Origin of the sequence: Paenibacillus enshidis, assembly GCF_042136365.1 — a bacterium.
Classification (GTDB): domain Bacteria; phylum Bacillota; class Bacilli; order Paenibacillales; family Paenibacillaceae; genus Paenibacillus; species Paenibacillus enshidis.
The window spans coordinates 461,374-519,044 of sequence record NZ_JBHHMI010000001.1; the positions used below are offsets into that span (position 1 = coordinate 461,374).

The window sequence follows — 57,671 nt, forward strand, 5'->3', positions numbered from 1 at the left end:
TTACGTAATGGAAATTATGTTAACTCAATGGGGGCATGAAAATTATGACACCGCAAATTCATCCGGCAACGGATATTGGTCTGGTGAGTCTGAAAATTAAAAATTTGGAGCGATCCATTACGTTTTATACTGAGGTTATCGGTCTCAAAGTGCTGAAGCAGGAGGGAAGACAGGCCGAGATGACGGCCGACGGGGTCAAACCGCTGCTGATTCTCCGGGAAATCGAAGATGCGCTTGTGCTGCCGGAGCGTTCCGGAGCTGGCTTGTACCATTTTGCTATCCTCGTCCCTGATCGTGCATCGCTCGGTCTGGCCGTCCGCAACCTGATCCGCCACAACGTGCCGGTAGGGCAGGGGGACCATATTGTCAGCGAAGCTCTGTACCTGAGCGATCCGGATAATAACGGAATAGAAATCTATGCTGACCGGCCCCGTGAAACCTGGAAGCGTGACAGCAGAGGGCATTATGTGATGGGCACCGATCCCGTGGATGTAGAGGGGCTGCTGGCGGCCTCCGAGCATTTGCAGTGGACAGGTCTGCCTGCGGGCACGGTTATTGGGCACGTTCATTTTCACGTATCGGATTTGAAAGATGCAGAGCAATTTTACGTCAACTTGTTGGGTTTCGATATTACAGCCTTCTACGGCTCCATGGCTTTGTTCATCTCGGCTGGCGGCTATCACCATCATATCGGATTGAATACATGGGCAGGGGTGGGCGTACCGCCAGTGCCGGAAAATGCTGCAGGAATAGACTATTTTACACTGCGGTTGCCGGATCAAAAGGAGCTGGATGCCGTCGTCTCCCGTTTGACCGAAAGCGGTTATTCCCTTACAGCACATGATGGTGCCCTGCTTGTCAAAGATCCGTTTAATATCGGGATCAAGCTGGAAATTACATCTAACGTATAAATCCATTTACACGAAAAAAAGTATCCCTCAACCGGATTAACCGGATCGAAAGGATACTTTTTTGCTGGAACTGCTAGAACATGCTCCAGTCCAGCTCCCGCGACAGCGTCTCCAGCAGATGCACGCCTGTCGTGCTGTTGCCCATCCGGTTCAGAGCAGGTCCCACAACGCCGATGCCGTAACGTCCGGGAACCATTGTCAATATGCCGCCCGACACGCCGCTTTTGGCAGGCAGCCCCACCTGAATGGCAAAATGGCCTGACGCATCGTACATTCCGCAGGTGGTCATGAACGTCTTGGCGATCTGAACGTAGCGGCGCGGGATCAGCTGCTCATTCCGGATCGGATCGTAACCGTTATAGGCGAGAATCAGGCCCATGCGGGCAAGATCGGCACAGGTGGCGTTGACCGCGCAATGGCGGAAGTACACCTCCAGCACATCCTCGACTTTGCCTCTTAAAATCCCTTTTTCCATCAGAAAATAAGCGAGCGAGCGGTTCAGGTGACCTGTTGCCGATTCCGATTCGTATACGTCCTGGTCGAAGTCCATCCGGTCATTATGAGCGAGCAATCTGAAAAATTGCAAAATCCGCGCATATCTTTCCTCAATGCTGTTGCCTGCAATCAGGGAAGAAACGGCGATGGCCCCTGCGTTGATGAACGGGTTAAACGGAATGCCGGGCTCCACCAGCTCCAGCTTCAGCATGGAGTTAAAGCGGTCTCCTGTTGGTTCCATGCCGACTTTGGAGAACACGAGGCGCTCACCGTTATCCATCAAGGCCAGGATGAGGGTGAATACCTTGGAAATGCTCTGCAGCGTAAAAATACAGCCACAGTCACCGGAAGTGATGGTATTTCCTCTGCCATCCATAATCGTAATTCCAAGCGCCTCCTTCGGCGCCTTGGACAGCTCGGGAATATAAGCGGCGACCTGGCCGTGAACATGCTGTTTGCGGCTTTCCTCCACCCATTGTGGCAGCCTGGTTTGAAGTTGCTCCCATTCGTAGCTGTACATGATGTCCTCCTGTCCTGCTCTAAGTCTTCTATTTATCCTGCTCTGCCTGTATCTTCATTATGATTGTAATGTCCATGACTCCATTGCAACAAGCTTGAAACGAGTTACATGGACAGGGTTTCTTTTAAGCTGGCCGGTTCTGTCTTTTCCACAATGATGTGGTTTGCCTGAAAAGAAGCCGCAAACCGTGTTAATCCGCTGCGCAATGCTTCAACCAGCTCGTCCGTGATCTGAATATGCTCATCCAATTGCAAAAGAGGAACAGTTAATAGGCCGGTTTTGCGGTCAAGACGAGGGTCCATTCTGCCGATCAGCTCATCCCCATACAGAATCGGCATCGCGTAGTAGCCATAGCGCCGTTTTACGGCCGGGGTGTAGATTTCCCATCTATAATGGAAGTTGAACAGGTCAGCCAGGCGTTCCCTGCGCCATAACAGGTTGTCCAGGGGCGGCAAAAAAATCACCGGAGAGCCTTGGTTCGCGTCGGCAGCAGCCTGTTCGGTAAACTCCTGCAGCACTTCCACGTCGGAGGCTGGCAGGTAATACGGTCTTGCTACGCTCTCAATCTCAAGGGCCACAAGCTGTCCGGATTGAAGTCGGGATTCGATCCAGCTTTTTCGCTCAGATGCGGTGGATTTAACCCAGCCCAGGCGCGGGTCTTGCGCATCGAACACTCGGTAGGCCTGGATGTACTTATCCAGCAGTTCGCTGCGGATAGCCGCCGGGTCCGATGAGGCAGCCTTCTGCAGCAGCTCATCAGGAACGGTCGTACCTGTCAATGCAAAAAAACGTTCCGTACCTTTTCGCCCGACGACACGTACAATGCCTGCATCCACAAGCAAGGTCAGGGCATGGGACGTATCCTTGGTTTTCGGAATGTTGTTCGGATTTTCCCAATACCCCGTCACCTTGGCTGCGGATTGAAAAGCACGGGAGGGCAGGGGCCCCTCAGCCTGCAGACGGGTAAGCACGGCTTGTACGACCGGTTCCATTTCCGTCAATCTGTCTTGAACCGCTTTACGCTTTCGTTCACGGACAGGCTCATAAAGGGGATAATCCTCCATCGGCATTACACAGGCCGCGTTAGACACATACTCGAATACCTTATGCTCCGCCAGCAGCTCTTCGAGCATTTCCGGCCGATACCCCGGAAGACGGGCCGCCAATACGAGGTGCTGATTGGGGGCTACGGCAGATACCGGGTCCAATTGTACGGCTGCCAGGGAACGAACCATGTCCAGGACGGTTTGTGAGGAAGGGCCTTCCGGAACGGGCAAAGAGGAAGGAAGCGGCAGCAGATGATGAGTATGAAGAAGATACCTGCGTAAAGCTTTGCGGTCTGTTCGTATGGATGGCATGAATCAGCAGTCTCCTTTTAACGAAATCCATAATTTACAAACCAGTATACTGCCTGGAAGCGAGGAATGAAAACAAAAAAGAGGATTTCATTGCATTTATGATTAATTATATTAACTATTTATGCCAAATATTCAAAAGCACTGCGAAAGCAGTAAATTACCATTGTTTCCTGAACCTTTATGTATTTGCAGAAATCCATGGTTGACTAGATTGTTACCCGCTGTTAATATGATGACACATTAATCACATGAAAAATATCGGAATTCAGGTTCGACCGGACAAACCGGAGACACTGGAAGAGAAGGGCCATACTGTGCTCGCTTTTCCCGTGTCTCTTTTTTTGTTTATACATTCAAAGGGAGAGGGATGAGACAGAATGATTAGCAAAAAAGCGGACCGGACAGCCGGAGCTTTAGCGGTATTGATCGGTGCAGCAGCCCTGGCAGAAGCGGTAAAGCTGTTTCAATACAAAGCAGGGCTGTGGATTGGGGATCACGTATTTCCTTTTTTGCTTGGAGCCGGGCTTGTTCTGTCCGGTATTGCGTTAACGGTGAAAGGCAGTGCTGCACAGGCAATAGTTAAGCCGTTTCCCGCAGGGAGAACGGCTGTTATGCTGTCGGCTGTGACTGCCTTGCTGTTCGCGTACCTTTTTCTGATGACATGGATCGGCTATACGGCTGCAACGCTGGTATGCTCACTGCTGCTGTTTCGCTGGATCGGAGCCATGCGCTGGTGGCGGGCTGTACTGTCGGCTGTTCTTCTGACCAGTGTGCTGTACTTTATCTTTATTACCTGGCTCATGACACCTTTGCCTGTCGGCAGATGGGTGGAGGTGTGGTTATGATTGAGTCCGGTGCAGCACTGCTTTATGGATTTGTGGACGCGCTGACGCCCATGAATCTGCTCATGGCAGCCATTGGTGCGCTGATCGGGACGTTTGTGGGCGTATTGCCGGGGCTGGGCCCCACCTCCGCCATAGCAATTCTGCTGCCGCTCACCGCAGTGCTTGAGCCTGCCCAGGCGATCATCATGCTTGCCGGTATTTATTATGGCGCAATGTATGGAGGTTCAACGACGGCGATACTGTTGAACATTCCCGGTGAAGCATCATCTGTGCCGACCTGTCTTGACGGTTATCCGCTGGCAGTTCAGGGCAGAGGCGGACCCGCGCTTGGCATTGCAGCCATCGCTTCCTTTATTGCGGGAATGATCGGCGTGTTCGGACTCGTTTTCTTTGCACCGGTTCTGGCAGAGCAGGCCATTAAGCTCGGACCACCGGAGTTGTTCAGCGTCATGCTGCTGGCGCTGGCGGTGACATCCGGCTTGACGGGCGGTTCATTGCTGAAATCGCTCATTATGGGTTTGTTCGGTTTTCTCCTCTCGATGGTTGGCCTGGGCAGCTCAACCGGCATGTTTCGCTTCACCTTCGGATTCAACAGTCTGTCCGGCGGCTTCGAGATGATCAGTATCATTATAGGGCTGTTTGCGATCACAGAGGTGTTACGAAGCATGGAGGAAAAGAAAACAGCCGTCTCCTCCGACCGGATCGGCAGTGTCTATCCTTCACGCAGCGATCTGCGCCAGAGCTCGGGAGCGATTGCAGCAGGCAGCGTGATCGGCTTTGTCCTGGGCCTGCTGCCAGGCATATCGGCGGCCATCACTTCGTTTCTATCTTATGATGTGGTGAAGCGGTTTTCGAAGAGACGCCATCTGTTTGGGCGCGGGGCGATTGAAGGGGTGGCGGCGCCGGAGGCGGCCAACAATGCGACCAGCTCTGCCGGTTTTATTCCGCTTTTTGCGCTAGGCATTCCTTCATCCCCGCCACTTGCCGTACTCCTGGCCGGATTAATGATCTACGGAGTGGCTCCTGGCCCGCTCCTGTTTGAGCAAAAAGGCGGATTCATCTGGACCGTCATCGCCAGCATGGTGATCGGCAATATCGTGCTGCTGCTTCTTAATCTTCCGCTGGTGGGGCTGTGGGCACGGTTGACGCGAATTCCTTTTGGCATCATGGCTCCCATTATTCTGATGCTCAGCATCATCGGAGCGTACACGGTGCGTAATAGCCTTTTTGACGTCGGAGTTGCCGTTGTGTTTGGGGTGCTCGGTTACTTTATGCACAAGTTTGACTGGCCGGTAATGCCGCTCATTCTGTGTTTTATTCTGGGGCCGCTGATGGAACAGTCGTTCACACAGGCATTATCCATGTCCGGCGGCAGCTTTTCCATTTTCGTGACCCGTCCGCTTGCGCTTACCTTCCTTATAACAGCGGCTATCCTGTTCTTTGCCTCTATCTGGCTGGCAGGACGGACGAGAAGGAGAGTACAGGAAGAAGCGGCGGAAGCGCTGGATTTTTGAAATATCGGTTGTCAACGATGAGATTAACTTGTAAGGGAGAACAGAAATGATGAAGAAAATAACATCAGTGACGAAAAAAATCGGCTTATTGTTAACAGGCTTGGCAGCAGCATCGCTGCTGCTAGCGGGCTGTGGAGCAGGACAGCAGACGGAGCGCAGCGCAGAAGGCGCGCAAAGCGCGGAAGGCAGTTCAGGTGGTTATCCGCAAAGAGCGATTGAGTATGTCGTTCCTTACGCGGCAGGCGGGGGCGTGGATCTGGTGGCGAGAGCGGTGGCGGAAAAGCTGAGCGAGAAATGGGGACAGCCGGTTAATGTAGTCAACAAGCCGGGAGGCGGAGGTGCGACGGGAGCGCAATATGCGCTGAAGCAAGCACAGCCGGACGGTTATACAGTGATGGCCAATGTGGTTTCACTTGGCTCCATGATGACGGCCGGGTATACGAACCCGCCTGTCAAGGCGGAGGATCAGATTTTTGTATCCCGGATCGTGCAGGATGTTCCGGCATTTACAGTGAAGAGTGATGCACAGTGGCAGAGTTTCGAGGAATTTTCCGAGTGGGTGAAGGCCAATCCGGAGAATCTGACCTGGACGACCTCCGGCGTCGCGGGTTTCTCCTCCTTTGCTGTTGCGGAGTGGCTGAATGAAATCGGTGTGGATATCTCCAAAACCCGCATGATCGTTACCAAAGGGACGGCAGAGTCGATTCCGCTCGTAGCAGGAGGCAATGCGGTGCTGGCCGTGCATCCGGTAAGCGAAGTGTCCGCCATGGCCGAGGCCGGAAAGCTGAAAATACTCGCTGTTTCGGGTGAAGAAAGAAGCCCCTATTTCCCGGATGTGCCAACAGCCAGAGAACAAGGGATTGAAAATCTGTCTGCGTTCTGGTGGACTGGTGTAAGTATGGCAAAAGGGACGCCGGATGAGGTCGTGCAAAAGTGGGACGAAGCGCTTGCCGAGCTGGCTGAGGACCCCGATTTTACCGCGAAGCTGGAGACTTTGAAGCTGCAGCCCTCTTATTTAAATCAGCAGCAATATCAGCAATTTTTGCAGAAAGAAACGGATTATTACACCGAGCTGGCTTCCAAGCTGGGGCTGCGGAAATAGGGGGCAAGTATGAAGATCGTCATTGTGGAGCATATAACGGACTCAGGTTTGCGTATCCTGCAGGACAGCGGGCATGAAGTGCAGTATGATCCGGAACTCTGGGCCGACCGCGAGCGGCTGGAAGAAGCTGCAGCCTCGGCGCAAGCTTTAATCGTGCGCAATCAGGCGCGGGTGGATGCTTCCCTGTTGGCCGAGATGGAGAAAAGGACTGTCATCGGCAGACTGGGGGTGGGACTGGACAATATTGACTTGGACGAGGCAAAACGGCGGGGAATTGCAGTCATCCGTGCGAAGAATGCCAATGCGTCATCTGTAGCTGAATATGTGCTGGCCGCCATCTTTACGTTCACGCGCCCGCTGCTGGCAGCATCAGACGATGTAAAAGCAGGAAACTGGGATCGCAAGCGCTTTGGTGGTCATGAGGTCGCAGGCAAAACACTGGGTCTCATCGGAGTTGGCGAGATCGGTCACCGCACGGCAGTGCGGGCCAAGGCACTCGGCATGAAGGTCGTGGGCAGCGATCCGCAATTGTCAGCGTATGACTTTGCAGCTGCCGAATCCGGCATCCGTCTGGCTGCTATGGAGGAAGTGTTGCAAAACTCCGATTTTATAAGCCTCCATGTCCCGCTTCTGCCGGAAACGAAAGGGCTTATCCATCAAGCGGCGATCGAGCAGATGCAGCCGCACGCGGTTTTAATCAATACGTCACGGGGTGGTGTCGTTGATGAACAGGCGCTGTATGAAGCGCTACTGCACAAGAGGATTGCAGGGGCCATGCTTGATGTATTGTCAGCAGAGCCTCCGGACCCCAATCATCCGCTGCTGTCTCTGAAAAACTGTATAATTACGCCGCATGTAGCCGGGCTGACAGAGGAAGCGAACCATCGTACTTCTACGCTTGTTGCTTCTGAATTACTGAAAGAACTGCAAGGCGTTCGCTCCTTGTGCAGGGTTGTTTGACAAACAGATCATTATCAAATGTGGCAAGATCCAATTCCATTTTCTCTTTCGTTTATCCACCCAAAGAGTGCTCCAACAAACCAAGCTTGAAAGTACTCTAATATAGTTAAGGTGTGAAAAAGATAACAAAGCAGCAACAGGAGGCTTTGCAGATCGAGGGCAAAGCCCAAGCGAAGGCGCGGGAGGGGAACGAAGTTCCCTCCGTTATACGCTTGTGGATACCAGTTGGACCTCCCGGTTGTACACCGTAGCCGGTGTGTGATTTTGCAGGGACTGGTGAGGCAGTTCATAGTTATAAAACGCTCAATCATAATGTTGTCCGTGGCCCGGCCTTTTCCGTAGACTGACCTCAGAAATTGAAACAGCGACAGCCAAGGACGAGAAAATAAAGTCCTAGACTGTCGCTGTTTCATTGAACTAACGTTTCCCTTTAGTTCAGCATATAGATTGAAACTCATCCTTCAGTATGGAGTACATTTTTAAATCCTGATGTCTCCCTTTTATGAGGAGCCCTTTTCTAATAATTCCTTCAAATGACATTTCCGCCTTTTCCATAACTCGTGCAGAACCGATATTTTCTAAATAGCATTTTGCTTGAATACGAACCAAGTCCATATTGGTAAAACCGAACTTAATAACTTTTCTTGCGGCTTCTGTTGCGATACCCTTTCCCCAATAATCCGGTGATAAGGCATATCCCATTTCGGCAATTTTATGCTGTCTATCCCATGTAGCGAACTCTATTGTACCAATCAACCTGCTATTTTCTTTATATTCAATCCCCCAATGAACCAAGCTCTTATTATTCCACTGGATAAGTACTCGCTCAATCGCTTCTTTTGTTTCTGTGATTGTTTTGTGAGGATTCCAGGAAGCGTACTTCGGTACTTCCTCATTAGAACAGTAATAATACATATCCTCTGCATCTTCTAATGTTATCTTTCTTAGTTTAAGTCGATTGGTCTCTAAGACTGGTAGCGCATTGAACACATCTTCCATATGAACACCCACTCTTGTTTGGTATACATTCGTTATAAGGGGATTGGCCTAGTCCTACTAAGATAATATTCAAATTAATTCCAGATCGTCCAGAAAACTCTTTTTATACAAGATCAAACGATCTTGTTTATCGATGTCAATTTTCACGTTGTCACGGGGGTTGATATTAAACTTCTCACGAAGCTCTTTGGGGATCGTTATTTGTCCGCGTTCATTTACTTGAACATCGAACATTCTAATTCATCCTTTCGTCATTTCAGTATTCTGATTTCATGTTTTCATCATACTGCTTTTGGACTTTCTCCGCATTAAGGATATAAAAATATTTTTAGTGATTATACCGCTAAAATACAATGTGCTGTGATCTGATGATGTATGATGCAGAGGGACCCGGTTTCCGGAGATTATATCTGCAACACATAGGAGGAGAACTATGGGCATTGTTTTGGAAAATCTATATTATGGAAACCTCAGACCTAACGAATGCTTACGCCCTGCAAATTCTGAATATCTCAATCTTAACCGAAAGATTTCATCGTTAATGGATGCCTATCACAAGAAGCTTTCGCGGGAAGAGTTCGATGACTTGGAGAATTTAATCGATTTGTTAGGGCAATCGACATCCATGTCTTCTGCTGCCGCGTATACTGAAGGCTTTCGGCTAGGGGCCATGATGATGATTGACGTGTTCGGGGGAAACGGATTTAAAAGGGGCGAGCAGTGAGTGAATTTTACATTGAAAAGGAAAATCTAATTACAAAGTCCAAGGTGGTCGCCTTACGCGAATTTTTAGATTCGATGGCGAAGGAAGCCAAGGCCAAGGGAGTCAACGAAAACGACTTACTGCACGATTTAGAACAAGTTCGGGAGGAAATGTGGAGTGAACCCAACTATATTTCCCCGTCTAAACGGACGATAGAGATCTTCCGAACCTGGTTTCGGCTCTATTGACTCAACCTGATTTATTAGTATTGTTGCAGAATATGCCGATTCCGTGTATCTTGTTGAAAGTAAGAAAAAAAGAAGCTTACTATAACATAGTACATAGGAGGGGAACCGGGATGACTCGTTATCTTTTTGAATATGAATTGAAGTCCACCAGCTACAAAGGCGAATTCAGCTGGGTGGCTGAAACTGAGGAGCAGGCGAAGGCGGCCGTTCATGAGCGCATTGCCGATCTGGAGTTTGTAGACATGGATGATGTGATTGTGGGCAAGCTGCTGAAAACACTGGACGCCACCAATCAATACTATGAATGCGAGGGTTGCAGCTCCTAATCTGCAGATGATGTAACATTACAAATTTTAGCCGAGAAAGCCCTACCTTTAGGCATGGGATGAATCGACTTAGGACAAGGGCTGTCATTAGACAGCTTTTTTGTCCTATTTTTTTGTCGTGGTAGAAGTGAAGCTTACTGAGGTATATTCAGATGTACTTTCAGTACATGGATCACCAGATACATATCCTGATTTTGTTGATGTGAAGCACACGCCTGGCTCCGCACGAGCTGTTCATATTCAGTTCATAAAGCAATGTTACTCTGTACAACGTCATTAAAAATATTGTGGATTTATTGAACACAAATACGACCATCACGGGAGGAACGAATATGAAAAAAAATATCCTGGTTAGCGGGGCGAGTTTCGCCGGCCTCTCAACAGCCTACTGGATGAATAAATTAGGCTACAACGTGACCGTTATTGAGATCGCCGAAGGTCTCAAAAAAGGGGGCACGCCTGTAAATATCCGCGGAAATACCGTCGGCATCGTGAAACGTATGGGGCTACTTGACCAAATCCTGGCGAACAGAATAACCATGGAAGTGGTGGAATTCAAAAATTCCGATGATGTCACTGAAAAGTCGCACTTCATTAAAAAAGACAGTGAGCAGCTCGCAGAAGATGAATACGAAATCGAGCGAAATGTATTGCTGAACATCATGTTCGAGGCTGTCAAAGATGATGTCGAGTTTATTTTCAGCGATAGCATAGCGTCGTTAAAGGAAGAAAGTGACGGCGTCGCCGTAGCTTTTAAAGGGGGGCAAAAGCGCACGTTTGACCTGGTATTTGGCTGTGATGGTATTCATTCGGCTGTCAGAAAATTTTGCTTTGGCGAGGAGGCGGAATTTTCGCATTTCCTTAATGCTTATTTCTCTATCACGATCGTGGATAAGCTGTTGATCCGGGAGAATACGACACAGATGTACAATGAGCCGGGCAAGACGGTCATGCTAAACGCCTACAACAATAAAACCGATATCCTCCTCGGCTTTTTTTCGGAGAAGGAAATCCCTTACGACTACCGAAACGAAGAACAGCAACGGAATATAATTTTGAATCAGTTTTCTGGAATGGGCTGGCGAACGCCGGAATTGCTGGAAGAAGTGAAGAATTCGACAACTTTTTACTTTGACAAGCTATGCCAAATGAAAATGCCGTCATGGACAAAAGGCAGGGTAGCGCTGGTCGGTGATGCTGGATACTGCGCTTCTCCGGCTGCTGGCATGGGTGGATCACTGGCAATAGATGGGGCGGCCGCCTTGGCTGATGCTTTCCAAAAATGCCATGGTCATTTTGAACTTGCGTTCCAAGAATACAATAAGAGCTTCCGTCCTTTCATCGAGGAAGTGCAAGCGGATGCGGAAAAATTTGGCGTAGAGTTCCTTATCCCACGAACTGAAGAAGCCATTCACGAAAGAAATTCGCAAGAAGGGTAATTTGATATCTTCCTGACTTAGTTGAGTTTATAAAAGTCATTGGCATGCGTTAACGAGGAACGTTAGTTGAATGACAGCAGCGGTGGAACTAGACTTTATTTTTCAAGTCTTGTTTCACCGCTGTTTCTTTAACTGTTAGTCGAAGATATTTCGTGACTAGGAACAACGTGCACGGGTAGTACCAGCGAAGCTGACCCCACCCGCATTTGTTTAAGAAGCAGGGGTTCCGAGGTTATGATATACTGAATTTAAGTGAAAAATTAAAAATAGGGAGACAGGATCCATGGATAAACTCGACTTGATCCTTCGGAAGCTCGAAGCTCTTGAAGAAGGACAGAAAGAACTAAACCAAATTAGCCGCGCGATTCGCGACCGTCAAGAAGAAACCGATGCAAAGCTAGACGCCATGGCTATGGATGTACATAAACTACACGGCAAGGTAGAGGCACAAAATGAGAAGCTGAATGCCGTATCCGACGAGCTGCACACATTTCGTAGGGAAACGAAAAGAAACTTCCGCCAGTTGGAAGGTCACATGCGAATGCTCGACAATGACTTTGAAGAAGCTGTAGAACGCATTGACCAGTTGGAATCCCGTCAATAGGGGTCTCCGTCCCCAGCGGGAGTTGTCATCAAGTGCCAACTAAAAAAGTGGAACAAGTTACAGCGTGAAGAGCAACAGCGGTTGGAGGAAGGATTCGTTCCCGGAGCGTCTCATAACATACAAAGGGTAGTCCACGTCACTGAAGTAAATCTTCATCTGTGCTTATGAAGGATGCTCCTGATATGGTATTGTTGTGATATAGCTAATACGAACGGCAAAGAAGGTGCAAAAATGGCAGCCACAATTAAAGATATCGCCAGACTGGCCAACGTATCCCATACCACGGTATCCAGAGCGCTGAACAACAGCCCATTGATCAAGGAGGAGACCAAACGCAAAATTTTGGAGCTGGCCGAGCAGTTAAATTACACTCCGAATTACAATGCCAAAAGCCTTGTGATGCAGCGGTCCCATACCATTGGGTTATTCTTCACCAGCATTTCGCGGGGAACGTCCTCCAGCTTTTTTGCGGATACGATCAGGGGAGTAAACTCCGTCATTGATACGCATTTTAACCTGTTTGTGCGTGGAATTGATGAGTTTGATGATTTTTCCTCCATCCATGGCCGACGGTTTGACGGCATTTTATTGATGAGCCAGAGCGAAAAGGACAACCCTTTTATTGATCATGTGCTGCGGGAGGGCATCCCGCTCGTTGTGCTGAACCGCCAAGTAACTGGCGAGGGAATCATTAATATCATTTCAAATGATATGGAGGGAGCTTATCATGCCGCTTCTTACCTTATTGAATGCGGCCATACCTGGGTGGCTTTAATAGAAGGCAGGGAAGGGTTCAAATCTTCACAGCGGAGAAGAGACGGCTTCGTGAAGGCTCTGCTTGAGCATCAGCTGCCGATCCATAATGAATACATGGTTGCAGGCCAGTATGATACCGAAAGCGGAAGCGAGGCAATGAAGAGGTTGCTCGCGTTGGCAGAACCGCCTACTGCGGTTTTTTGCTCCAATGATGATATGGCCATAGGCGCCATGAATGCGGTGTTCGAGCAGGGCATGAGGGTGCCTGAGGATATTTCCATCGTCGGGTTTGATGATATCGGATACTCCCAATATATGACCCCCCCGCTGACGACGGTGAAGAGACCGATTGAACAGATCAGCGCGGCTGGGGCGTCCCATATTCTGGAGCTGATCCAGTCGCCATCCACAGAAGAAAAATTAATCTATATGGGAACCGAACTGATCATCCGAAAATCGGTGAGGGTGAGATAATTTTCATAACTCTACAAATAACAACAAAAAAAGCAGAAAACGGACCTGCATTCCACCCGGGAGTGTAGGTCCGTTTCGTATTAAACCGTTCACTTACTCAGCAGTACGACTTCCCCAGACAGCTGTACCGTCTCCAGACAGGGCCGAGAAGGTCATGACGTAGCTTTGGGCACCGTTATCCCATTGGCGCAGGAGTTTTCCTTTGTAGGTTGTCCCGTTCAGCGTAAGGGTTATATCGTTCTTGCCGTTCTTTTTCCATGTTCCTGATACAGCTCCTGTGATTTTACCATCCTTGTTCAGCATAATCGCTGCGGAAGCTTTGATGTCTGCCGAAATATCCTTGCCATGATTGACGTACTTGTACACTCCTGTAATATCTCTGGGAGCGACCGAACGTTCTGTTTCACCTGCATAACGATGAGGAGCAATCACCGGCCATCCGGCCTCATTCATCATGACTTTATGCACGCGGACCTGATGCTCTTCACCGCGTCCGGGGAAGCGGGTATGGAAGAAGATGAACGTTTCGCCGCTCTTCGGGTCAACATATACAGAATTATGACCTGGGGACACATAACCCTGATCTGTATATTTTTCCCCATCCAGTGCGGAAAATTTGAAGTTGCCCATGAGCTTGCTTCCATACGGCGCAATGGATGCATCGTCGAATAAAGTGCCGTCTGCACCTTTGGCGTTGATCATATCTTTGCCTGCCGTATCTACATAAGGGCCATCCGGGCTTTTGGAACGCGCAACCCTGATGTTATAGCCCCCGACTGCATCCAGTCCGCCAAAGGACAAGTACAAATAATAGTAGTCAGTTTGCGGATTATACACGATATAGGGAGCTTCGATGCGGCTGTGGTTGCCGCCAAGCAGCTTTTTGCCATAACCTTGCCCAGGCAGCGGCTTGCCGGTCTGCGGGTCCATTTCCATAATAAAAATGCCGCCCGAATACGACCCGTACACCATCCACAGCTTGCCATTCTTATCGAAGAACACGTCCGGATCGACGACATTCGGGTGAATGGTCGCATCATAAATGGTCCCGTCTTCACTGATTTCGTCCCACATCCCGGATTTTAAAATAATGCCCGTATCCTTGTAGGGGCCTTCCGGACGATCGGCAACTGCAATGCCCATGGCGGATCGTGGGGAATCTCCCTTGCAGGCGTTGTAATACATATAGTATTTTCCGTCCGCCAGCTGAATGACGTCAGCAGCCCATAATGTGCTGCTTTGCGCCCACTCGAAGGTTTCACGAAGCTCCTCGAATACATTGGGGATGAGCGGGTTATTGTTGTCTACGACGGTGGAGATTTGCTGCCAATGCATAAGGTCCCTGGTTTTGGCGGAGGCCAGATGAGAGCCGAAGACGTAAAAGGCATCACCGCTTTTAATGACAGAAGGATCATGAACAGTGACCTCGGAAAAAGAGGGGATCACATCGGATTTTTTGTGAACGCTTTCAATGGTGGACGCTGAATCAGCAGCCGTTAGAACAGCAGGGGAGGCAGAGGCAGCTCCATTGACGATACTGCTGCCAGCCGCAGTCAGGCAGGATAACAAAAGCAAAGCTGTTTTTTTACTTTGTTTCATTACAAACCATCCCTCCGTATGTAGGTTTATATACAAATATATTTACGAATTAACATTATTATAATCCATTCAAAGAAGCAACTGTTTTTTTCCATTTACAGGATAACCCTCCATTGGAGACACAGTTCTTCAGGCTGATGATATATCCTATAAGGTCAAGCAAACAGCGCGCACCGAACTTCTATCGGTGCGCGCTGTTTGGTTTATTTGTTTCAACCTTCAACCTGTATGAACCTGCGCTGGAGCGCCGGCTGAACTTGCCCGCTGATTTGCGATGAACACGCCCACCAGGATGAGCCCGGCACCAACATAACCCTGCGCCCCCATGATCTCATTCAGGAAGGCAAAAGCGAATATAGCCGAGAATACCGGCTCAAGGGAGAACAGAAAGCCTACACTTTCAGGCGTGGTATGCTTCTGTGCAATAGATTGCATGACAAAACCATACGCACTGCAAACCAGGGCCAGGCCGAGCACGGCGACCCAATGAACGGAGGTGGCAGGCAGCACGGGGTGTTCGAAAATCAGCATTCCGACCAAACCGAACAGCGCCGCAAATCCAAGCTGATAGATGCCCAATTGCAGCGAATCCACCTCACGCACAAACCGGTTTGAAACGATAATATGAATAGCATACAGCAGCGCGGCGGCCAAACAATAAACGGAGCCGATATCCAAAGCAAACCGGTCGCTGCTTGTCAGCAATAACAGCCCGGCCGATACGACGATCACACCGAGGACAATTTTGTGGTTGGGCAGCTTGCGGGTGATGAAGGCCAGCAGGATGGGGACCATGATCACCGTAGTGCTGGTCAGGAACCCTGCGGAGGAAGCGGCCGTGCTTTGCAGCCCATACAGCAAGCCGGTAAAAAGGCCGCATAATAGAGCGCCAGAAACGGCGCTGTACTTCAATGTCTTCGCATCAACCTTCCTTATTTTCGGGAAAAAGACAAGAGCAGTCACAAGGAAAGCAATTCCACACCGGAGCGCAGTCATGTTAAATGGAGGAATTCCCTGCACGCCCAGCTTCATCAATAAATACGATAACCCCCAGACCAAAGATACCGTTGCTAAAATCCAATTCGCTTTCTTCTGAGTCATGATGTCCACCTTTTACTAAAATAATTGCAGCGTCTAAAATACAGTGTCTAAATGCAGCGTCTTTATAAGCGGCTTGAATCCCATCTTAGCCAAAGGTAGTATATAAGAGAAGTGAATATATATGATTCTGAATATTACATATTCTTATGAGGGTGTCTGATGAAAAGATCAAAATACGAGGTGTTCGTAAAAGTGGTGGAGTTCGGCAGCCTGTCGCGTGCGGCGGAGTATTGCAACTATTCCCAATCGGCGGTCAGCCAAATTATTAGCTCCTTGGAAACCGAGCTTGGCATCAAGCTGCTGAACCGCAGCCATGCGGGGGTCTGGCTTACATCAGATGGTGAACAGCTCCTGCCTTATATTCGGAATTTAAGCAGTGCTCATCATGAGCTGTCTGATAAAGTGTTTGAGCTGCTGGGCATCGAAAGCGGCTTGATTCGGATCGGCTCTTTTTCCAGCGTCTCCTGCCATTTGCTGCCGCCGATTCTTAAAGACTTTAAAGCTAGGCGCCCAAATATCAGGTTTGAGCTGCTGCAAGGGGATTATCGGGAAATCGAGCAGTGGATAACGGACGGGACGGTTGACCTCGGTTTTGTGGTGCAGCCTGCTTTAAAAGAGTTCGAGGTTATTCCCATTTGTGAGGACAGAATGCTGGCGGTACTCCCGGAAGGTCATACATATGCTCATCATGAGCTGGTGCCTCTGCAGCTTTTTGAACAGGAACCCGTTATACTGCTGGACGAAGGCACCAAAAAAGAAGTGCTGGAAATGTTCCGCAAGCACCATATGAAGCCGCGAATCGAATACCGCTCGGAAGATGATTACACCATCATGTCTATGGTGGAAAACGAGCTTGGCATCAGCATATTGGCTGAGCTGGTCCTGAACAGAAATCCTTACCGGATTGTCACCAAGGAAACGAGTCCCGGCTTTTCAAGAAAAATTGGCATTGCCATCAAAAATAAAAGCCAGGCGTCCATGGCTGTTCGCTGCTTCCTTGAGTATGTGATTGAGAATAAGGAGCGTTATGTTACCGGTCCTTTAAAATATTCCGCCAGCTAAGCTTTGCAAGCATGGGGATAGAAGCGTATGATGGAAAGCGACTTTACATAACAGGAGTGTGTGCAAGAAATGAAGGATTTCGACAAATTATTGGAACAATATGCCGAACTGGTCGTGAAGGTGGGGGTGAATATCCAGCCAGGACAGGTGCTGATGGTGACCTCGCCGCTCGAAACGGTAGAGTTTACGCGGCTGATCGTGCAGAAGGCATATCAGGCCGGGGCCAAGTATGTGCAGGTTGATTTTGAGGATGAACAGATTGTCCGCAGCCGTTATGAGTTTGCCGATGACGGCACTCTTGATTATTTTCCGGCCTGGAAGGGGGAAATGCTAGAGAAGTTTGCCGAAGAGGGAGGGGCTACGCTGACAATCCGTGTGCCGGATCCAGAACTCTACAAGGGCATTGATTCGCAAAAGGTCTCCCGTTCCACCAAAGCGGCAGCCCGGGCAAGACGGGCATTCGCCGATTACACACGCAACAGCAAAATAAGCTGGTGCCTGATCAAAGCGCCGACCAGAGCATGGGCCAACAAAGTATTTTCCGATATTCCAGCAGAAGAGCGGATCAGCGTCATGTGGGACACCATTTTCAAAATGAACCGTGTCGATGGCGGAAATGCGGTGCAGAATTGGCATGAGCATTTGGGACACCTCAAGGAGCTGCGGGCGAAGCTTAACGGTAAAAGATACAAAAGCCTCCATTACCGCGCTCCCGGCACGGACTTGCATATCGAGCTCGCCGAAGGGCATATCTGGCACGGAGGGGCAAGCGAGAACCAGCAAGGGACAACTGTTGTGCATAACATGCCGACAGAGGAAGTATTTACGATGCCAAAGCGGGACGGGGTAAACGGATATGTGACCAGCACTATGCCGCTGAATCTTAACGGCCAGCTCGTGGACCGTATCTGTTTTACCTTCAAGGATGGCAAAGTAACGGAATTCACGGCCGGGTCGGGAGAAGAGCATTTACAAAATCTGCTCGCCACGGACGAAGGGGCCGGTTATTTGGGCGAGGTCGCCCTGGTGCCTCATGATTCGCCAATTTCGAATTTGAACCGGATCTTCTACAATACCGGTGTTGACGAAAATGCCTCCTGTCACCTTGCTTTAGGCAGCGCTTATCCGACCAATATCGAGAATGGCACACAGATGAGCAATGAAGAGCTGCTGCGGCACGGATGCAATGTCAGCCTGATTCATACCGACTTTATGATCGGCTCCGCCGAGCTTGATATTGACGGTGAGCTGCAGGACGGAAGCATCGAGCCTGTTTTCCGTAATGGGAATTGGGTCATCTAAACGCAGATGAAGTGGATTGAGCCAAAAGCCAACTTATTGTATTATGTTGTAGGTGCCCGCACAGCGGGTGACCATATTCTATAGTAAAGCGAGCCTAAGAACCTATGAATTCAACCCCATTTAACTATACAATGCCGCCTGAATGGGCTCGGCATGAAAGAACTTTTATATCCTGGCCTGTGCGTGAATCCATGGTATATCCTGATACCCATACCGCCGTATGTGAGGGTTATGCGGAGATTGTGCGCGCCATGGCTGAATTCGAGCCAGTGACGATTGTTGTCAACCCGGAGGATATGGAAGCTGTACAAAAGTTTAATTTTGGACCACAGGCTGAGCTGCTGCCGATTGAGCATAGCGATGCCTGGCTGCGCGATAACGGACCCACCTTTGTGAAGAATGACAAGGGGGAGCTGGCCGGAATCAACTGGAAGTTCAACGCCTGGGGAGGCAAATACGCACCCTGGGACCTGGACGATCAGGTCGCGCCCCGCATTCTTGAGAAGCTGAACGTTCCCCGTACTGATGCGCCTCTTATTATGGAAGGTGGCTCTATTCACGTGGACGGTGAGGGCACATTGATTACGACGGAGGAGTGCCTCCTGAACCCGAACCGGAATCCGGAGCTGTCGAAGGCGGATATTGAAGAGTACTTGCGGAAATACACTGGGGTCAGCAAAATCATCTGGCTGAAGAGAGGTTTAAGCGGTGACGAGACGGACGGCCATGTTGACAATATCGCCTGTTTTGCTGCTCCGGGTAAGGTTCTGATCCAGGTATGCGACGATCCAGCGGACGAGAACTATGAGATTACGCGCGAAAATCTGGAGATTTTACAGCAGGAGACGGATGCTCAGGGAAGAAAGCTTGAGATTATTCCCATCCAGCAGCCGCCGCAAAGAATGCATGAAGACAGCCGTTTGACGCTCAGCTACATTAACTTTTACTTCGTTAACGGTGGCATTATTCTGCCTGTCTTCGGCGGTGACGCGGAAGAGACGGACCGGCAGGCGGCGCAGCGGTTGTCCGAGGCATTTCCTGACCGGGAAATCCGCACCGTGGACGGCATGGCTGTCATTAAAGAGGGCGGAAATGTGCATTGCACCACCCAGCAAATGCCAGCGGCCGGAACTGTGTAACTTAGAGGAGGATAAGCGCTTGAGAAAAGTAAAAGTGGCAGCTACACAAATGAGCTGCTCAGCCAACATTGACGAGAATATAGCGAAAGCCGATAAGCTGGTGAGAGAAGCGGCGGCGCAGGGCGCGCAGATTATTTTGCTGCAGGAGCTGTTTGAAACTCCGTATTTCTGCCAGAAGGAGAAGTCCGATTACTTTGCGCTGGCTACGGAGCTGGAGGCCAACAAAGCGATCAGCCATTTCAGAAAGGTCGCCAAGGAATTACAAGTGGTGCTGCCGATCAGCTTTTATGAGAAGAAAAACTATGCGCGTTACAACTCTCTGGCCGTCATTGATGCCGACGGAGAAGTGCTGGGCAAGTACCGTAAAAGTCATATCCCTGACGGGCCGGGCTATGAGGAGAAGTTTTATTTTAACCCTGGCGATACCGGCTTCAAGGTTTGGAATACGCGTTATGCCAAAATCGGGGTAGGTATCTGCTGGGACCAATGGTATCCGGAAGCCGCTAGAGTTATGACCCTGATGGGAGCAGAAATTTTGTTTTACCCGACAGCTATCGGTTCCGAGCCGCAAGATTCTGCCATTGATTCGAAGGATCACTGGCAGACCGTCATGCTCGGACACGCAGCGGCCAATCTGATTCCGGTGGTGGCGTCCAACCGGATTGGTGTGGAAGAGGATGATGACTCGAAAATTACGTTTTACGGTTCCTCCTTTATCGCCGGGCCGCAAGGGCAAAAGGTAACCGAAGCCGGACGGGCAGAGCAAACTGTGCTGACAGCAGAATTTGATCTGGATGAGCTGGAAACGGGACGGATCGAATGGGGGATTTTCCGGGACCGCCGCCCTGATTTGTACAAATTGATTGCCACGTATGATGGCGAACAAAATGTTTAAATGAGCTAAGGGGCTGTCCCAGCAGGTCATGAATCATGATCTGAGGGGCGGCCTCTTTTTTCTTATTGACTTGTTTGTAGCCGGGAGTAGAATGGGGAAGAAGTTACCATCGTGGCAGTTGCAGACTGTCGAAGGAGTGCATTTCCATCGTTAACCCAGTTCATCCAGTGAAACGTCCTTTTTGGCAGCGTCGGCGCGGCAAGCTTTCGGAGCAACGCAGGCAGATTCGGATTGCAACCTGGGAGGGAGTGCCCTCCACCATATTTCAGGTGCTTCTCGGCGGACCGTTCCTTACCGGGTATCTGCTCTATCTGGGAGCTAATTCAAGTCAAATCGGCTTTGTATTGGCCATGACCACATTGGTAAATATTGCACAGCTTGGTGCTGCATATGGTATACAGCGCATTCGCAGCCGCAGGACGGCCCTGATATGGTTTATTGCCGTACATCGGTTATTGTGGGCGGGAACGGGGCTGATCCCGTTTTTGTTTCCTAAGGATGTATGGGTGACCGTATATATCGTAACCTACACGGCAGCCTTCATAGGCAACGCGGTTTCAGCCATGCTGTGGACTTCCCTCATCAGTGACCTTATACCTGCCAAGGTACGAGGACGGCATTTCGGCATTCGCAATACGGTGCTGAACGCCTTGGGAAGTATCTGTCTGTTTACGGGCGGGTTATTGCTGGACCGTTATCCTGGCGGAGAAGGCTTTTTACTGCTCTTTATACCGATCTGGATTTGTGCGGTTGCTAATATCGTCATCTATTTTTTCTATCCGGATTTGCCTTTTGAACGATCAAAGGAAACCGCTTTCCTCCCCATGGTCCGCAAGCCCTTGCAGGACGCCGGGTTTATGAGAGCTGCTGGTTTTCTTGCTGGCTGGCTGCTCATGCAGACGCTGATCGTACCGCTTTATTCCTATGTCATGCTTGAGCTAATGCGGCTGAGCTACAGCACCGTTTCTTCCTTAACGGTGATCCAGACCATTGCCATGATGATCAGCTTTTATGTGTGGGGCAACCTGAACGCCCGCTATAGCAACAAAAAGCTGCTCTTCTGGACACTGCCGTTAGTCGCAGGCTCCTGCCTGTCCTGGGGGCTGCTGTCAGTTTTACCGGCGCTGCCTGTCCTGGTCGTTTCTCACATATTGCTTGGAGCCGGAATAGGTGGCTTCAACCAGTTGGCTTTTAACTTCACCATCGGGGATACGCCGAAGAGTGAACGGCCGATGTATGTGGCCACGTATTCGGCGTTAACAGGCCTGACCTCATTCCTGGGGCCGCTTGCAGGCGGAGCTGTTTACCAATGGATGAAAAGCTTGCCTCCGGCACTGGATTGGTTTGAATTATTCGGTTTTCCGGCATGTATTGGCGTGCTGATGCTGGTTATGGCCTTCACGTTGGGAAAACGTGTTTTGACCACAGATTGATTTCCCCTCCTTACTGGTAAGCGTAGCGTGTAACATAACTTCAACAAAAGCTCTCCAAAAGATACGAAACTAAGAAGCCAGCAGAAAGGGGGGAACGGATTGACACTACAGCAACTGCGGTATGTAATCGAAATTGCGAACTGCGGCTCCATGAGCGAGGCGGCCAAGAGGCTGTTCATTTCACAGCCAAGCCTCTCTAATGCGATCAAAGAGCTGGAGAGCGAGCTCGGGATCACCATTTTCGAGCGCACCAACCGTGGCATCAGCCTCTCCATTGAGGGGATGGAATTCCTGGGATATGCCAGACAGATGATTGAGCAGGCTGACTTTATCGAAAACCGCTACAGCGGAAAGCAGCACAGCCAAAACCGTTTTGCCGTGTCTACCCAGCATTATGCTTTTGCCGTGGATGCATTTGTGCGGCTGATGAAACAGAGCGAATTGACCGATTACAGCTTTCATTTGCGCGAAACGCAAACCTATGAAATCGTGGACGATGTCAGAACGCTGCGCAGCGATGTGGGGATTTTGTATATCAGTGAACGAAATTCCAAAGTGTTAAACAAGCTTTTCAGTGACGGAAGCTTAAAGTTCACGCCGTTATTTAATACACATCCGCATGTATTTATCCGGGCAGGCCATCCTTTAGCGGGCAGGAAGAGCATCGCGCTTGAGGATATTTCGTCTTATCCATTTATCAGCTTTGAGCAAGGGGACAATAACTCGCTGCACTTTGCGGAGGAGATGGTGATAGCCGCCCGCATTGATAAAAGCATCAAAGTAAATGACAGGGCCACCTTATCCAATCTGCTGGCAGGCACGGACGGATATACGATAGGCACGGGTCTTCTGGCTTCGGAGCTGGAAGGAAATTCACTCATTACGATTCCGGTGGAGAATGGCGAAATGTTCACAGTCGGCTGGATCACGCATAAAGAACGAAAGCCCAGCCCGATTGCGTCAGCCTATATTGATCTGCTGAATGATTTGGTTTCCAGGCATTTCTTTAGTATCAATCACTTTTTACTTTAGTCCAGGAGGAACTATATGCCAACATCTATTACAGGGAGCAAGCGAAACACAGCGCCGTTTCGGTATGATATCGTCGGCAGCTTTCTCCGGCCTGAAAGTCTGAAAGAAGCACGCCGCCGTTTCGCAGAAGGCGAAATCACAAAGCAGCAGCTGCAAGACGTGGAAAATAAGGAAATCGCCAAGCTGGTCAGTATGGAAAAAGAGCTTGGACTGCAGGCCGTAACGGACGGCGAATTCCGCCGCTCCTGGTGGCATCTCGATTTCTTTCTCGGGATCCAAGGGACCCGGAAGATTTCGCTTAACCAGGGACCCGGACGAACAGACGCCGGGACACGGGCGGAATCCTTTCAGATTGTGGATAAAATAGCTTTTGCCCATCATCCCATGGTGGAGCATTTTAAACAGCTTCATACTCTGGCGGGAACCGCAGTGGCGAAAATGAGCATCCCCTCTCCGTCGCTGTTCCATTTCGTCCAGTATTATAACGGAAATGCAGTCTATGCCAATCAGGAGGAGCTTTACCGTGACATCATCCAAGTATACCGGTCAGCCATTCAGGCCTTCTACGAAGCGGGCTGCCGCTATCTGCAGCTGGATGACACCGCTTGGGGTACGCTGTGCAGCACAAGGCACCGGGAGCATCTGCAATCAGTTGGTATGGACCCCGACCGCCTTGCTGCCGATTATGTACGTCTGATCAATGAAAGCATCGCAGATAAGCCGCAGGATATGGTCATTGCGCTGCATGTTTGCCGCGGGAATTACCAATCCACCTGGTTTGCGGCAGGAGGGTATGAGCCTATTGCCGAGCAGCTGTTCTCGCAGGCGAAGGTCGACGCATTCTTCCTGGAGTATGACAATGAGCGTGCAGGTGATTTTCGGCCATTACGCCATATTCGCGATCAATTCGTGGTCCTTGGGCTGGTTACGACCAAGCATGGAGGACTTGAAAGCAAGCAGCAGCTCAAAGAGAGAATTGCCGAAGCCGCTCAATACGTAGATATTGACAAGCTCTGTCTTAGCCCGCAGTGCGGCTTTGCCTCGACCGAGGAGGGCAATTTGCTGACCGAGGAAGAGCAGTGGGACAAAATCCGGCTTGTAATTGAAACTGCAAATGAGGTGTGGATCAGCTAATACAGCACCCTCCACAGATAAAAGGTGGCATAAGCTTCCCAGGGCGACCAGTTGGCGGACAGCTGCAGCAGCTCCTGCCTGGTCGGCTTGCGGTCTGAGCCGAGCACCGCTTTTACAGCGTTATGCAGGCCTACGTCATCGATCGGAAAAGCCGACGGGAAGCGCAGGCACCTCATCAATACATAGTTGGCGGTCCAGGGGCCGATGCCGCGGATGGAGGTCAGCATCTGCTCCGCTTTTTTGATGCTGCCTGCGTGCAAAAGCTGCTCCTTGCTCAACTGGCCGCTTGCGATCCGGCTGGCAACTTCAATAAGATATTCGCTTTTTCTGGCGGTGAAGCTCAGACTCTGGAGTTCTTCTGCTGTTAAAGCCGCAATGCGGTGGGGGGCGGGGAAAATCTGATATGGCTGCCCTCCATGCCATACGGAGCTGCCGTAAGCTTCAACGAACCGTCTTTTCAAGGTGTATGCGAATGCAAGATTGATCTGCTGCCCAATGATCCCCCAGCATACGGCTTCAAACAGATCTGGTATTCCCATAATACGCAAGCCGTAAAACGACCTGGCCGTCTGGCTCAGCAGCGCGTCCGCTTGAGCCATCTCGTAGAAAGGAGCAAGGTCCCTGTCCAGATCGAACCAGTCACGGATGTAAAATGCAATATGCTCGCGAAGTTGATTGCTAATGCCGCCTGATTTCTCCAAAAACCGGACATGCAGCCCACCGCTCTCATCCGGACCGATTTCAACCATCACGACTTCCTCTCCAGCCTGAATCGCCTTATAGACTTTGCCGTCACGTATCTCCAACATACACTCGTTGGTCGATCTGGCGAGATATTTCAGATTCTCCTCGAAGCTGAATTCGACCGGCACAGGCACAGCAATGCCATCCGGTAAATCCGTCCAATGTATTATATTCATGGGGCGCCCCATCCCTTTCCTGATGCAAACTCTTCCGTGCTTAATAACACAGAAACAAGAACATATGTTCACATCCATCTTAGTATGTCATAGCAAATTTAGCAAGCAAAATCCGCAGCGAAAGAGGGTGAATCGTTCCTCATTCCCGGTCTTTTCCTCTTTATCAGCAGAATTGATAAAACATATAAAATGAATATAATTGACCAGCATCGCCTGCTGTGATAGGTTCAATAGAGCGAAAATTAATTTGGATCAAAATACTAGGATTTCATACAACAGCAGTTTTGCGAGGTGGGATATCGTTGGAATTACAAGTAACTAACAGCCCTTTTAATCAGGAACAAGCGGAATTGCTGAATCGTGTTTTGCCTACGCTTTCACCGGTACAGCGAATCTGGCTTAGCGGATATCTTACGGCTCTTCAGGGTGCCGTGGCTCCGGCTGCGCCTGCTGATGCAGCTCCGCAGACGGCTCTCCCGGAGGTGGCAAGCATATCCAAGGAGGTCACGGTCCTATTCGGGTCCCAAACGGGCAACAGCAGCGGATTGGCGAAGAAGACGGCCAAGCTGCTTGAAGACCGCGGCTTCCAGGCAACCGTGTCCTCCATGGGGGATTTTAAGCCCAATACATTGAAAAAGCTGCAAAACCTGCTGATCATCGTCAGCACCCACGGGGAAGGTGAACCGCCGGATAATGCGATTGCCTTCCATGAATTTCTGCACAGCAAGCGAGCTCCTCAGCTGGAGGAGCTGCGTTATTCCGTGCTGGCGCTTGGCGATACCTCCTATGAGTTCTTCTGCCAGACAGGCAAAGATTTTGACAAGCGTCTGGAGGAGCTTGGTGCTAAGCGGATCGTACCGCGTGTGGACTGTGATGTCGATTTTGACGAGCCGGCAGCGGAATGGATGAACCAGGTGGTTCAGGAGCTGGGGCAGGCATCCGCATCCACAGTCACCCCCGTTTCCGCAGGCTCGGCTGACGGAAGCGGAACGGAAACGGAATATTCGCGGACCCATCCCTTCCATGCGGAGGTGCTGGAAAACCTGAATTTGAACGGCCGTGGCTCGGACCGTGAAACCCGCCACATCGAGCTGTCCCTGGAAGGATCCAATCTGCAGTATGAAGCAGGGGACAGCCTGGGCATTTATCCGGAAAACGACCCACGCCTGGTGGACGAACTGATTGATGCGATGGGCTGGGAGCCGGAGGAATCCGTCGCGCTGAAGAATGGTGACGCGCTGGCGCTGCGTGATGCGCTGCTGCGCCATTATGAAATTACGGTCTTGACCAAACCGCTGCTGGAGCAGGCGGCGCAGCTCGTTCCTGACAGCGGGATTTCCAAGCTGCTGGAACCGGGACATGAGCAGGATTTGAGAAGCTATATCGAAGGCAGAGACCTGCTGGATCTGGTGCAGGATTATAGCCTGAAAGGGATTCCTGCTTCAGCATTTACAGGAATACTGCGTAAAATACCTGCCCGCCTGTATTCAATTGCCAGCAGTCCGAAGGCTTTCCCGGATGAAGTGCATCTGACCGTGCGGACAGTGCGCTATGAATCGCAAGGACGGAATCGGTACGGCGTATGCTCCGTACAGCTTGCGGAACGCACCCAGCCCGGCGATCAGCTGCCGGTATACGTTCAGCATAATCCGAGCTTCAAGCTGCCGGAGAATCCGGATGCTCCGGTAATTATGATCGGACCGGGCACCGGCGTAGCTCCGTTCCGAGCTTTTCTCGGCGAACGTGAAGAGACAGGAGCTGCAGGGAAGACATGGCTCTTTTACGGGGATCAGCACTTCAGCACAGACTTTTTGTACCAGGTGGAATGGCAGCGCTGGCTCAAGGAGGGCGTTCTTACCCGTATGGATGTAGCGTTCTCCCGTGACACCGACCAGAAGATATATGTTCAACACCGGATGCTGGAAAAGAGCAGCGAGCTGTATCAATGGCTGCAGGAAGGCGCCTATATCTATGTCTGCGGGGATGAGAAGAAGATGGCGCATGATGTCCATGCCGCCCTTGGAACCATCCTGGAGCAGGAAGGCGGTCTGAGCCCGGAGCAAGCCTCGGAATATATGATTCGTATGCAACAGGAAAAACGTTATCAGCGGGACGTATATTAGACGACAGTCCTGATGATTACGAGAGGAGATGCAAGCATGGCACAAAATCAATTTTATCCCCCCCATGACCAGCCGCACAGTGATGTCGAGGACATCAAGCGGCGCAGCAATTATCTGCGGGGCAGCCTGACTGAGACGCTGCAGGACCCGATCACCGGGTCCATTCCCGAGGATGATAACCGGCTGATGAAGCATCACGGCAGCTATATGCAGGACGACAGGGATCTGCGGAACGAGCGGGCCAGACAGAAGCTGGAGCCAGCCTATCAGTTCATGCTGCGCGTGCGGGCGTCCGGCGGGGTGGTCACCCCTGAGCAGTGGCTGATGATGGACCGGATCGCCCATAAATACGGCAATGGCACGATCCGACTGACCACACGCCAATCGTTCCAGCTACACGGCGTATTGAAGTGGAATCTGAAAAATACGATCCGCGAAGTCAACGATGCACTGTTGAGTACGCTGGCGGCTTGCGGCGACGTGAACCGGAACGTCATGGCCAGCCCGAATCCTTATCAATCCGATATTCATGGCGAGGTGTACGAATGGGCGTGCAAGGTCAGCAATCATCTTGATCCGCGTACCAGAGCTTATCATGAAATCTGGCTGGACGGGGAGAAGGTCGTCGACAGCCGGGACGAAGGGGAGGAGCAGGAGCCGATCTACGGTCCTGTTTACCTGCCCCGCAAATTCAAAATCGGCATTGCGGTCCCGCCATCCAATGACGTGGATGTGTTCTCGCAGGATTTGGGGTTCATCGCTGTCGTGGAGGATGGTAAACTGCAGGGCTTTAATGTTACCGTAGGCGGCGGCATGGGCATGTCGCATGGTGATCCGAAAACATATCCGCAGGTGTCCAAGGTAATCGGGTTCTGTACACCTGAGCAAATGATCGAAGTCGCTGAAAAAACCGTAACGATCCAAAGAGATTATGGCGACCGGGCAGTCCGCAAGCACGCCCGTTTCAAGTATACGATTGACGACCGCGGGCTTGACTGGCTCGTACAGGAATTGAGCAGTCGTCTGGGCTGGAGTCTTGCGGAAGCGCGCCCTTATCATTTTGACAGCAATGGCGACCGGTATGGCTGGGTGAAGGGCAGCAACGGAAAATGGCATTTCACACTGTTCATCCAGAACGGCAGAATCAAGGACGAAGAGGGCTATCTGCTGATGACAGGACTGCGGGAGATTGCCAAAATCCACACCGGCGATTTCCGGCTTACCCCGAACCAGAACCTGATTATCGGCAGCATCGGCCCGAAAAAGAAGAAAAAAATCGAGAAGTTGATCAGTGAATACGGGCTCACCGACGGCATCCATTATTCTGCCCTGCGCAGAAATTCCATGGCCTGTGTCGCTCTGCCAACCTGCGGTCTGGCGATGGCTGAATCGGAACGGTATTTACCGACACTGCTCTCTAAAATCGAACCGATGCTGGAAGAGGCCGGCCTGCGGGATGAAGACATTGTGATCCGCATGACCGGCTGCCCGAACGGCTGCGCCCGTCCAATGCTGGCCGAGCTTGCCTTTATCGGGAAAGCGCCGGGCAAATACAATATGTATCTGGGCGGCGGTTTTACAGGCAACCGCTTGAACAAGCTGTATAAGGAAAACACCGGAGAGGCTGAAATTCTCGAAGAACTGCGGCTGATCATTACCCGTTATGCCAAGGAACGCCAAGAGGGCGAGCATTTTGGCGACTTTGTGATCCGGGCTGGTTATGTAGATGAAGTGCTTGACGGGCGTGAGTTCCACGTATCCTGATAGCAGAAATGAAAAAGGATATCCACGCTGATGCAGACGATGGATATCCTTTTTTTGCGTCTGTTTCGTCGGGTAACTCTGTGGTTGGACTGCAAATGAACAGGCACAAATAATCACCAGCCTACATACACAAGAAGAGGGGTGTCAGCCTAGTATTGAAATCTAATACGGATCGGATGAACGGGGGATTATGAATGAGTCAGGGCAGAATACTTTTTGTTCCGACAAATGGGAGTGGTTTGGGTCATTTGACCCGCCTGCTTGCCTTGGCAAGGAGAATCAAGAAGCTTGACGAAGCATTGGACATTATCTTTCTAAGCACAAGTCCGGCAATGCATCTGGTGATGAGAGAAGGTTTTTTAGGGTATTATCAACCTGCCAGGAGCTCATTTTCACAGGATTTCACAGCGAGACAGTGGAACGGATTGTTGTACAAACAGTTATCTGCGATATTGCAATTACATGAACCGGATATGCTGGTCTTTGATGGTGCAACTCCATACGACGGGATTGTTTCAACTTTCTCCAAACATCCATCCATGCACAAAATATGGGTCAGAAGGGAACAAAATAAGAAGGGGCCGAACAGACAGTCTCGAAATGAGGGCAGTCTGTTCGATAAAATCATCGTTCCGGGTGAAGCGGGAGTTGAATTAAGAAAGGAATCCGAACATATAAGCTACTGTGAACCCGTAATCTATTTGGATAAATCCGAACTGCTGTCCAGGGAAGCCGTACGAAAAGAATGGCGGCTGCGCCCGAACGATAAGCTGGTCTATATCCAACTGGGTGCAGGCAATATAAACGACATCCATCCGGTAATAGCAAACATAATATCCGTTTTAGACAAAAGGCAAGATGTAAGAATCGTACTCGGGGAGTCGATGATCGGAAAGAGACTGTCTTTTGAAAGCGATAATGCAATGATTCTGCGCGATTATCCCAATTCCCTCTACTTTAACGCCATTGATGTGGCCATTTCCGCTTCGGGCTATAATACCTTTCATGAGTTGATGCATTTTGGAGTACCGACCATTTTTATTCCCAATGAAAATACGAACCGGGATGATCAAGTAGGAAGAGCCATGCGCGCAGACGATTCCGGTGCGGGACTTTGTTTAATCAATCCGGGCCCGGATGATATGATGCAAGCATTGAACAAGGCTCTTGACTCAAGAATAAATCAAAAAATGAGAGCTGCTGCCGCCCGGCTTGCTGCACTGAATGGTGCTGATGAAATGGCGCGGCTGCTGCTTACTTATATTTAAAAGGATGGATGGGTGTCCAGAGCAGTCCTCAACTCGGCTGCATATTTTTGAAATTCATCGGTAGTCCGATAAGTCTCCAAATTCCAACTCTCCGCTTGCTGCTCCTCTTCGGAATTCATTACATTTAGATGTTTTGTAATTTGCTTTTCGACGAACCCGCGATACTTCTCAGGCAGCAGGTGAATGGAGGGCCGATACCATTTCTCCATCCACTTCACAGGAAGGGTATCGCCCCGGGTTCTTTTTTTCAGCTTCTTCATCACCGGGTGATGCCCGTCGTAGTGGGCAGAAATATAGGCAATGATATTTTCCGAATGGATAGGAAATTGATTCAAGGTTTTCTTGATATGAGGAAGACTGAACCATCGGTCAAGCTCGGAATAACTTGGTGTTGATTGTTCAAGAACACCATCCAGCAAGCCTTTTCTGAAGCATTTCCAGCATGTTGCACACGGCTTGTTTGCAGTACCACGCATACAGGAGCGGGCAATCGTACGATAGGCGGAGTTTTTAACGATGATTGACGTACCAACTTCGCAGATTCCCCCGGTTACCTGGTTGAAAGGCATGCCTGCCAGTTCAAAAAGCTTTCCCCATCGATTGAAGTGAAGCCTTTGCTTATAGTCGGCGAATTTAAGATGACCGACCTGATAGGCTGAGTCCATCACCGTCCCCCATGCGATACTATCCAGCCCCGCATAATCTGACAACAACAAGGCGGGGACTGCGTTCGCGATATCCACTGGAAAACCGACAGGTTCTCTTACATACTCAAGATTTGATTTAATGATAAATACATTTCTTCCTTCATTTCTCAACGTATTGCAGGCGAGTAAAGCCGCTTCCTTGTTATACATTGTTTTTTGGTGTAATGGTATGATCCTTTCCAGGAAAACAATGCAGGAATTGGCTGGCATCAGCAATAATGCGGCGGTTGAATCGACTCCACCGCTATAGGCTAAAGCCGGAACGGAAGGGTGAGGAGCCTGTCTTGGAGTTAAGTTAGGATCTACAGGCAAAATTTCTTTTTTTGTCGTACGTCTGAACAAGTCATGAAACCGCTGGCTTACTCCCTGAGGCAATAGGATACGGGGTCCTGCAAAAGGATAAATGATTAACAGGGAAGCCAATGCCAGTACATCAGGGTGGACCTTTTCGATGTCCCAATCAGGAGGCAAATGGATTTCGCACGACGTTTCTCCCATTTTCATGTCGGATCTGGGCAGGTCGTCATGCTGTAAACGAAAATGAAATTTCAGCAGTCCCTTTGTACAACGGTATTCAATTTGCATGATACCCCCCCAGCGAAATTATGATTTTTGGCCGGCATAATTCAATATCAATTGTATAAGACTTTCAGGGGATAAATCCCCTTCGCCTGCGTTAATACGTTTCACAAGCCATTGTCCTGCATGATTTAACCCTCTGTTAACCGTAAAAAATAATTCAATCCCCATGCTTTGGCCAATCTCTACGACCTTGTCATTATAAGCCCCAAAGGGAAAGCTTAATAATTTTGTTTGTTCGCCAAGCTCCTCCTGTATTCTGTTCTCTATGAGAGAAAGATCATCCAGAACTCTATGTTCATATTCGATTTCGGATTCCAATCGATTCTCGTTTTCAAGAAATTGAGGGCTGGTAAGAAGACGTTTATTCTCTCCGTAATTTGAATTGCGATGGTGATTATAAGTGTGACTATAGAAGCTGAATCCGTTTTGCTTCATTTCACGCATTTGATCCCAGCTGATTCCGCGGCCTGCATCGATTTTCTTGCCTACGATGAAATTGGTGGCTTTAACGCATCTTTGCATAAGTAATGGGTACGCGTACGTGTAGAAGCTTTTTTCACCGTCATCAAACGTGATGACGACAGCATTTGGAGGGATGCGTTTTCCTGACTTCATGAATTTGATGAAGCTTTCCATATTGATGATTTTGAATCCGTTTTGTTTCAATGCGTCCAAATGTTCGCCAAACAGACGAGGGGTTAGACAGTATGGTGAATTTAAATGGACATCCGGATCGAGATCGTGATACGTAAGTACAACTGCACAATCTCTATAATATACTTTGCCTTTCCTCTTAGATCGGGACACCGTTCAACCTCCCTTCTGTTGCTTAACTATATGCGGTTCATGAGCCGAAGAGTGTGGGAAGGACACCAGACCGCCAATAAAATCAACCGCTGCCCAATATAATGAAATACCCCTTTGACCATACTATTGCCCATACCAAAATAAACCACCCTCCATAGTTTATAGAATACGATGTAGTGAAAGGGGATGGCCATGAGCCTAAGCAATATAGACCCGGATCATTCAAACGAACAACTGATCGCCATCGTTGGCCTAGGATATGTGGGTTTGCCGTTAGCAATACTCCTGGTGCAAAAAGGCTTTAGGGTTGTTGGAATAGACACTGATCCCACAAAAATCAGCAACATGAACCAAGGAATAAGCCTTATACCGGAAATTTCCGGTGATGAAGTAAAACTATGGATAGCTGAGGGCCGCTTAACACCTACAACGGATTACGACAAAATCAAAGATGCGGATACTATCATCATTGCCGTACCTACACCGTTAGGCGAGGATCGAAATCCGGAGCTTTCCTATTTGGAGAGTGTTGGTATGGCGCTGTCTCCCCGACTAAAAAAAGGGCAGTTAATCATCCTGGAAAGCTCAAGCTTTCCGGGGACAACCAGAGACATACTGATGCCGCTTCTTGAAACCAGCGGGCTGCACATCGGGCGGGATGTTCATTTGGCCTATTCACCTGAGCGCATTGATCCTGGCAATAAGGATTATGGTCTGGAACAGGTCCCCAAACTTGTAAGTGGTCTTACTGAAGATTGTATGGATCGTGTTTTTCGGTTTTACAGTAAAGTGTTTGATCAAGTTTTCAAGGTTTCTTCTCTTGAGGTTGCGGAGCTTTCCAAACTGCTCGAAAACACCTATCGGCTCATTAACATTTCGTTTATGAATGAATTCGCGCAATTATGCGACAAGCTGCAAATTGATGTATGGGAGGTCATTAGCGCATCCAGCACGAAGCCTTATGGCTTTCAGGCTTTTTATCCGGGTCCGGGAATAGGAGGCCATTGTATACCGGTTGACCCTTTATATTTGCAGTGGAAAGCCAAACAAAGCGGCTTTCAGAGCGAGTTCATCACACTTGCTCACACTATGAATGAACAGATTTCAAGTTATATTGCGGATCAAATTAAGAAGCACTTATCGTGCGAGACAGACCTCAAAGACATAAATATCCTGATTTATGGGGTCACCTATAAAAAAGACACCTCTGATATCAGAGAATCCCCTGCTCTGTCCCTTATGCGCGTGTTACTAAAACTGGGTGCATCGATCCATTACCACGATCCCTACATCCCTGAATTTTCACTTGATGGCTGCAAATACAGCAGCGAGTCATGCACGGATGACCTCTTCGAAAAAACGGACTGTGTTCTCATCGTTACTGATCATTCCCAAATTCCTATTGAACGCATATTAGAAAAATCAAAATTTGTCTACGATACACGAAATGTAACGAAAAATGGATCAGGCAAAGCCAACGTGGTTCGATTTGGAGGGGGGAGGCCCGGGGCAATTTAATCCATTTATCGTCTCACTCTTTTATTTGGGCATATGTCGATTGTGGACTTTTTTTTAATTACTTATCATAAACGGAGTGTTAGGAGAAAAAGGGGAGGTTTGCCCATGAGATCTCAGTCCCATAAGATGACCGTTTCCATCGACCAGCATTCATCGCATTTGGAACCGTTAAGAATGTTCTTCAATCAATTGGACAACGAAGACACAACCATCGAAAAACGGTCGCGTCAGCAGCGTGATGAATATCAACTGAAAGCCATTAATTTAACGCTTGAACATGTCTGGAAAAACAATGAATTCTATAGATCAATGCTGGAGGAATCCGGATTTAAGCAGCCATCGATTGAGCATCTTGAGCAATTATCTTCTGTACCGATGCTGAACAAGAACGTCATTCGCGGGGATAAAACGAAGCTCCTGTGTGTCGATCCTAAAGAGATCGGCCAGGTCCACCTTACAAGCGGAACAACGGGAAAACCGATTTACACTTCATACACTTTAGCCGACCAGTATATTTACGATTTATTGCCCAAATATCCGGTTCTGTTTCCGGAGACGGTAACCGACGTGGGTGCCGTTGCGCTTCCATATGAGTTCGCATTGCCTGGGCTAGGGTTCCAGCGTTTGCTGCAGTTTTCGTTTGGGGCGACGGTTCTTTCCCTTGGCAAAGGCGGGTACATGGCACCTGTCGACAAATCCCTGGAGTTAATGAAGGAGTTTCAGGCGAGCGTGCTTGTGACCACCCCTTCCTATGCAGCCCTTTTGGTGGAAGAAAGCGTGCGTTTTGGTATTAAACTGGGCCAGGACATTCGTTTGCGGCGCATATTGCTGACAGGAGAAGGGTGCTCCAATACATTCCGCAGCCGGTTGGAAAAAGAGTGGGGATGCGAAGTATCGTTCTTTTACGGATCGACGGAGTGCGGCGGAATTGCGGTTGAGTGTAAGGAGCACAAAGGGTATCACGTCATGGAAGGCCATGTTAGGGTGGAAATTGTCGACCCTGTGTCAGGGAAAACGCTTGAATACAATGAAACCGGTGAAATTGTCGTTACGACACTGCTGAGGGACGGAATGCCGATGGTTCGCTATCGCAGCGGCGATATTGGTTATTTGCAAAAATCTCAGTGCGATTGCGGAATTACGATGGACATATTGCATCTTAGAGGCAGAATGGAAAGTATGCTGCATTTGAATGGTAACGATTATTCCCCGTTTTTATTGGAGCATTTCCTGATGGAAATTCCGGACATTAGCTTGTGGTACCACTTCATTATCGATCAAGGGGATTTAACCATCGAGGCTGAACCGTACCGCACATCATTAAGCAACGAACAACTGGCGGCAAAAATTCGGAAACATATGCTGGATCGCCTGGGCATTGCCTGCAAGGTTGAAATTAAACACGCGCTGCCTCGTACATTCGGCAAAGCAACGAGAATTTTCATTCGTTGAATTGTTGAGTTTAAATGAGGGGAGAGTCAATCTCAATGTCCAACACTCTTATGAACAGGGAACACAAATTTCAGGAGCTGCTGACACGTATCAAGAAAACGCCTCTTTATAGAGATAAGTTGGCAGGATATGCAACTGCAAATGTTGGGTTGGAACAAATTCTTACCCTGCCGTTAACGATGAAAGAGGATCTTCGAAAGGGCGGCGCCTTCAGCTATCTTGCTGTTAACATGAAGGAAACAGCGCAATATCACGAGTCGTTCGGGACGACGGGAGAGCCGTCGGCGTCCTGGTTTACCCAGGATGACTTGGAAACAGGGGGGAAACAGATTTTAGCATGTGGGGTTGGAATGACATCGGAGGATGTTGTGCTCATTCGGTTTCCTTATGCGATGTCGCTTCCCGCCTTTTTGTTCCAGCATGCATCCAGGCAAGCCGGCTCCCTTGTCGTGCCTGCCAGCGGCCGCACTCCGGTTACGCCTTATCCAAGAGTGCTGGAGCTTATGAAACGTCTGGGCGTTACCATTATCGCGGGTCTTCCAAGAGAGATGGAGTTGCTGGCGGAGACGGCGCGTTTACTGGGCTCGGACACCAAAACGGACTTTCCTGCCCTGCGCGCGATTTGCACTGCCGGTGAATTGATGGGTGAACCTCGCCGGGAACATATCGCAGGGCTGTGGGGAGTACCGGTATACAATCTGTATGGTTCCACTGAAACCGGCAATATCGCGGCCATGTGTGAGCATGGCATCATGCACGTCGTTGAGGAAGATTTTCTCGTTGAGGTATTAAAGGAAGACGCCTCCGCACCCGTTGCCCCGGGAGAGAGAGGGTTTGCAGCGTTGACGATGCTGTCCCATCAAGCCTCCCCATTGCTGCGCTATTTTAATGAGGACATTATCTCCATCGAGCCCTGTGATTGCTCCTGCGGCCGAAGCGGAGGCAAGCTGGTTCATTTCGGCAGGCGCAAGGAGCGGATTCGCATCGGCAGGGCAACGTTGGACAGCAAGGATATTCAGGACGCTGTATATTCATTGTTTCCCGCACCGGATGCCTGGAAGGCAGTACAACAAGTAAACGGACTTCATTTTATTTTGGATTCACATCAATCTTCAAAATGGGAGATTCATAGCATGCAGGCTCAATTGTCCAGGCTGTTGGGCGTAGCTGTAACTGTAGAGATTGCCGAGGAGAGCATTTTAATGAACCGTGAGCAGCTTGTTCGTAACGATATTTCAAAGAAGCCGGTGTATATCCAAAAGCTCGAAGCCGGCGATCCTGGTGCGGCACACTTCAACTAACTGAACATAAAGCCCAGTGAAACCTGCGCGAATGAACAGCGCAGGTTTCTTTGTGAGAGGCAATCTCCCGAATACAATGGAATGAAAAGGCCCTAAACCGGGTTATCCGGTTTAGGGCCTTTCATGGTTGCGATGGTTGCACCTTATGATGAGAGGGTCAGTGCTTAGCTTTTTCCAACTTTGAATGCTTTAATCATCTCGGAGAAGTCCTCTACGGCCCTCTTCATTTTTTCGTTAGCCATACTCGTCCCGTCTTTAACGGCTTCCCTGAATTTTTTGGCATCCACCGGGTCTGGCTTAACGGACTCTTCCAGTGCGGTCACCATTTTTTCCCCGACCAAAGCGGCACCTTCTTTGACGGAATCTGAAATTTTATGGACCAACACGGAGGAAGGGTGAATAAATCCGTCTACCGCCTCCAGGATCTTATTATTCTCCCCTTCTTTAACGGCAGTCGTCAATTTTTCGACAAGTACAGAGGACGGCTCAGCGAATTCAATTACCGCCTTCATAATTTTTTCGCTGGATCGATCGGCACCATCCTTAACGGCATCAGCAAATTTGTCGGTCAAATTGCCACTTAAGCTTGCAAGCTCCTTCAACATTTGTTTCGCGAAAACAGAAAACTCTTGCTTTACATCGGTCATGTGCTTCACCTCCCCCGATGTTTATTGAGCGAATTACGAACTGCTTTCTGCATCCTTACCCCTACGCAGCTTTTGATCTATCAGACGATGGTACTCCGGATCATCTGTCTGCTTCAGCAGTCTACTCCAGCACATTTCGGCCTCCTGCAGACGATTGATCCGGTGGTATGCCTCACCAAGCTCATAGATCAATTTATTATATGTCTCTATTGAGAGACTGCCTGGGTAACGAAGCTCCCAGTCGATGAGGAAGAGATAATCCTCGATCACCGTTTCCGTGCGGTGGAAGAACTCTTCAGGGAGCCGAAATGCGATATTACCGCGCAGCCTGCGGATTCTGCTGTTTGCTGGATCGGCATCCACCGCCTCATCCAGCAGCTTTAAGCTGCGATTCGCCCACTGGAGGCGTGTCATCGGGTTGGATTCATCCCGGGCAATTAACGACATTACACTGCCGTGGAACGCATCGGCAACAGGATGGCCAGGATGGTCCAATCGCAATCTTTCAAACTCTTGATGGGCCTTCCATACAGCCTCCTTTTTCCCTGCGACGGCTTCATTATGCAGATCAATTGCCTCGGCCAAGCGCTCCTCGAACGACTTCGGCTCGTTTTGGTTCTGATCCGTTGCTTCTTTATTCAAGGGACAGCACCTTCCTTTGCATTAATGTAGTTCTCTCTTCGGAACTGGCTCAACCGGCCAAATCTCGTGCTGAAGGGAATCTGCCGGGACCGATTCCTGCTCAGGTGTAGTCTGAAACAGCGAAAACAGTGTTCCTCCTTTTCTATGGTTTTTCGATATCATGATGACAGTGGCAATAAGAATAAATAACAAGATAAATACGGTAAATGAAAGACAAAAAACGAATAGCAACGTTTCCGCTTTGCTCCTCGTTTTTTTATTCATTTTTTTCAACTCCTTTGTTCCGCGTCACCCATCCTTTGGGAACCGATATGTTTTTCATTGTATGGTAACCGTTCACTAGGAGTGTTGGGCATATGTGCCTGGTTGAACGCTAATGTAACGGTTATATGGGCCATGACACAATGTGCTGGAACGGAAATTGAAGTTCCGCTCCTGTGGGTATCGAATATGAGTTTTTAGTAATACCATGACATAAAAATCAAACGGGCAGGGGGGAATACCTGTGTATGATAAGTTGTTATTATTGCATGATGATGATAGGGAATGGCGGCAATTTATCCAATATGAACTGAGCAAATTGCTACCTGATGACAAAGGCAATTCAAGCCCTCGCAGAGTTGTACCGGAGGCACTCCAATTCGCATTTCGCCATGCAGCATCTTACCTGATGGCACAATTGAAAAAATCGGCGGAGCCGGGAGGGCCTGCTCTTCATGCTGTGATCGAACAGATACCGGATGATCGCGGGGAGAATCATTCCAACGATGATTCGGACTCCGAGGAGGATGGTGCTGAAGAGGAGGAAGCTATAGAAATCGACAACCTGGATGCTGAAGTACAGGATTCAATCGCGGAGCCGGCCACCTCCATTCTAGAAGAAGAGGTTGAATCTCTGAATACGGAACCGGCGCTGAACGATGAGGAAGACAATTGGACTCAATTTATTCAAGCAGAACTGGGTAAATATCAGTCTGGTGAGGCGGACAAATCACCGATTGAAGCCATAGCTTCGACGGTGCTTCCTTTCGCATTTCTCCATTTGGCTTCGTACCTGCTCGCCAGATTGAAAAAAGCCGGAGAGCAGGAAGAGGAGGTAAGTGATTTTGTGCCCGAACGGACACCGGATCATCCAGAGTCACCTCCGTCTATCGATGAAGATGGATTTGAAAAGGTTTTGATCGCAGGGTGGCCAGCCAACTTGGACAGAGAAGAAGCATCTGAAACCGTGAATACGGAGTCGACGATGCAGGGGGAAGACACTGGACAAAGACAATCTGTCCTGCAAGAAGAGAGCAAAGCTCCTTCTCAGGAGGCTTCAATTATCGCCTCCGAAACCGAACCCATGCCTATTGCTATTGGCGGCACCATTTCCCCGAAATCAGTCCCGAATGAGTTTCAGCAATTGCTGTCATATCGTCCCGCCCTCTCGGAAAAAGCCGTGGCGCAGGAAGCTCCGGTAGCTGATTCTGTGCTCGAACAGATAACGGATCATCAACGGCCGTTTATTGCCGAAGAAGCGGCAGAACTTGAAGAGGGGACGGTTGCCGAAAACCTTAACCTTATGGCTTCAGAAATTGCAGAAATCGCACCGGTCACGAAGCCTGTCAACTCCAATAAAGAAGAAGCGGCCATGGCGGATCAAATACCTGTTGGCGGTATCATTTCCCCGAAATTAATCCCGAACGAGTTTCAGCAATTGTCGTCACATCGTCCCGCCCTCTCGGAAAAATCCGTGGAGCAGGAAGCTTCGGCCGTTGATTCTGTACTCGAACAGATAACGGATCATCAAGGGCCGTTTATTTCCGAAGAAGCGGCGGAACTTGAGAAGGAAGCGGCTGCCGAAAGCCCTAATCCTGTTGCTTCAGAAATAGGCTTGGACACCGGGAGCGTTCACGCACACACAATAGAAGCTGCTAACAGCCTGAATAGGCTACCGGTACAGAAAACAGCTCCTCTGCAAGAAGTGAGCAACTTACCGGTTGGCAAAATCACACCGCAGTCCCTTCCGATGCCGTCTAATCCTTGGGTGTGGTTTCAGCCTGCCTCTGCACCAAAGCAAACAGAGCAGGGTCAAGAGAGCATATCGCGAACCGATGCGCAAAATTCCACTGAGCAAGCCATTCGAACTCCAAGATCAAGAGCATCAACAGGCTCTTCACAGCGGAAGAACAGACAAAAAAGTATCTCTACTAGGAGTTTCTCTACTAAAAGAAGCTTGAAGAGGAAGCCTCGCAGAAAAGCACGGTCCCAAAAAAGAGGGAAGCTGGGAGCCAAAACAGCCCTTAGACGAGTACGTGTTGGCAAAGGTGTACGCAAATCCGATGTGAGAATTCGTAAAAAGAGAAAGATAAAGGTTGGTAAAAGGACAGGATAAAGGGTCTCAGAATGAACCCGGGTAGATGACGACGATCTTCGTATTTTCCAACTTCTCTTTGGAAGGAGTTTATCTTGCATGAAGGATAGGACGAATCACAAAATTATCGACTGCACCATACGTGACGGGGGACTGGTAAACAACTGGGATTTCAGCGTCGAATTCGTACAATATCTCTATAAATGCTTGAATGAAGCTGGCGTTGACTATATGGAGATCGGTTACAAAAATTCACCCAAGCTGCTGAAAGGATCCGAATCCGCTGGTCCCTGGCGTTTTCTGGATGATGATTTTGTACGCGATGTCATTCAGAATAAACTGGCCACCAAGCTGTCCGCTTTGGTCGATATCGGCCGGGTTGATGAAAACGACATCCTGCCGCGCGAAAAAAGCCCGCTTGATCTCATTCGCGTAGCCTGTTATATCCATGAAATCGATAAAGCGCTTGAACTGGTGCAACTGTTTCATGACCGCGGCTACGAAACAACATTGAACATCATGGCACTCTCCAACGTCAAAGAGGGGCAGCTTGATGAAGCGTTCGAGATGATTTCTGACAGTGTCGTAGATGTTGTGTATATCGTGGATTCTTACGGAAGTCTGATGCCAAACGATATCCACTGCCTGGTGACAAAGTTTCGGAAGCATCTGCAAAAAAAGCGCATCGGCGCACATATGCACAATAATCTTCAGCTGGGCTTTGCCAATACGCTGGAAGCTGCGAATCATGGTGTCGAGCTGCTGGATTGCTCCGTTTACGGGATGGGGCGCGCCGCAGGCAACTGCCCTACAGAGCTTTTGCTTGCCCAGTTGAAAAATGTGAAGTACAGCGTAGGTCCCGTCCTTGACATGATAGAGAATTACATGATTCCTCTTCGAGAAAAGGAAGAATGGGGTTATATCATACCGTACATGATCACAGGAATGCTCGACGAGCATCCGCGTTCTGCCATGGCATTTCGAAGATCCGTCGATAAGGATAAAGTGCTCCAATTTTATAATATGCTGACTGTGCCTAATGTTAAAGGGTGATTATAACGCAATTTGATGGAGGGTTCAGAATGGCGAGTATTGAAGTCAGGGACATGGACTCAGCGTTGAACTTTCTGCAGATGCTTTTATTTAAAATATTGTTGATTACGGATGGACGGACTACTGATATACTCGAAACGTTGATGGATGAAAGCATGTCTGTTCAGGTGCTCAGGCAGGAGCAAATTAAGGAAGAGCATCAAGCACATCCTGGCGGTGCTTCAGGAGCTCCTTTTTACTTAAGAGAATCTATTTTAATTGGTGCAAAAAGTAAATTAGTTGTATCTCACAATATTGCGCTCGTAAGCTCGAAACACGTACCTTCCGTCATGTTTGAGGCCATTGCCACAAAACAGGAAGGGATCGGGAAAACGATAAGCACATTGGGTTTGCAAACCTCGCGTAAGATCGTCGATTACGGATGGAGAAGCGATGATGAAGCGATCGATTTGTTTCAGCAGCCGATGAAGCTTTATTTTTCCACAATGAACAATGTTAAGACGCCTTACAAGACATATTCTATTGAATTCGGCTCCTATCCAGGCATTTATTTACTCGAATATTTTAATCCGGACATGATTGCTTACCGGTTAGAACAAGTGTTGACGGCTTGAGTACAATAAGTGTGGGATTTGAAGCTGGGAGTGGTTGATATTGAATAAGGTATTCGTCAACGGCGTAAATATTTGTTACGAATCGGCTGGAGAAGGATTTCCTTTGATCGGTATTTTGGGGAGAGACAGCAATATGAATTGGTGGCACCCGACCATGAGGGAGGGGTTAAGTGAAAGCAACCGCTTCATCATGCTTGATAATCGGGGAACAGGGGGGAGTGATGCACCGGACGAGGCGTATAACATTTCAGATATGGCCAAAGATGTCGTCGGACTGATGGATGCGCTTGATATCGACAAGGGGCATATTTTAGGCATTTCGATGGGCGGCATGATCGCGCAGGAGATAGCAATTGAGTTCCCCAAGCGTGTGGCGAAACTGATTTTATGCAGCACAACCTGTGGAGTAACCAGGGCGTTGCCTTCTTTACGGATGTTAAAGTGGATGTCGCGAAAATCCTCGGGTTTTTCCCCGCAGGATACGCTGCAAATGCTTTTTTCCCATACTTATATTCAAGAGAATCCGGACAGAATCACAGAATTCATCAAACGGATGCAAATCGCTCCGCCGAATCCCAGAAGCATGGAGATTCATCAGCAAGCTATCAAAAAATTCGACTCCTATGAGCGGCTCGGAAGGATCACTGCTCCTACACTTATTCTTCACGGTGAAGAAGATTGGGTCTTCCGTCCGAAGCACGCCAAGATTCTGAACCAGCGCATCACCGGCTCCAAGCTGCTGATGATGCCGAACGCCAGCCATGGCATCTTCTCGCAAGAGGGTTCCAAGGTGCTTGAGGATATCCGTCAATTTATTAAGGAATAAATAACTCAGAAACAATATATGTTCAAGCGAAACGCCTTTTCCCGTTTAACGGGTCCATAGGCGTTTCGCTTTCTTTTTTTAGGAATCATTATTATAACTTAGCAATATTATTCGATTAGTACACATCATGTTAAATCATGATCTATATTTAATAAGGAGATGAATGCATGACTCATACGTATTTAATCAAAAACGGCTGTGTATTGACCATGGACAAATCAGTGGGTAATTTTACAAAGGCAGATATTCTCATTCGTGATTCTCGTATTGCGCAGATAGGACCCGACCTGCACAGCTCTGATTGTGAAACAATAGATGCCGCCGGCATGATCGTCATGCCCGGATTGGTTGATACTCACCGCCATGTGTGGGAATCCCTGGTCCGCAGTATCGGTACGGATTGGTCTTTGCCCACCTATCTGCAAAATATTTATTATAGCGGATATGGGAGCAGGCTGCGTCCTGAGGACAGCTACATAGCCAATTTGCTGGGAGCCCTGGAAGCATTGAATGCCGGTGTAACGACACTGCTTGACTGGAGCATGAGCTATTCGCCCGATCATACAGACGAGCTTATTCGCGGATTGCAGGATTCCGGAATTCGGGCGGTCTTCGCTCTGGGGGTTTCCGGTGAGCTGGAATATTGGAACCGCGAGAGCAGGCTCATGGTTTCGGAAGATGTGAAGCGGGTAAAACAGCAATATTTCTCGTCTAACGACCAGCTTTTGACCCTGGGTCTGGCTATGCGCGGTCCTGAGTTCAGCCATTGGGACACCACAGTAGAGGAGCTGAGGATTGCCAGAGAGCTGGGGATACCCAGCTCCATGCATCTGGGTTTCGGCAATTGGGGACCTCATGACCACTCCGTCCAAAAGCTGTACGAGGCTGACCTCCTTGGACCAGATGTGAACATCGTGCACGGGAACACCATGAGGTACGAAGAATACAAGATGCTCGCCGATTCCGGTGCATCATTGTCTGTTACTCCCGAAATCGAAATGATGATGGGGCATGGTTATCCCGCCACCGGATTCTTCATTGAAAATGGGGGAACTCCCACGATTGGTGTTGATGTGGTCACGTCAACCGGAGGAGATATGTTTACTCAGATGAAGTTCTTGATGCAAGCCGAAAGGGCGCGTGCTAACCAGAAAATTTTAGAGAATAACGAAATGCCGACTGAATTAAATCTATTAACCGCACAAGTCTTGCACTTTGCTACCACCGCAGGGGCCAAAGCTTTGCTGCTTGATCATAAAATAGGTACCCTTGCTCCCGGCAAAGAAGCGGACCTGATCATGATTCGGACCACGGATCTTAATATGTTCCCGGCCAATGATCCTGAAGGGGCTGTTGTGCAATTTTCCAATCCCGGAAATGTGGATACAGTGTTTGTAGCCGGACGTCCTGTAAAGCGGCATGGAAAGCTTCTACACGTCGATCTGAAGCATGTGCTGAAACTGGCGGAAAAGAGCAGAGATTTTATTTTTCAAAAAGCATAACCCTCGGCGGCAGTTATTTTGCCAGCTCGATCATTTCATGAATAACTGGTTGAGGGTGCAGCAGATGCTGCACCCTCACTAGGAATGCTTGCATTTGGGCCGATAGCTGACATTATAGCCGTTGAATAGCTTCTGATGGGAACCGGGGTGCTTCTTTTGATTGAAAGCCTTCTTATGCTGCGGAGCAAAGCGCTGGTCGAGGCTGGCAGTCCTGATAGATTAGCGCCTGCCCCGACACTTGTTGCTGAAGCAAGTCCGATTGCCGAGATGTTGGAATATTCACCACTTTTATTACCACCGTGAATCCTGCTCCGGATCATGGAAGGCGTACTTCTTCCCGTTTTTCTTGATCTTGTATGGGAACTTGAATTTTCATCCACAAAAGAAAAATATATGATATACTTGACAAGTAACTTAAAACATTTTCAGGAAAAGAGGATGTTATATGAAAAAAGTCTTTTTATCTTGTCTTGCCATGCTCATGTTTTTGATTCCATTTTCCCCTGTGACTTCCGCCAGTGGAGATCGGCTGATTTATGACACGATGTATAATGTCGCCGGTGGAGGGTTAGTGTCAGACAATAACAGGTTTTCGTTTCAATTTGATAACTGGGGCGATGCGCAGCTCTGGGACGTCAAGACACGCACGATGATATGGAACTCCAAGACTAAAGACACGAGAATACATAAACTCCAGATTAATTATTTCAGCGGGAAGTTAGTAATATCAGATCCGCAAAACACACCTTATTGGACGTCGGATAACCTGGCGTGGGCTAAGGCATGGTATGGAGCAGACAATGTGCCAGCCAATCTTAGAGGCAATGTGCTGATCATGCAAAATGACGGCAATCTGGTACTGTACAACAATGAAAATCCGGCCTTGGGCTGGTATCCTGTCTGGGCTTCCAATACAGGTGGACATTAGACACCATAACAGTATCTTGCAAGTGGATTCACGCTCTCAGTTGTACACCAAAAGATCCTTCAGTAGTGAAGAGATCTTTTGGTAGTTTTGGTAGTGCGCCACACATAATCCGACCTTCTTATTCACAAAACTCGTATTTTGTACATATGTACGTATTTGGGAAAAAGAAAAAGCTACGGTCTAATAATACGTAGCTTTCATATAGTATTATTTTTGTCTATCTTTTCCTAACATATATTCATCTCCTTCCTCCGTATCCATATATATTTCCATTATACTTTAATGTCAATAAAAATGGGACCCAGATTTATTTTCTGAGTCCCATTTTTTAGATTGCATTAATCGTGAACTGTCCTTTTGAAGCAGTTTTGATTTCAAAGAAATACTGTTTATCGTTTTTAAGGCTGCTTAATTGTTTGCTTGTTCCAGGGGAAACCTGAAACTCGTAAATCACAATATTACCTTTATCATCCTTAACTCTCAATTGGGCGTTCCCATCACTGTTTGCATCATTTACGATCTCTTTATCCCAAAAAGCACTGTCAAATCTGATGAAATCCTGACCATCGAATTTAAGGCTGCTCCATTCGCCAGCTTCATTTTCGACATTCACGCCCGCACTTGTTTTTGGGGAAAAGTAATCGTGAACAGGTTTAACGTCCAAATACACAAGATAGGAACAAACAAGAATCATGGTTAATGTAACGAAAATCGCACCACCCAAACCAATTTTCTTGAGTTTACTATTAACCATTTCTCTCATTCAACTCCTTAATAAATAGAAATAGAGTATGTTCCAGTTACGCAATATTTTCCTTGTATTTTTTTGATTTTCTACAAACTATCTCTATATCCAGAAGTGCAGAGGAAAAACCGCCCAATGGGGGCGGTCATTTAGGTTTAAATTTCACATAACCTTTTGTGACCTAATGATCCATGCCATGTCCGTTTGTGGTCACTGTTGGAGAAGATCCATTAAAAGGGATTACTGTCAAGCTAAACAGTCCCAAGACGATCATCATAGATATAATAGTTTTTTTCATTTTTCAGTTCCTCCTTTAGAATTGCAAGCATGTAAGTGTTGTAGCTTTCTTTTTGTTCATCACTTGCGTAATCCCGATACACCTCAAACAGTGCTACACATTTTTTGAACGACGCTACATCTTTAAAGTTATCAGAAGCTACCAATCCTTGCAATGTATTATGTATTGCATTCTCATGTTGTCCCATTTTAAACCTGTATAGAGCTAATGTGTAGTAATAGTTTGTCAAATACCTTGTCTTACGTTTCTCTCTATCATAATAGTGGATTACTTCTAAGGTGTCTCCGCTAAGTGATTGAAGCACTTCATCGACATTGAAATTGTGTTTCAGTGCTGATTCCAGAATTGTTATAAGCCCCGGAAATAACTCTTCTGGTCTTGATTCTTTTAGAAATTGTACATAAGAATCTAAAACCTCCAGCTTCCCAGCAAGCAACTTCACGCTGTATGAATTGCCCTTGGCGAACAATTTAAAGAGATCAATTTCCTCTTTGGCTTCTTTGCTGCCATCGTCCAACCAAGACAAATCGGCATAGGTTTTTATGCAAGCCAACGAATCCTCATACAATCCCTTTTTCTCGAAAGCATTCCCTTTTGCCATCTGACTGAACCCAAAGTAATAAATAAGATGCCTTTTACGATTGCCGTAGGAATAACACTGCCCAGATTGCAAAGCCTCTTTTTGCTTATCGTATACGTGGTTCGCTGATAAGAGAAGTTCATCTGCTATTTCAAGCATCCTGTCCCATTCCTCCAAGAAATATGAGGCTCTTAGCAAATCAACCAAAGAATCAATTTTTAAGCCATCCAATTGCAGCTCATCCAAGACAATTACCTCCATTTCGTACCATATACTCCCTATCTTATCCTATTATTTTCCACGGGTCAATTACTAAAACAGGTTTTTATGTTTTTTTGCATGGCATATTAAAAGGGTGCATTTTATCAGCACCCTTACGCCTGGTTTTAATAGAATTGTCGGCTCCTTAATCGTCCAAGCGAATATTACTCTCACGAATGGCAAAGGTCAGACTTGAGCCATACCGCCATCTACGAACAATTCGACGCCGTTCACATAGCTGCTTTCCTCCGAGGCCAGAAACACCACCGCGTTGGCAATCTCCTCCGTCTTGCCCAAGCGGCTTAGCGGAACGACATTCTTCGCCGATTCAAGGACGTGATTTAACGCCTCGCCAAACAGATCATCATAAGCTGGCGTGTGGACCATGCCAGGGCTCAGTACATTAAGTCGTATCCCTGTGCCTTTCAAATCCATTACCCAGTTCCTCGCCATCTGACGGAGAGCTGACTTGGTACCTATGATGATGGTTCCCGTCATATTTGGAAACAGCGGCAAAGCCTTTTGGATGGTGAACAAAGTACCTTTTACGTTCACGTTGAAGGTCGTGTCGTACTGCTCTTCCGTAATTTGACCCAAGGGCAGAATGCTGCCAAGTCCAGCGTTTGCGAATAGAATATCCAGATGTCCTTTCTCCTGCTTTACCGTATCAAACAGTTTGTCCAAGTCTTTCAATTTCCCCATGTCTATATGCCCCCCATGAAATTAATGCATCCTCATGGACCTTAAAGTGTTAAAGATTCAACGTCATCATGCATTCGTTATATGACTTCCCCATTCGCCCTTCGGTTGCAACCAGCTGACGCTTCTATCCACAATTAAATCGCCCAGTGTTCCTTCGTAATTCTTGCGGTATGGTTTAATAAATTCTTCCGCAAGCCAGCTATCTCTCGTGCCTTGCCATGTTTCATAAATGATCAAGTCATCCGGCTGATCCAGATCGTCCGAAACAATGGCGCTAATGAATGCCTTCTCGGATGACATCTCCTCAATAAGGGAAGATAGCTCCTTGCGGAATTCTTCTTTTTTCCCTGGTTTAGCTTTGAATCGAATATTCAGTTGAACTTGTTGATTGGACATGTTGACTCCTCCTATAAGTTTCATATTTTGCAGTGATTCCGTTACGGCATTTATCATAACGCTAGATGAATAATTCGACAGTAATTTAGATTACGTTGAAAAGCATATAGTCGAAGGGAAATTCATACAGGTCATGAAATCAATCCAGTTCTTTCATTGCTTTTTCGATATGAATCATGACCATTCTACGGCTGGTCACGAGAATACCTTCATTGGATAGTTCCTGTAAGATAAGCGATACCGCCTCTCTTGTGGCACCGATCATATTGGCCAATTCTTGATGAGTCAGGGGAATATCGATTTTTTGGTATCCATTTTCTTCTATGCCGAACTTTTTAGATAGTCGGTTGAGAAAATAAAGCACTTTACCACGTAGATCCCTAAAAACTAATTTTTCCACCAATTCATCCTGATCTCGCAGGCGTTTGCTTATTTCCGATAAAAATCGTAAAGACAATTCAGAATACTTGCTTAAAAGCGGTTCGAATTGTTCAGTCGGAATCGAAAAAACAATCGAGTCTTCCATCGTCTCCACATAAGTCCCTCTTGTGCCCAATGAAAACGTTTCAACTTCGCCAAACATGCCGCCTTCACTTAGGATGCAGACCGTATGTTGTTTGCCGGCCGAATTGGTTTTGTAAAAGCGAAGTTTACCGGCGATTACGAAAAACAAGCCATTCCTTTCATTACCGGGCGTCTGAAGAATAGAGTTTTTTGAAAACTTATACGTATTTGATCTTGTTACCAATTGTTCGATTTCACGGATAATTTCTGCTGGAAGCGATTCAAATATCTTTATTTGTGGCAAAAATGATGTTATGTTTTCCGTCGCCTCATCATGTAACATTTTGCTCCTCCTTTCAATGTTGCGAACGACAACCGCTCCACTCTCCGCGATCATCGTTCCTCGTGTAACATAACCTATAGCGGAGTGCTACATTCATCATAAACCACCATAATTTCCTCTTCTGTAATCCAGATTACAAAGTTTTTCGCTTATAAGGAAGAGATATAAAACATATGAATCCTATATGTGAAACAGATTACAGAAAAAACGAACCAAAAAACATTGAATGTATTTAATCGATCAAGTAATACTCTATTAAATCAAATGAGACTCGATCAGTTTTTTTGCGCTGTCCAAAACGGTCTCTTCCACCGGACGAGGATTCCAGCCCAGCTCCGACCTTGCTTTTTTCGAAGTATAACGGAATTTACGTCCCAGCATTGGAACTAGGGAGGCTAGGGACGGATTTAATTTGGCGGCACTCTTTAGCACAAAATCCGGAATAGATCGGGTCGTAATCTTTTTTCCCTCTTCCCCTAACTTTTGCTTCAGATACTTGGCCATATCGACCATCCTCATATATCCGCTGCTGGCAATATACCGTTGTCCAGATGCCTTCGGCTCAGTCATCGCCCGAATATGGAGATCTGCCAAATCGCGTACATCGACGATTTCGAATCCGATATTCGGATTACCCGGTCCTTTCCCCTGTACCAGATTTTGGATCACTCCGATGGAACTCGGAACGGGAGCAGAAAGAATAGGACCAAATATAGCTCCCGGAAGGATCGTCGCTAAAGTGGTTTTGCTTGTGTGCTCCTTCATAAAATCCCAAGCAGCCTTTTCGGCAATGGCCTTCGATTTGCGGTAAGAATTCAGATTTTTGTCGTTCGGATCGGACCAAAACGACTCGTTGACCTGCTGGTTTTCACTGGAAATATCAGGGGTTGCAGCAGCGAGCGAAGAAGTCATGACCACACGTTCGACACTGGCATTAATCGCCGCCCGAAGTACACGAAGCGCCCCATCGCGAGCAGGGATCACGAAAGCGTTCAGGTCGTCATGATCCCCCGTAACAAGCGGAGAAGCAATATGAAGCACGTACTCCACCCCTGCCACCGCCTCGTTCCAACCCTCATCGCTGGTAAGTTCCGCTATATAAAAAGACAATGGTGAGGTATCTATCCCAATATCCGAAAGCATATTACGAACCGACAGTTCCTTCTCCTTACTTCTTACGGTGGTCCGTACTTTATATCCCCATCTGAGGAGTTCGTAAATGGTCCATCCCGCCACAAAACCAGTACCGCCGGTAACTAAAACTGTTTGTTTATTTTGATCCTTCATCCTCATACCCTCCACAGCTTGATTCGTTTGTAATGGTTTATGAATGCAAAGGAAACCTTCAGCGATCAATCGTTTCCATAACCCAATCCGGATAACGTTGCCCAGAAATGTTATCTTGCGCCATTGCTTCGTCAAGTTCCTTTAGCTCGGAACCACTCAGAACAATTTCAGCCGAAGCCATATTCTCTTCCAAGTATTGGAGACGTTTCGTACCTGGAATCGGTACGATGTCCTCACCTTTATGAAGCAGCCAGGCCAAGGCAATTTGACTTGGTTTTACTTTTTTACCTGCCGCTATTTCCGAAACGACCTCTGCCGCTTTCCTGTTAAGATCATAATTCTCTCCCTGAAAACGTGGATCATTGCGTCTGTAATCGTCTTCCGGATAATCCTCGGCCCGCATGACAGCTCCCGTCAGGAATCCGCGTCCGAGTGGGCAGAACGGAACAAGTCCAATGCCTAGTTCTCGTAAAACCGGAATAATATCCTCCTCCAGGTTGCGCTCCCATAGTGAATATTCGCTTTGCAGGACAGAAACCGGATGAACGGCATGCGCTCGGCGGATGTTGGCTTTTCCAGCCTCGGACAGTCCGAAAAATCGCACCTTCCCCTCCCGGACCAAATCGCCTACAGTACCGGCAACTTCTTCGATCGGTACGGCCGGATCGATGCGGTGCTGGTACAACAAATCGATATAGTCTGTTTTCAGCCTCTTCAAAGAGCCTTCCACGGCCTCACGGATTTCCTCGGGCCGGCTGGCCCTTTCAGCACCGACTTGTTTTCCGTCCTTGAATCGGAACCCGAATTTAGTACCGATAATAACTTGATCACGTCTGTCTTTGAAGGCCTTGCCGAGCAGTTCTTCATTCATAAGCGGTCCATAGCCTTGAGCCGTATCGAAGAAATTGCAGCCAATTTCAATGGCTTGATGCAGGAGAGCGATCGATTCTTGCTCATCGGCTTTACCATAATACTGACTCATCCCCATGCAGCCCAAACCAATCGCCGATACTTCCAGTCCTTGTGTCCCCAGTTTTCGTGGCTTTATGATCATTTTAACTTCCTCCCTCTCCTCTGATTGTAATGAGTGTATATTTCTTGGTCAGATCCGCAATAAAGGATTTCAAAAAAATTCCTTGTTATCTATACTTTCCCTATCCTCCTTCTATTTGCTGCTAAGTTCATTATAGATTACACTATAGAAGAAAACCTGATGATTTCTGCCGAAAAATTGCTCGATCCTGCAAGTAAGCTGATATAATGGAAACTTTATAAAGAGAGGAGATCGACATGGTTACCTTCTCGGCTTTAGAGGAATCGGGACAGCATGTTCTGCGCCAACATTTATTGGAGCAGGTTAAGGCAATGGCTGAGAGTAGAGTAAGTATCGACAGCCGTTATCAAACCCGAATCCCTTATTTGACCATAAACAGATACAGTCGCCAGATGCCGCCGATTCCCGTCGTGTTGAGTCCTTCATTTTGTCTGGTTCTGCAGGGTTCAAAAAAAATTCATACCGGAGAGCATATTCTTTATGCACGGGAAGGCGATTTTTTGACTTCACTCATCACTTTACCGACAACAGCGCAAGTGAATGCCGACACTTTGGATACGCAGCCTTATATCGGCTTGCGAATTGATTTTACAGTTCAAGAAATAGCGTCGGTTATCACGGAATCCCAATTAAAAGTTCGGCCGCGCGATAAACATTCGACTGCTGCTTTTATCGGTAGGGCAGACGAGGAATTACTTGTCTTGTTTGTTCGGCTGTTAACGCTTCTTGATAAGCCTGAAGAAGAAACCCTCTTCATATCAGGATTAATCAAACGGGAACTCATCTTCAAACTGCTGTGTGGTGAGTACGGCCATCTGTTCTTTCAACAGGTGTTCTTTGACCAGCAAGCCGAGGGCATTGGTAAGGCTATCGCCTGGATCAAAGACAATTATGCCCGTTCCTTTACTATGGAAGAGCTCGCTAACGCCACCAACATGAGCGTGTCCGGTCTGCATCACAAATTCAAAGCTATAACTTCAATGGGACCGCTACAGTACCAGAAGCAACTTCGGCTTCAAGAAGCAAGGAGGCTGCTCATTAGCGGTCAAATGGATGTAACCAATGCCTCCTTGGAAGTTGGCTACTCAAGCCCCTCTCAATTTAACCGAGAATACCGTCGCCTGTTCGGACTCCCTCCCCTGCAAGATGTCAAAGCCTTGAAGCGACATGCCAGTGCAGGCTTGATTGAATATGATCCAGCTTTAATCCGTTAATTTTCATTAAAAACGAAGGCTGTCCCTTTGCGGATGGCCTTTCATATCGTTGTTTCCATGCCAAAAATCGAGCAGGCCAACACGCTGACCATAACGGCAGGACACCTGTTGGACGCCATCGAATACGATGAAAATCCGGAACGGACGGTTTGGCAAACCGAAACCTTTCACAGTTGAAACACTAGGAACTCTATAAGGGAAAGCGCCAACAAATTCGCAATTTGTTGGCGGCACCCCTATATTTAAGTACTTGGAGGTATGGGATATGAAGATCCATCGAATCGATCATGTGAGTATAAACGTAAATGATCTGTCAGCAGCGAAGGCATTTTTTCTCGATTTGGGACTTGAAGTGCATGGGGAATGGGAAATGGAAGGAGAGTGGTTGGGTCCGTTAATTGGGCTTACTGACGTTAAAACAGCATGTGTAGCATTGCTAGCGTACGATTTTTCCGTTTTATGAGGTGACCTTAATATAACGAGATGCTCAATGCTGGATTCTGTTTTCTTGGTTGAAATTTTTTCAGCATTTGTTTTATCAGCTGCAGCAACGTTAAATCCATCTTCCTGCGCATAATTCTCAATGCTCCAGATCCCTACCCCTGACATTTGAGCTTTAGCTTGAATCTCTTTAAACTGGTCCACGTACTTAATATTCGGTGGATATATGTATGCTACACGAGCATATCCCTTTTCTAAAACAGGTCTTTATGTTTTTTTGCATGGCATATTAAAAGGGTGCATTTTATCAGCACCCTTACGCCTGGTTTTAATAGAATTGTCGGCTCCTTAATCTTCCAAGCGAATATTACTCTCACGAATGGCAAAGGTCAGACTTGAGCCATACCGCCATCTACGAACAATTCGACGCCGTTCAAATTCCTGCCGGAAGCGATTCAAATATCTTTATTTGTGGCAAAGTTCATTCATCATAAACCACCATAATTTCCTCTTCTGTAATCCAGATTACAAAGATTTTTTCTTAGAGTCCAAAGACGAATAAGAACCTATATCCCTACAAATACTTACGAAAACTTGATATCACTCTTTTCCTATGATTTCTTTATAAAACACTACTGACATACCGTTGTCAGTAGTGTTTTTGTATAGTCGAGTAAGTAATCGTAAAGGAGTGGAGTAAATATGAAGTATTTGGCCCAAAATGATATGATACGGTATTGTATCACTTATTATAGGAAGGATGGTATCTCGTGAATTTTGCTTCTGTACGCATCATTACTGATGACGTGGATCGTCTCGTCGAGTTCTATGAGAAAATCACGGGTGTTTCGGCGGAACGCCCTGCGCCTGTCTTTGCCGAACTCGTTATGCCATCGTGCACCCTGGCGATCGGCCACTCCCAAACGGTGCAACTGTTCGGCGCTGGTTCCGCAGTGGCGGCCAGCAATCACACTGTCATCATCGAGTTCCACGTCCACGATGTCGATGCCGAATACGAGCGCTTGAAGCCGTTTGTCGATGAGTGGGTAAAGGAACCTACCACAATGCCGTGGGGGAACCGTGCCGTGCTGTTTCGCGATCCCGACGGCAATCTTGTTAACCTCTTCGCGCCGGTGACCGAGGAAGCAATCAAACGGTTCAGTGGTAGGCGTTGACGGACAGTTGAAGTGAGTGAGGCGAATTTCGTAGAGACCATAGCGACGAGCTATGGTCTCTTCATTCTTATTAGCATATCAAAACCGGTAGCCTGCTCCGTACTTTATAGCGCGGTTACGAACTTCACTTCCGGAAAGCGGCTATCCGGTCCTTTCATTAAGATTCCGCCTTGATTTTTCAGATACATATCGAAGAAATCAAGCATATAGGCATTGATAACGGAGTTCGCTCTTTCGGGCGCAATCGATCCGGTAATGCCCAGCATGTTGAAAATCGGAGAAACAAACTGTACGTCGGCAAAATTCAAATGCTCCGTATTTTCGATATAGAGAACTTGTCCCCCTTCGTCGACCGTTTCGCGCATCCGTTCAAGCTCCAACTTTTTATCTTCCGTTACTTGATCCTCCCACTCTCTTGTTGAGCCCATACGGTTAAGCTCTGCATCCGTGTATACCCGGTTATCGATCACCCTTTTTAATTGTTCGAAATAGCTTTCCGAGTTGATGAACAAAAACGGCTTTCGCAGACCCTCTCTGTCACGCAGCCGATAAAGCCCTCCATCAAGGTCTATTCCAACCGCGATTCGCGGATCGTAAGAAGCGTCATAGGCCGTCGCTCCGCCGATGGAATGGCCGAACACCCCGACATGACGAAGATCAATCCTCCCTTTTAGATGACTTGGAATCTGCCCCGATTGGATGAGCTCGAATTGGTCCAGCGCAAACGCCACATCGCCGGTTAGAACTTCTCCCAACTTGTCGCGATTTTCTCTACTCGTCCGGTAATCTTGGCCCGGCGAGAATAAGTCGTTGATTGTGCTGGTCGTGATTCGCCCGTCCGGAAACTCAGTTGCAAATGTATTGTAGGTGTGGTCGATCACGGCCACGATATATCCGTGACTCGCAAAATTTTCGGCTTGCGACGTGTGGAGGAACCTGGAAGAGCCGTTGCCGGGATTCGCAAGGATCAGCGGGTATGAAGTCTGTGCCGAAGAGACTTCGGCTCCCGAATAAGCATGACCGGATACGTACTTCAAGTGTTGAAAAGTAAACCCGGGAAGGCCATAGTCCGCGGCCATATAAGGCAAAACCTGAGGATTGGGAACAAAGGGCGCGTACTTGCCGGTGCCGGCTTGAGCCGGATACCATACCTGAACCATCAATTCTCTCTTGCCATTTCGGGCTTCGTCGAAAATCTCTTCCCTATTCGTATCCACGAAATGAAAAGTTTGCGTTCCTACCTTTAATTCGCCTGTCGGTTCAGGTAGTTTAAATACAGGAAAAGCATACATGAGCCCCGCTGTTACGACCAGCATTATTGCTATAGCGGTATAAGCCGTTCCCAACATGAATCTCGGAATTTTTTGGGGACCGTTGTTTTTAAAATAGCTATAACCTGAAATGGCTAAAAATATGATCGTGATGCAATATGGGAAAAATAGCTGAACTCTGTATCCTTCCACCGTCCAATGAATGACCAGTAAAAGTGTGGCGAACCCGCTTGCAACGGATACTGGAATTCTACGCCGTCCTTTTTTTAATAGAACTGTTAATGCAAACAAGCCGATGCTTGACAATAAGAGCAACAGTTCAAACAACCTCATCTTCAATTCTCCTTTCGCTCTTTTAGTATAAAGACGGTTCCGGAATCCAAAATGTATCAGTTACGGTATTGTATTCTGTCCTTTCGTTCAACGACGAACGGCGACCGATCGAGTGGCCGGCCGCCGCATGTCATAATATTACTTTATTGAGAAGCTCAAATCACTTGTTTAAAATGCGTATCTGTTAGTTGAAAAAACGGCAGCTTCTTTAAAGCTTGACGTCCTTGACAAAATGCAGCAGCTCCTCGGACATTTTAGCAAGCTCCTGGGAGGACGAGGTGATCTCCTCCATCGTCGCCAGTTGCTGCTCGGTTGCGGCAGACACGCTTATAGCGCCGGAAGACGTTTCTTCAGCCACTTCGGCAACCCCCTGCAGAGAGACCGCCAGCTTGTTCGTTGCCTCGGACATTTGCTGTGATGCCTCGGATACCGACTCGATTTGCAGGCTCACGGAATTGACGGCCTGCTTGATGTTGGCGAAGGCTTCGCCAGCAACAGATACCGCGGCAATCCCGGCTTGCACAACCTCCGTCCCCTCTTGAACGGATTGGACAGTACGCTCGGTATCCGACTGAATGGAACGGACCAACATGGCGATTTGTTTGCTGGATTGCGTCGATTGCTCGGCCAGCTTGCGTACTTCCTCCGAAACGACGGCAAATCCGCGCCCGGCTTCCCCTGCGCGCGATGCTTCAATCGCCGCGTTAAGAGCGAGCAGGTTCGTCTGCTTGGCAATGCCTGCAATCACCTCTACGATTTTGCCGATTTCATCAGAGCGCGAGCCGAGAATGCTCACCTCTTCAGTAATGTTTTGCACGGTAGTTTGAATATTGCCCATTTGCTCGACAGCCGTTTGCACGGACACGCTTCCGTCTATCGCAGTCTGTGCCGCGATTCGTGATTTCTCGGCGACTTGAGAGGCGCTTGAAGCAATGCTGCCCGCTTCCACGGACATGTTGTTCACAAAAGCAACGCTTTCCTGAATCGCTCGAATCTGCTTCTCGGAGCCCTCGGCCACCTGCTCGATAATTTCGACCACCTGCTCGGTGGCTTTTGTTGTCTGGTCGGCTCCTGCGGTAAGCTGCTCGGATGACGCCGCGACCTGAAGGGCATTTTGCGATACTTGCTCAATCAGGTTACGCAAATTTTGCATCATCGTATTAAAGGATGTGGCCAGCGTGCCCAGCTCATCACCATTTTTCACGTTCACGGCTTCGCTGGTCAGATCCCCATTTGCAATCAACTCGGCGGCTTTCGTGATTCGCACAATGGGTTTGGTGATTAACCGGCTGATCACAAACGCAATAACGAAGCCTAAAATAATCGTAGTGACCGAAATAATGATGATCGTCAGCCTCGTTTTGAGTATATGGTCCGAGATCAACGCCATATCCTGTTTTAAAGCTTCTTCCTGAAGCTTGATGTAACGGTCAGCCGTTTCCATGAACTTTTTGATGATTGGTTCGTTTTTGGCGGCGACACGCATATAGTCTTCTACTTTATTCAGTTTTTTGAACTCGATCATTTCCTCGGCGTTGCTCGAGTAGTTTTGCTGAAGCAAATCGAGCCCTTGCAAAAGCAGCCAGTCGTCAGCATCGGTTGTTACGGCCTGAATCTGTTTGCTCACCGCGTTGTAGCTGCGTACGGCATCACGATATGCGTCTATTTCCGATTCGTCATTCATCAGGAGGAAATTGGTGATGCTAAGGTTTTCATTTTTGATCGAAAGGCTTAAATCCTTAACCTGGCTGACCACGTCAGCGCGTTCCTTCAGCAGTTTCTGGTACTTTTCATTAATCGAATCAAGCTCGACATAGTTAAGTGATGCGACAGTTGCGAGCAATAAGAGGACGGATAGGAAGCCGCCATAGAGCTTTTTGCCAATGGTTAGTTTCATCGATTAGTGTCCTTTCGGCCTAAGAAGCGGCATCTGCAAAAATTTCGTTCGCGCCGTCCCGGAATTGTTTTGCAGCTTCCTCTGGCGTCATTTGCCCAAGCAGCATCTTGTTTCTGATTTTGCTAAACAACGTATTGATACTGCTGGACACCAGTGGAACAGGAGGGTCGATCGGACTTGAGTTTTTCTCGACATGCTCCATGTAGACA

General features: G+C 48.2%; 54 protein-coding genes and 2 pseudogenes (1 of these 56 running past the window's edge). 34 read left to right on the plus strand and 22 right to left on the minus strand.

Annotated elements, in window-relative coordinates:
* Positions 1-44: 44 nt before the first annotated feature.
* Positions 45-911, plus strand: coding sequence for a VOC family protein (locus ACE41H_RS02020; protein ID WP_375352965.1), 867 nt, complete (start codon positions 45-47; stop codon positions 909-911).
* Positions 912-984: 73 nt separating this feature from the next.
* Here the strand turns inward: ACE41H_RS02020 and glsA are convergent, their stop codons facing one another.
* Together glsA and ACE41H_RS02030 are read right to left on the minus strand one after the other, a co-directional pair.
* On the minus strand, positions 985-1,926 hold the full coding sequence (glsA, locus tag ACE41H_RS02025; protein WP_375352966.1) for a glutaminase A: 942 nt from the start codon (positions 1,924-1,926) through the stop codon (positions 985-987).
* A 104-nt stretch (positions 1,927-2,030) separates the two neighbouring features.
* Positions 2,031-3,284, minus strand: a complete 1,254-nt coding sequence (locus ACE41H_RS02030; protein ID WP_375352967.1) for a winged helix-turn-helix domain-containing protein — start codon at positions 3,282-3,284, stop codon at positions 2,031-2,033.
* 377 nt (positions 3,285-3,661) lie between these two features.
* On the opposite strand from ACE41H_RS02030, the gene ACE41H_RS02035 reads away from it, so the two are divergent.
* The 4 genes from ACE41H_RS02035 to ACE41H_RS02050 are packed head-to-tail and all read left to right on the plus strand — an operon-like array spanning position 3,662 to position 7,705.
* A complete protein-coding gene (locus ACE41H_RS02035) occupies positions 3,662-4,129 on the plus strand; it encodes a tripartite tricarboxylate transporter TctB family protein (RefSeq protein WP_375352968.1) in 468 nt (155 codons plus the stop codon).
* Positions 4,126-5,643, plus strand: coding sequence for a tripartite tricarboxylate transporter permease (locus tag ACE41H_RS02040; RefSeq protein WP_375352970.1), 1,518 nt, complete (start codon positions 4,126-4,128; stop codon positions 5,641-5,643). Before ACE41H_RS02035 ends, ACE41H_RS02040 begins: the two co-directional genes overlap by 4 nt.
* Before the next feature lie 46 nt (positions 5,644-5,689).
* Entirely contained in the window at positions 5,690-6,745 is a 1,056-nt protein-coding gene (locus ACE41H_RS02045) for a tripartite tricarboxylate transporter substrate binding protein (RefSeq protein ID WP_375352971.1), read from the plus strand.
* 9 nt (positions 6,746-6,754) lie between these two features.
* The gene (locus ACE41H_RS02050; protein ID WP_375352972.1) at positions 6,755-7,705 is read left to right on the plus strand and encodes a hydroxyacid dehydrogenase; all 951 of its coding nucleotides are present in this window, start codon (positions 6,755-6,757) and stop codon (positions 7,703-7,705) included.
* A gap of 435 nt (positions 7,706-8,140) precedes the next feature.
* Here the strand turns inward: ACE41H_RS02050 and ACE41H_RS02055 are convergent, their stop codons facing one another.
* Together ACE41H_RS02055 and ACE41H_RS02060 are read right to left on the minus strand one after the other, a co-directional pair.
* Complete coding sequence (locus ACE41H_RS02055; protein WP_375352974.1) at positions 8,141-8,704, minus strand: GNAT family N-acetyltransferase; 564 nt, start codon at positions 8,702-8,704, stop codon at positions 8,141-8,143.
* A 69-nt stretch (positions 8,705-8,773) separates the two neighbouring features.
* Positions 8,774-8,938 carry an AbrB/MazE/SpoVT family DNA-binding domain-containing protein gene (locus ACE41H_RS02060; protein WP_375352976.1) on the minus strand — a complete coding sequence of 55 codons (165 nt, stop codon included), beginning with the start codon at positions 8,936-8,938 and terminating at the stop codon, positions 8,774-8,776.
* A gap of 199 nt (positions 8,939-9,137) precedes the next feature.
* On the opposite strand from ACE41H_RS02060, the gene ACE41H_RS02065 reads away from it, so the two are divergent.
* The 6 genes from ACE41H_RS02065 (at position 9,138) to ACE41H_RS02090 (ending at position 13,254) form a co-directional block, all read left to right on the plus strand.
* Positions 9,138-9,428, plus strand: a complete 291-nt coding sequence (locus ACE41H_RS02065) for a DUF6809 family protein (RefSeq protein ID WP_375352978.1) — start codon at positions 9,138-9,140, stop codon at positions 9,426-9,428.
* Entirely contained in the window at positions 9,425-9,655 is a 231-nt protein-coding gene (locus tag ACE41H_RS02070) for a hypothetical protein (protein ID WP_375352980.1), read from the plus strand. The genes ACE41H_RS02065 and ACE41H_RS02070 overlap by 4 nt, the downstream gene beginning before the upstream one ends.
* A gap of 110 nt (positions 9,656-9,765) precedes the next feature.
* Complete coding sequence (locus tag ACE41H_RS02075; RefSeq protein ID WP_375352981.1) at positions 9,766-9,981, plus strand: hypothetical protein; 216 nt, start codon at positions 9,766-9,768, stop codon at positions 9,979-9,981.
* Between the two features lie 332 nt (positions 9,982-10,313).
* A complete protein-coding gene (locus ACE41H_RS02080; protein WP_375352983.1) occupies positions 10,314-11,420 on the plus strand; it encodes an FAD-dependent monooxygenase in 1,107 nt (368 codons plus the stop codon).
* Between the two features lie 283 nt (positions 11,421-11,703).
* Entirely contained in the window at positions 11,704-12,024 is a 321-nt protein-coding gene (locus ACE41H_RS02085; RefSeq protein WP_375352985.1) for a hypothetical protein, read from the plus strand.
* A gap of 231 nt (positions 12,025-12,255) precedes the next feature.
* On the plus strand, positions 12,256-13,254 hold the full coding sequence (locus ACE41H_RS02090) for a LacI family DNA-binding transcriptional regulator (RefSeq protein ID WP_375352987.1): 999 nt from the start codon (positions 12,256-12,258) through the stop codon (positions 13,252-13,254).
* Positions 13,255-13,347: 93 nt separating this feature from the next.
* Here ACE41H_RS02090 and abnB read toward each other — a convergent pair whose 3' ends face one another.
* Both abnB and ACE41H_RS02100 read right to left on the minus strand, forming a co-directional pair.
* Complete coding sequence (gene abnB, locus ACE41H_RS02095) at positions 13,348-14,853, minus strand: arabinan endo-1,5-alpha-L-arabinosidase AbnB (RefSeq protein ID WP_375352988.1); 1,506 nt, start codon at positions 14,851-14,853, stop codon at positions 13,348-13,350.
* Positions 14,854-15,072: 219 nt separating this feature from the next.
* Positions 15,073-15,954 (minus strand): DMT family transporter, encoded by an 882-nt coding sequence (locus tag ACE41H_RS02100; RefSeq protein ID WP_375352990.1) that lies wholly within the window; start codon positions 15,952-15,954, stop codon positions 15,073-15,075.
* A gap of 159 nt (positions 15,955-16,113) precedes the next feature.
* Between ACE41H_RS02100 and ACE41H_RS02105 the strand changes: the two genes are divergently transcribed.
* From ACE41H_RS02105 to ACE41H_RS02135, 7 genes are all read left to right on the plus strand, one after another.
* Entirely contained in the window at positions 16,114-17,016 is a 903-nt protein-coding gene (locus ACE41H_RS02105) for a LysR family transcriptional regulator (RefSeq protein WP_375352992.1), read from the plus strand.
* 69 nt (positions 17,017-17,085) lie between these two features.
* Positions 17,086-18,318, plus strand: a complete 1,233-nt coding sequence (locus tag ACE41H_RS02110) for an aminopeptidase (RefSeq protein WP_375352994.1) — start codon at positions 17,086-17,088, stop codon at positions 18,316-18,318.
* A 104-nt stretch (positions 18,319-18,422) separates the two neighbouring features.
* Complete coding sequence (locus tag ACE41H_RS02115) at positions 18,423-19,457, plus strand: agmatine deiminase family protein (protein WP_375352995.1); 1,035 nt, start codon at positions 18,423-18,425, stop codon at positions 19,455-19,457.
* 19 nt (positions 19,458-19,476) lie between these two features.
* Positions 19,477-20,352, plus strand: a complete 876-nt coding sequence (gene aguB, locus ACE41H_RS02120) for an N-carbamoylputrescine amidase (protein ID WP_375352996.1) — start codon at positions 19,477-19,479, stop codon at positions 20,350-20,352.
* A 248-nt stretch (positions 20,353-20,600) separates the two neighbouring features.
* Positions 20,601-21,785 (plus strand): MFS transporter, encoded by a 1,185-nt coding sequence (locus ACE41H_RS02125; RefSeq protein WP_375352998.1) that lies wholly within the window; start codon positions 20,601-20,603, stop codon positions 21,783-21,785.
* Between the two features lie 99 nt (positions 21,786-21,884).
* On the plus strand, positions 21,885-22,817 hold the full coding sequence (locus ACE41H_RS02130; protein WP_375353000.1) for a LysR family transcriptional regulator: 933 nt from the start codon (positions 21,885-21,887) through the stop codon (positions 22,815-22,817).
* Between the two features lie 15 nt (positions 22,818-22,832).
* Positions 22,833-23,951 carry a 5-methyltetrahydropteroyltriglutamate--homocysteine S-methyltransferase gene (locus ACE41H_RS02135; RefSeq protein WP_375353001.1) on the plus strand — a complete coding sequence of 373 codons (1,119 nt, stop codon included), beginning with the start codon at positions 22,833-22,835 and terminating at the stop codon, positions 23,949-23,951.
* Here ACE41H_RS02135 and ACE41H_RS02140 read toward each other — a convergent pair.
* The gene (locus ACE41H_RS02140; RefSeq protein WP_375353003.1) at positions 23,948-24,871 is read right to left on the minus strand and encodes a DNA-3-methyladenine glycosylase family protein; all 924 of its coding nucleotides are present in this window, start codon (positions 24,869-24,871) and stop codon (positions 23,948-23,950) included. The genes ACE41H_RS02135 and ACE41H_RS02140 overlap by 4 nt on opposite strands.
* 302 nt (positions 24,872-25,173) lie before the next feature.
* Between ACE41H_RS02140 and ACE41H_RS02145 the strand changes: the two genes are divergently transcribed.
* The 3 genes from ACE41H_RS02145 (at position 25,174) to ACE41H_RS02155 (ending at position 30,026) form a co-directional block, all read left to right on the plus strand.
* Entirely contained in the window at positions 25,174-26,994 is a 1,821-nt protein-coding gene (locus ACE41H_RS02145) for an assimilatory sulfite reductase (NADPH) flavoprotein subunit (RefSeq protein ID WP_375353004.1), read from the plus strand.
* 36 nt (positions 26,995-27,030) lie between these two features.
* Entirely contained in the window at positions 27,031-28,758 is a 1,728-nt protein-coding gene (cysI, locus tag ACE41H_RS02150; protein ID WP_375353006.1) for an assimilatory sulfite reductase (NADPH) hemoprotein subunit, read from the plus strand.
* A gap of 194 nt (positions 28,759-28,952) precedes the next feature.
* Positions 28,953-30,026 carry a glycosyltransferase gene (locus ACE41H_RS02155; RefSeq protein WP_375353008.1) on the plus strand — a complete coding sequence of 358 codons (1,074 nt, stop codon included), beginning with the start codon at positions 28,953-28,955 and terminating at the stop codon, positions 30,024-30,026.
* Here ACE41H_RS02155 and ACE41H_RS02160 read toward each other — a convergent pair.
* On the minus strand, positions 30,023-31,318 hold the full coding sequence (locus tag ACE41H_RS02160) for a DUF6395 domain-containing protein (protein ID WP_375353009.1): 1,296 nt from the start codon (positions 31,316-31,318) through the stop codon (positions 30,023-30,025). The two genes, ACE41H_RS02155 and ACE41H_RS02160, sit on opposite strands and share 4 nt — an antisense overlap.
* A gap of 18 nt (positions 31,319-31,336) precedes the next feature.
* A complete protein-coding gene (locus tag ACE41H_RS02165; RefSeq protein WP_375353010.1) occupies positions 31,337-32,122 on the minus strand; it encodes a polysaccharide deacetylase family protein in 786 nt (261 codons plus the stop codon).
* Positions 32,123-32,314: 192 nt separating this feature from the next.
* On the opposite strand from ACE41H_RS02165, the gene ACE41H_RS02170 reads away from it, so the two are divergent.
* The 3 genes from ACE41H_RS02170 (at position 32,315) to ACE41H_RS02180 (ending at position 36,393) form a co-directional block, all read left to right on the plus strand.
* Positions 32,315-33,640: a nucleotide sugar dehydrogenase gene (locus ACE41H_RS02170; protein ID WP_375353011.1), complete on the plus strand. Its 1,326-nt coding sequence runs from the start codon at positions 32,315-32,317 to the stop codon at positions 33,638-33,640.
* Between the two features lie 105 nt (positions 33,641-33,745).
* Entirely contained in the window at positions 33,746-35,092 is a 1,347-nt protein-coding gene (locus ACE41H_RS02175) for a phenylacetate--CoA ligase family protein (protein ID WP_375353012.1), read from the plus strand.
* A 35-nt stretch (positions 35,093-35,127) separates the two neighbouring features.
* A complete protein-coding gene (locus ACE41H_RS02180; RefSeq protein ID WP_375353014.1) occupies positions 35,128-36,393 on the plus strand; it encodes a phenylacetate--CoA ligase family protein in 1,266 nt (421 codons plus the stop codon).
* 164 nt (positions 36,394-36,557) lie between these two features.
* On the opposite strand, the gene ACE41H_RS02185 is transcribed toward ACE41H_RS02180, so the two are convergent.
* Both ACE41H_RS02185 and ACE41H_RS02190 read right to left on the minus strand, forming a co-directional pair.
* Positions 36,558-37,040, minus strand: coding sequence for a hypothetical protein (locus ACE41H_RS02185; RefSeq protein WP_375353016.1), 483 nt, complete (start codon positions 37,038-37,040; stop codon positions 36,558-36,560).
* Between the two features lie 33 nt (positions 37,041-37,073).
* Entirely contained in the window at positions 37,074-37,682 is a 609-nt protein-coding gene (locus tag ACE41H_RS02190; protein WP_375353017.1) for a hypothetical protein, read from the minus strand.
* Between the two features lie 505 nt (positions 37,683-38,187).
* On the opposite strand from ACE41H_RS02190, the gene ACE41H_RS02195 reads away from it, so the two are divergent.
* From ACE41H_RS02195 to ACE41H_RS02220, 6 genes are all read left to right on the plus strand, one after another.
* The gene (locus tag ACE41H_RS02195) at positions 38,188-40,059 is read left to right on the plus strand and encodes a hypothetical protein (RefSeq protein ID WP_375353019.1); all 1,872 of its coding nucleotides are present in this window, start codon (positions 38,188-38,190) and stop codon (positions 40,057-40,059) included.
* Between the two features lie 78 nt (positions 40,060-40,137).
* Positions 40,138-41,091: an aldolase catalytic domain-containing protein gene (locus ACE41H_RS02200; protein ID WP_375353021.1), complete on the plus strand. Its 954-nt coding sequence runs from the start codon at positions 40,138-40,140 to the stop codon at positions 41,089-41,091.
* A 29-nt stretch (positions 41,092-41,120) separates the two neighbouring features.
* A complete protein-coding gene (locus ACE41H_RS02205) occupies positions 41,121-41,705 on the plus strand; it encodes a 4-hydroxybenzoate synthetase (protein WP_375353022.1) in 585 nt (194 codons plus the stop codon).
* A 40-nt stretch (positions 41,706-41,745) separates the two neighbouring features.
* Positions 41,746-42,531, plus strand: coding sequence for an alpha/beta fold hydrolase (locus ACE41H_RS02210; protein WP_375353023.1), 786 nt, complete (start codon positions 41,746-41,748; stop codon positions 42,529-42,531).
* Positions 42,532-42,698: 167 nt separating this feature from the next.
* Positions 42,699-44,033, plus strand: a complete 1,335-nt coding sequence (locus ACE41H_RS02215) for an amidohydrolase family protein (protein WP_375353025.1) — start codon at positions 42,699-42,701, stop codon at positions 44,031-44,033.
* Positions 44,034-44,478: 445 nt separating this feature from the next.
* Positions 44,479-44,961: a hypothetical protein gene (locus ACE41H_RS02220; RefSeq protein WP_375353026.1), complete on the plus strand. Its 483-nt coding sequence runs from the start codon at positions 44,479-44,481 to the stop codon at positions 44,959-44,961.
* Between the two features lie 328 nt (positions 44,962-45,289).
* Here the strand turns inward: ACE41H_RS02220 and ACE41H_RS02225 are convergent, their stop codons facing one another.
* The 7 genes and pseudogenes from ACE41H_RS02225 to ACE41H_RS02255 form a co-directional block, all read right to left on the minus strand.
* The gene (locus ACE41H_RS02225) at positions 45,290-45,715 is read right to left on the minus strand and encodes a hypothetical protein (RefSeq protein ID WP_375353028.1); all 426 of its coding nucleotides are present in this window, start codon (positions 45,713-45,715) and stop codon (positions 45,290-45,292) included.
* A 242-nt stretch (positions 45,716-45,957) separates the two neighbouring features.
* Positions 45,958-46,830: a hypothetical protein gene (locus tag ACE41H_RS02230; protein WP_375353029.1), complete on the minus strand. Its 873-nt coding sequence runs from the start codon at positions 46,828-46,830 to the stop codon at positions 45,958-45,960.
* A 201-nt stretch (positions 46,831-47,031) separates the two neighbouring features.
* Positions 47,032-47,550, minus strand: a pseudogene (locus tag ACE41H_RS02235) (SDR family oxidoreductase); the annotation flags it as partial.
* Positions 47,551-47,613: 63 nt separating this feature from the next.
* On the minus strand, positions 47,614-47,943 hold the full coding sequence (locus ACE41H_RS02240; RefSeq protein WP_375353031.1) for a putative quinol monooxygenase: 330 nt from the start codon (positions 47,941-47,943) through the stop codon (positions 47,614-47,616).
* Positions 47,944-48,082: 139 nt separating this feature from the next.
* Positions 48,083-48,790, minus strand: coding sequence for a Crp/Fnr family transcriptional regulator (locus ACE41H_RS02245; RefSeq protein ID WP_375353033.1), 708 nt, complete (start codon positions 48,788-48,790; stop codon positions 48,083-48,085).
* A 255-nt stretch (positions 48,791-49,045) separates the two neighbouring features.
* The gene (locus ACE41H_RS02250) at positions 49,046-50,077 is read right to left on the minus strand and encodes an SDR family oxidoreductase (RefSeq protein ID WP_375353034.1); all 1,032 of its coding nucleotides are present in this window, start codon (positions 50,075-50,077) and stop codon (positions 49,046-49,048) included.
* A 58-nt stretch (positions 50,078-50,135) separates the two neighbouring features.
* Positions 50,136-51,125, minus strand: coding sequence for an aldo/keto reductase (locus ACE41H_RS02255; RefSeq protein ID WP_375353157.1), 990 nt, complete (start codon positions 51,123-51,125; stop codon positions 50,136-50,138).
* Between the two features lie 242 nt (positions 51,126-51,367).
* Here ACE41H_RS02255 and ACE41H_RS02260 point away from each other — a divergent pair, with 242 nt between their 5' ends.
* The 3 genes from ACE41H_RS02260 to ACE41H_RS02270 all read left to right on the plus strand — a co-directional run bounded on the left by ACE41H_RS02260 (position 51,368) and on the right by ACE41H_RS02270 (position 52,808).
* Entirely contained in the window at positions 51,368-52,345 is a 978-nt protein-coding gene (locus tag ACE41H_RS02260; RefSeq protein ID WP_375353036.1) for an AraC family transcriptional regulator, read from the plus strand.
* A 27-nt stretch (positions 52,346-52,372) separates the two neighbouring features.
* On the plus strand, positions 52,373-52,522 hold the full coding sequence (locus ACE41H_RS02265; protein WP_375353038.1) for a hypothetical protein: 150 nt from the start codon (positions 52,373-52,375) through the stop codon (positions 52,520-52,522).
* Positions 52,523-52,610: 88 nt separating this feature from the next.
* Positions 52,611-52,808 carry a VOC family protein gene (locus ACE41H_RS02270; RefSeq protein WP_375353039.1) on the plus strand — a complete coding sequence of 66 codons (198 nt, stop codon included), beginning with the start codon at positions 52,611-52,613 and terminating at the stop codon, positions 52,806-52,808.
* Between the two features lie 134 nt (positions 52,809-52,942).
* On the opposite strand, the pseudogene ACE41H_RS02275 reads toward ACE41H_RS02270, so the two are convergent.
* Positions 52,943-53,032, minus strand: a pseudogene (locus ACE41H_RS02275) (thermonuclease family protein); the annotation flags it as partial.
* A 524-nt stretch (positions 53,033-53,556) separates the two neighbouring features.
* On the opposite strand from ACE41H_RS02275, the gene ACE41H_RS02280 reads away from it, so the two are divergent.
* Entirely contained in the window at positions 53,557-53,961 is a 405-nt protein-coding gene (locus ACE41H_RS02280; RefSeq protein ID WP_375353040.1) for a VOC family protein, read from the plus strand.
* Positions 53,962-54,065: 104 nt separating this feature from the next.
* Here ACE41H_RS02280 and ACE41H_RS02285 read toward each other — a convergent pair whose 3' ends face one another.
* From ACE41H_RS02285 to ACE41H_RS02295, 3 genes are all read right to left on the minus strand, one after another.
* Positions 54,066-55,565 carry an alpha/beta hydrolase family protein gene (locus ACE41H_RS02285; RefSeq protein WP_375353042.1) on the minus strand — a complete coding sequence of 500 codons (1,500 nt, stop codon included), beginning with the start codon at positions 55,563-55,565 and terminating at the stop codon, positions 54,066-54,068.
* A gap of 208 nt (positions 55,566-55,773) precedes the next feature.
* Complete coding sequence (locus tag ACE41H_RS02290) at positions 55,774-57,462, minus strand: methyl-accepting chemotaxis protein (RefSeq protein ID WP_375353044.1); 1,689 nt, start codon at positions 57,460-57,462, stop codon at positions 55,774-55,776.
* A 19-nt stretch (positions 57,463-57,481) separates the two neighbouring features.
* A protein-coding gene (locus tag ACE41H_RS02295) for an ABC transporter substrate-binding protein (protein WP_375353046.1) crosses the window boundary here: on the minus strand, positions 57,482-57,671 show its 3' end. 1,130 nt of this gene lie beyond the right edge of the window; 190 of the gene's 1,320 nt are visible here — the last part of the coding sequence; the start codon falls outside the window, past its right edge; its stop codon occupies positions 57,482-57,484.

Bases quoted from the DNA above. Each gene is read 5' to 3' on its own strand.
- ACE41H_RS02240 (WP_375353031.1), bottom strand. From the start codon at position 47,943: ATGTCCAATCAACAAGTTCAACTGAATATTCGATTCAAAGCTAAACCA.
- abnB (WP_375352988.1), bottom strand. From the start codon at position 14,853: ATGAAACAAAGTAAAAAAACAGCTTTGCTTTTGTTATCCTGCCTGACT.
- ACE41H_RS02260 (WP_375353036.1), top strand. From the start codon at position 51,368: ATGGTTACCTTCTCGGCTTTAGAGGAATCGGGACAGCATGTTCTGCGC.
- ACE41H_RS02045 (WP_375352971.1), top strand. From the start codon at position 5,690: ATGATGAAGAAAATAACATCAGTGACGAAAAAAATCGGCTTATTGTTA.
- ACE41H_RS02055 (WP_375352974.1), bottom strand. From the start codon at position 8,704: ATGGAAGATGTGTTCAATGCGCTACCAGTCTTAGAGACCAATCGACTT.
- ACE41H_RS02270 (WP_375353039.1), top strand. From the start codon at position 52,611: ATGAAGATCCATCGAATCGATCATGTGAGTATAAACGTAAATGATCTG.
- ACE41H_RS02140 (WP_375353003.1), bottom strand. From the start codon at position 24,871: ATGAATATAATACATTGGACGGATTTACCGGATGGCATTGCTGTGCCT.
- ACE41H_RS02105 (WP_375352992.1), top strand. From the start codon at position 16,114: ATGAAAAGATCAAAATACGAGGTGTTCGTAAAAGTGGTGGAGTTCGGC.
- ACE41H_RS02085 (WP_375352985.1), top strand. From the start codon at position 11,704: ATGGATAAACTCGACTTGATCCTTCGGAAGCTCGAAGCTCTTGAAGAA.
- ACE41H_RS02160 (WP_375353009.1), bottom strand. From the start codon at position 31,318: ATGCAAATTGAATACCGTTGTACAAAGGGACTGCTGAAATTTCATTTT.
- ACE41H_RS02035 (WP_375352968.1), top strand. From the start codon at position 3,662: ATGATTAGCAAAAAAGCGGACCGGACAGCCGGAGCTTTAGCGGTATTG.
- ACE41H_RS02115 (WP_375352995.1), top strand. From the start codon at position 18,423: ATGAATTCAACCCCATTTAACTATACAATGCCGCCTGAATGGGCTCGG.
- ACE41H_RS02245 (WP_375353033.1), bottom strand. From the start codon at position 48,790: ATGTTACATGATGAGGCGACGGAAAACATAACATCATTTTTGCCACAA.
- ACE41H_RS02065 (WP_375352978.1), top strand. From the start codon at position 9,138: ATGGGCATTGTTTTGGAAAATCTATATTATGGAAACCTCAGACCTAAC.
- ACE41H_RS02170 (WP_375353011.1), top strand. From the start codon at position 32,315: ATGAGCCTAAGCAATATAGACCCGGATCATTCAAACGAACAACTGATC.
- ACE41H_RS02050 (WP_375352972.1), top strand. From the start codon at position 6,755: ATGAAGATCGTCATTGTGGAGCATATAACGGACTCAGGTTTGCGTATC.
- ACE41H_RS02100 (WP_375352990.1), bottom strand. From the start codon at position 15,954: ATGACTCAGAAGAAAGCGAATTGGATTTTAGCAACGGTATCTTTGGTC.
- ACE41H_RS02175 (WP_375353012.1), top strand. From the start codon at position 33,746: ATGAGATCTCAGTCCCATAAGATGACCGTTTCCATCGACCAGCATTCA.
- ACE41H_RS02040 (WP_375352970.1), top strand. From the start codon at position 4,126: ATGATTGAGTCCGGTGCAGCACTGCTTTATGGATTTGTGGACGCGCTG.
- ACE41H_RS02080 (WP_375352983.1), top strand. From the start codon at position 10,314: ATGAAAAAAAATATCCTGGTTAGCGGGGCGAGTTTCGCCGGCCTCTCA.
- ACE41H_RS02200 (WP_375353021.1), top strand. From the start codon at position 40,138: ATGAAGGATAGGACGAATCACAAAATTATCGACTGCACCATACGTGAC.
- ACE41H_RS02225 (WP_375353028.1), bottom strand. From the start codon at position 45,715: ATGGTTAATAGTAAACTCAAGAAAATTGGTTTGGGTGGTGCGATTTTC.
- ACE41H_RS02110 (WP_375352994.1), top strand. From the start codon at position 17,086: ATGAAGGATTTCGACAAATTATTGGAACAATATGCCGAACTGGTCGTG.
- ACE41H_RS02090 (WP_375352987.1), top strand. From the start codon at position 12,256: ATGGCAGCCACAATTAAAGATATCGCCAGACTGGCCAACGTATCCCAT.
- ACE41H_RS02060 (WP_375352976.1), bottom strand. From the start codon at position 8,938: ATGTTCGATGTTCAAGTAAATGAACGCGGACAAATAACGATCCCCAAA.
- cysI (WP_375353006.1), top strand. From the start codon at position 27,031: ATGGCACAAAATCAATTTTATCCCCCCCATGACCAGCCGCACAGTGAT.
- ACE41H_RS02020 (WP_375352965.1), top strand. From the start codon at position 45: ATGACACCGCAAATTCATCCGGCAACGGATATTGGTCTGGTGAGTCTG.
- ACE41H_RS02220 (WP_375353026.1), top strand. From the start codon at position 44,479: ATGAAAAAAGTCTTTTTATCTTGTCTTGCCATGCTCATGTTTTTGATT.
- ACE41H_RS02185 (WP_375353016.1), bottom strand. From the start codon at position 37,040: ATGACCGATGTAAAGCAAGAGTTTTCTGTTTTCGCGAAACAAATGTTG.
- ACE41H_RS02180 (WP_375353014.1), top strand. From the start codon at position 35,128: ATGTCCAACACTCTTATGAACAGGGAACACAAATTTCAGGAGCTGCTG.
- ACE41H_RS02030 (WP_375352967.1), bottom strand. From the start codon at position 3,284: ATGCCATCCATACGAACAGACCGCAAAGCTTTACGCAGGTATCTTCTT.
- ACE41H_RS02285 (WP_375353042.1), bottom strand. From the start codon at position 55,565: ATGAGGTTGTTTGAACTGTTGCTCTTATTGTCAAGCATCGGCTTGTTT.
- ACE41H_RS02155 (WP_375353008.1), top strand. From the start codon at position 28,953: ATGAGTCAGGGCAGAATACTTTTTGTTCCGACAAATGGGAGTGGTTTG.
- ACE41H_RS02135 (WP_375353001.1), top strand. From the start codon at position 22,833: ATGCCAACATCTATTACAGGGAGCAAGCGAAACACAGCGCCGTTTCGG.
- ACE41H_RS02075 (WP_375352981.1), top strand. From the start codon at position 9,766: ATGACTCGTTATCTTTTTGAATATGAATTGAAGTCCACCAGCTACAAA.
- ACE41H_RS02205 (WP_375353022.1), top strand. From the start codon at position 41,121: ATGGCGAGTATTGAAGTCAGGGACATGGACTCAGCGTTGAACTTTCTG.
- ACE41H_RS02250 (WP_375353034.1), bottom strand. From the start codon at position 50,077: ATGAAGGATCAAAATAAACAAACAGTTTTAGTTACCGGCGGTACTGGT.
- glsA (WP_375352966.1), bottom strand. From the start codon at position 1,926: ATGTACAGCTACGAATGGGAGCAACTTCAAACCAGGCTGCCACAATGG.
- ACE41H_RS02215 (WP_375353025.1), top strand. From the start codon at position 42,699: ATGACTCATACGTATTTAATCAAAAACGGCTGTGTATTGACCATGGAC.
- ACE41H_RS02290 (WP_375353044.1), bottom strand. From the start codon at position 57,462: ATGAAACTAACCATTGGCAAAAAGCTCTATGGCGGCTTCCTATCCGTC.